47 protein-coding genes are annotated in these 45353 nt (G+C 67.2%); 20 read left to right on the forward strand and 27 right to left on the reverse strand.

Going from position 1 to position 45353, the window contains the following annotated elements:
* On the forward strand, positions 1 to 259 hold a 259-nt coding region (locus PHR85_RS15235; RefSeq protein WP_367278745.1), incomplete at its 5' end, for a hypothetical protein.
* A 138-nt stretch (positions 260 to 397) separates the two neighbouring features.
* Here PHR85_RS15235 and PHR85_RS12415 read toward each other — a convergent pair.
* Complete coding sequence (locus PHR85_RS12415) at positions 398 to 1654, reverse strand: Hsp70 family protein (protein WP_300054717.1); 1257 nt, start codon at positions 1652 to 1654, stop codon at positions 398 to 400.
* Positions 1655 to 1829: 175 nt separating this feature from the next.
* Here PHR85_RS12415 and PHR85_RS12420 point away from each other — a divergent pair, with 175 nt between their 5' ends.
* On the forward strand, positions 1830 to 2975 hold the full coding sequence (locus tag PHR85_RS12420; RefSeq protein WP_300054718.1) for an alpha/beta hydrolase: 1146 nt from the start codon (positions 1830 to 1832) through the stop codon (positions 2973 to 2975).
* Between the two features lie 83 nt (positions 2976 to 3058).
* Positions 3059 to 3538 (forward strand): hypothetical protein, encoded by a 480-nt coding sequence (locus PHR85_RS12425; protein ID WP_300054719.1) that lies wholly within the window; start codon positions 3059 to 3061, stop codon positions 3536 to 3538.
* A 61-nt stretch (positions 3539 to 3599) separates the two neighbouring features.
* On the opposite strand, the gene PHR85_RS12430 is transcribed toward PHR85_RS12425, so the two are convergent.
* Positions 3600 to 4145, reverse strand: coding sequence for a hemerythrin domain-containing protein (locus tag PHR85_RS12430; RefSeq protein WP_300054720.1), 546 nt, complete (start codon positions 4143 to 4145; stop codon positions 3600 to 3602).
* A 191-nt stretch (positions 4146 to 4336) separates the two neighbouring features.
* On the opposite strand from PHR85_RS12430, the gene PHR85_RS12435 reads away from it, so the two are divergent.
* Positions 4337 to 4792 carry a ferritin-like domain-containing protein gene (locus PHR85_RS12435; RefSeq protein ID WP_300054721.1) on the forward strand — a complete coding sequence of 152 codons (456 nt, stop codon included), beginning with the start codon at positions 4337 to 4339 and terminating at the stop codon, positions 4790 to 4792.
* Positions 4793 to 4816: 24 nt separating this feature from the next.
* Here PHR85_RS12435 and fumC read toward each other — a convergent pair whose 3' ends face one another.
* Together fumC and wrbA are read right to left on the reverse strand one after the other, a co-directional pair.
* A complete protein-coding gene (fumC, locus tag PHR85_RS12440; protein WP_300054723.1) occupies positions 4817 to 6229 on the reverse strand; it encodes a class II fumarate hydratase in 1413 nt (470 codons plus the stop codon).
* Between the two features lie 49 nt (positions 6230 to 6278).
* The gene (gene wrbA, locus PHR85_RS12445) at positions 6279 to 6878 is read right to left on the reverse strand and encodes an NAD(P)H:quinone oxidoreductase (protein WP_300054725.1); all 600 of its coding nucleotides are present in this window, start codon (positions 6876 to 6878) and stop codon (positions 6279 to 6281) included.
* Positions 6879 to 7212: 334 nt separating this feature from the next.
* On the opposite strand from wrbA, the gene PHR85_RS12450 reads away from it, so the two are divergent.
* Together PHR85_RS12450 and PHR85_RS12455 are read left to right on the forward strand one after the other, a co-directional pair.
* On the forward strand, positions 7213 to 7338 hold the full coding sequence (locus PHR85_RS12450) for a hypothetical protein (RefSeq protein WP_300054726.1): 126 nt from the start codon (positions 7213 to 7215) through the stop codon (positions 7336 to 7338).
* A 137-nt stretch (positions 7339 to 7475) separates the two neighbouring features.
* The gene (locus tag PHR85_RS12455) at positions 7476 to 8660 is read left to right on the forward strand and encodes an acetyl-CoA C-acyltransferase family protein (protein WP_300054727.1); all 1185 of its coding nucleotides are present in this window, start codon (positions 7476 to 7478) and stop codon (positions 8658 to 8660) included.
* 32 nt (positions 8661 to 8692) lie between these two features.
* Here the strand turns inward: PHR85_RS12455 and PHR85_RS12460 are convergent, their stop codons facing one another.
* On the reverse strand, positions 8693 to 9121 hold the full coding sequence (locus PHR85_RS12460) for a thioesterase family protein (RefSeq protein WP_300054728.1): 429 nt from the start codon (positions 9119 to 9121) through the stop codon (positions 8693 to 8695).
* A 110-nt stretch (positions 9122 to 9231) separates the two neighbouring features.
* On the opposite strand from PHR85_RS12460, the gene PHR85_RS12465 reads away from it, so the two are divergent.
* Positions 9232 to 10266 (forward strand): TRAP transporter substrate-binding protein, encoded by a 1035-nt coding sequence (locus tag PHR85_RS12465; RefSeq protein ID WP_300054729.1) that lies wholly within the window; start codon positions 9232 to 9234, stop codon positions 10264 to 10266.
* 39 nt (positions 10267 to 10305) lie between these two features.
* Positions 10306 to 11052, forward strand: coding sequence for a bifunctional NADP-dependent 3-hydroxy acid dehydrogenase/3-hydroxypropionate dehydrogenase YdfG (ydfG, locus tag PHR85_RS12470; protein WP_300054730.1), 747 nt, complete (start codon positions 10306 to 10308; stop codon positions 11050 to 11052).
* 8 nt (positions 11053 to 11060) lie between these two features.
* On the opposite strand, the gene PHR85_RS12475 is transcribed toward ydfG, so the two are convergent.
* Positions 11061 to 11594, reverse strand: coding sequence for a superoxide dismutase family protein (locus tag PHR85_RS12475; protein WP_300054731.1), 534 nt, complete (start codon positions 11592 to 11594; stop codon positions 11061 to 11063).
* Positions 11595 to 11634: 40 nt separating this feature from the next.
* Here PHR85_RS12475 and PHR85_RS12480 point away from each other — a divergent pair, with 40 nt between their 5' ends.
* A complete protein-coding gene (locus tag PHR85_RS12480) occupies positions 11635 to 11769 on the forward strand; it encodes a hypothetical protein (RefSeq protein ID WP_300054732.1) in 135 nt (44 codons plus the stop codon).
* Positions 11766 to 13481 (forward strand): ABC transporter ATP-binding protein/permease, encoded by a 1716-nt coding sequence (locus tag PHR85_RS12485; protein ID WP_300054734.1) that lies wholly within the window; start codon positions 11766 to 11768, stop codon positions 13479 to 13481. The genes PHR85_RS12480 and PHR85_RS12485 overlap by 4 nt, the downstream gene beginning before the upstream one ends.
* A 6-nt stretch (positions 13482 to 13487) precedes the next feature.
* On the opposite strand, the gene PHR85_RS12490 is transcribed toward PHR85_RS12485, so the two are convergent.
* The 3 genes from PHR85_RS12490 to PHR85_RS12500 all read right to left on the reverse strand — a co-directional run bounded on the left by PHR85_RS12490 (position 13488) and on the right by PHR85_RS12500 (position 15999).
* A complete protein-coding gene (locus tag PHR85_RS12490; RefSeq protein WP_300054736.1) occupies positions 13488 to 13901 on the reverse strand; it encodes a BLUF domain-containing protein in 414 nt (137 codons plus the stop codon).
* Positions 13902 to 13988: 87 nt separating this feature from the next.
* Positions 13989 to 14555, reverse strand: a complete 567-nt coding sequence (gene phaP / locus PHR85_RS12495) for a TIGR01841 family phasin (RefSeq protein ID WP_300054737.1) — start codon at positions 14553 to 14555, stop codon at positions 13989 to 13991.
* 196 nt (positions 14556 to 14751) lie between these two features.
* The gene (locus PHR85_RS12500; protein WP_300054738.1) at positions 14752 to 15999 is read right to left on the reverse strand and encodes a sensor domain-containing diguanylate cyclase; all 1248 of its coding nucleotides are present in this window, start codon (positions 15997 to 15999) and stop codon (positions 14752 to 14754) included.
* Between the two features lie 64 nt (positions 16000 to 16063).
* Between PHR85_RS12500 and PHR85_RS12505 the strand changes: the two genes are divergently transcribed.
* From PHR85_RS12505 to PHR85_RS12520, 4 genes are all read left to right on the forward strand, one after another.
* Positions 16064 to 16525, forward strand: a complete 462-nt coding sequence (locus tag PHR85_RS12505) for a hypothetical protein (protein WP_300054739.1) — start codon at positions 16064 to 16066, stop codon at positions 16523 to 16525.
* Positions 16526 to 16573: 48 nt separating this feature from the next.
* On the forward strand, positions 16574 to 17194 hold the full coding sequence (locus tag PHR85_RS12510) for a PolC-type DNA polymerase III (RefSeq protein WP_300054740.1): 621 nt from the start codon (positions 16574 to 16576) through the stop codon (positions 17192 to 17194).
* 14 nt (positions 17195 to 17208) lie between these two features.
* A complete protein-coding gene (locus PHR85_RS12515; protein ID WP_300054742.1) occupies positions 17209 to 18318 on the forward strand; it encodes a 3-deoxy-7-phosphoheptulonate synthase in 1110 nt (369 codons plus the stop codon).
* Positions 18319 to 18391: 73 nt separating this feature from the next.
* Positions 18392 to 18772 carry a rhodanese-like domain-containing protein gene (locus PHR85_RS12520; protein ID WP_300054744.1) on the forward strand — a complete coding sequence of 127 codons (381 nt, stop codon included), beginning with the start codon at positions 18392 to 18394 and terminating at the stop codon, positions 18770 to 18772.
* Between the two features lie 27 nt (positions 18773 to 18799).
* Here PHR85_RS12520 and PHR85_RS12525 read toward each other — a convergent pair whose 3' ends face one another.
* The 6 genes from PHR85_RS12525 to PHR85_RS12550 all read right to left on the reverse strand — a co-directional run bounded on the left by PHR85_RS12525 (position 18800) and on the right by PHR85_RS12550 (position 23935).
* Entirely contained in the window at positions 18800 to 18961 is a 162-nt protein-coding gene (locus PHR85_RS12525; RefSeq protein WP_300054746.1) for a hypothetical protein, read from the reverse strand.
* A gap of 150 nt (positions 18962 to 19111) precedes the next feature.
* Positions 19112 to 20002: a transporter gene (locus PHR85_RS12530; protein ID WP_300054747.1), complete on the reverse strand. Its 891-nt coding sequence runs from the start codon at positions 20000 to 20002 to the stop codon at positions 19112 to 19114.
* Positions 20003 to 20045: 43 nt separating this feature from the next.
* Entirely contained in the window at positions 20046 to 21596 is a 1551-nt protein-coding gene (locus PHR85_RS12535) for an FAD-binding oxidoreductase (protein ID WP_300054748.1), read from the reverse strand.
* Between the two features lie 16 nt (positions 21597 to 21612).
* The gene (locus PHR85_RS12540; protein ID WP_300054749.1) at positions 21613 to 22131 is read right to left on the reverse strand and encodes a hypothetical protein; all 519 of its coding nucleotides are present in this window, start codon (positions 22129 to 22131) and stop codon (positions 21613 to 21615) included.
* Between the two features lie 11 nt (positions 22132 to 22142).
* The gene (locus tag PHR85_RS12545; RefSeq protein ID WP_300054750.1) at positions 22143 to 22430 is read right to left on the reverse strand and encodes a cytochrome c; all 288 of its coding nucleotides are present in this window, start codon (positions 22428 to 22430) and stop codon (positions 22143 to 22145) included.
* Between the two features lie 53 nt (positions 22431 to 22483).
* Entirely contained in the window at positions 22484 to 23935 is a 1452-nt protein-coding gene (locus tag PHR85_RS12550; RefSeq protein WP_300054752.1) for an aldehyde dehydrogenase, read from the reverse strand.
* A gap of 155 nt (positions 23936 to 24090) precedes the next feature.
* On the opposite strand from PHR85_RS12550, the gene PHR85_RS12555 reads away from it, so the two are divergent.
* Positions 24091 to 25062 carry a helix-turn-helix domain-containing protein gene (locus PHR85_RS12555; protein ID WP_300054754.1) on the forward strand — a complete coding sequence of 324 codons (972 nt, stop codon included), beginning with the start codon at positions 24091 to 24093 and terminating at the stop codon, positions 25060 to 25062.
* A 7-nt stretch (positions 25063 to 25069) separates the two neighbouring features.
* On the opposite strand, the gene holA is transcribed toward PHR85_RS12555, so the two are convergent.
* The gene (gene holA / locus PHR85_RS12560; protein ID WP_300054756.1) at positions 25070 to 26122 is read right to left on the reverse strand and encodes a DNA polymerase III subunit delta; all 1053 of its coding nucleotides are present in this window, start codon (positions 26120 to 26122) and stop codon (positions 25070 to 25072) included.
* Between the two features lie 43 nt (positions 26123 to 26165).
* Between holA and rocF the strand changes: the two genes are divergently transcribed.
* Positions 26166 to 27113 carry an arginase gene (gene rocF / locus PHR85_RS12565; protein WP_300054757.1) on the forward strand — a complete coding sequence of 316 codons (948 nt, stop codon included), beginning with the start codon at positions 26166 to 26168 and terminating at the stop codon, positions 27111 to 27113.
* Between the two features lie 18 nt (positions 27114 to 27131).
* On the opposite strand, the gene PHR85_RS12570 is transcribed toward rocF, so the two are convergent.
* Positions 27132 to 28607: a PLP-dependent aminotransferase family protein gene (locus PHR85_RS12570; protein ID WP_300054759.1), complete on the reverse strand. Its 1476-nt coding sequence runs from the start codon at positions 28605 to 28607 to the stop codon at positions 27132 to 27134.
* A gap of 183 nt (positions 28608 to 28790) precedes the next feature.
* On the opposite strand from PHR85_RS12570, the gene PHR85_RS15240 reads away from it, so the two are divergent.
* Positions 28791 to 29093: a DUF2917 domain-containing protein gene (locus PHR85_RS15240; protein ID WP_367278747.1), complete on the forward strand. Its 303-nt coding sequence runs from the start codon at positions 28791 to 28793 to the stop codon at positions 29091 to 29093.
* Here PHR85_RS15240 and lptE read toward each other — a convergent pair.
* Genes lptE through PHR85_RS12595 form a run of 5 tightly spaced genes read right to left on the reverse strand, consistent with a single transcriptional unit; the run spans position 28997 to position 37049 of the window.
* Positions 28997 to 29605: an LPS assembly lipoprotein LptE gene (gene lptE, locus PHR85_RS12575; RefSeq protein WP_300054760.1), complete on the reverse strand. Its 609-nt coding sequence runs from the start codon at positions 29603 to 29605 to the stop codon at positions 28997 to 28999. The genes PHR85_RS15240 and lptE overlap by 97 nt on opposite strands.
* Positions 29606 to 29610: 5 nt before the next feature.
* Entirely contained in the window at positions 29611 to 32430 is a 2820-nt protein-coding gene (locus PHR85_RS12580) for a leucine--tRNA ligase (protein ID WP_300054761.1), read from the reverse strand.
* Between the two features lie 54 nt (positions 32431 to 32484).
* A complete protein-coding gene (locus PHR85_RS12585; protein ID WP_300054763.1) occupies positions 32485 to 35643 on the reverse strand; it encodes an MASE3 domain-containing protein in 3159 nt (1052 codons plus the stop codon).
* Between the two features lie 38 nt (positions 35644 to 35681).
* Positions 35682 to 36491, reverse strand: a complete 810-nt coding sequence (gene dapB / locus PHR85_RS12590; RefSeq protein ID WP_300054765.1) for a 4-hydroxy-tetrahydrodipicolinate reductase — start codon at positions 36489 to 36491, stop codon at positions 35682 to 35684.
* A gap of 6 nt (positions 36492 to 36497) precedes the next feature.
* Positions 36498 to 37049, reverse strand: a complete 552-nt coding sequence (locus PHR85_RS12595) for an outer membrane protein assembly factor BamE (protein WP_300054767.1) — start codon at positions 37047 to 37049, stop codon at positions 36498 to 36500.
* A gap of 173 nt (positions 37050 to 37222) precedes the next feature.
* Between PHR85_RS12595 and fur the strand changes: the two genes are divergently transcribed.
* Entirely contained in the window at positions 37223 to 37660 is a 438-nt protein-coding gene (fur, locus tag PHR85_RS12600; protein ID WP_300054768.1) for a ferric iron uptake transcriptional regulator, read from the forward strand.
* Positions 37661 to 37676: 16 nt separating this feature from the next.
* On the opposite strand, the gene hprK is transcribed toward fur, so the two are convergent.
* From hprK to raiA, 3 genes are all read right to left on the reverse strand, one after another.
* Entirely contained in the window at positions 37677 to 38630 is a 954-nt protein-coding gene (hprK, locus tag PHR85_RS12605) for an HPr(Ser) kinase/phosphatase (protein WP_300054770.1), read from the reverse strand.
* Between the two features lie 10 nt (positions 38631 to 38640).
* Complete coding sequence (locus PHR85_RS12610; protein ID WP_300054772.1) at positions 38641 to 39111, reverse strand: PTS sugar transporter subunit IIA; 471 nt, start codon at positions 39109 to 39111, stop codon at positions 38641 to 38643.
* A gap of 130 nt (positions 39112 to 39241) precedes the next feature.
* Positions 39242 to 39574, reverse strand: coding sequence for a ribosome-associated translation inhibitor RaiA (gene raiA, locus PHR85_RS12615; protein ID WP_300054773.1), 333 nt, complete (start codon positions 39572 to 39574; stop codon positions 39242 to 39244).
* A gap of 402 nt (positions 39575 to 39976) precedes the next feature.
* Between raiA and corA the strand changes: the two genes are divergently transcribed.
* Positions 39977 to 40963, forward strand: a complete 987-nt coding sequence (gene corA / locus PHR85_RS12620) for a magnesium/cobalt transporter CorA (RefSeq protein WP_300054775.1) — start codon at positions 39977 to 39979, stop codon at positions 40961 to 40963.
* A gap of 42 nt (positions 40964 to 41005) precedes the next feature.
* Here corA and PHR85_RS12625 read toward each other — a convergent pair whose 3' ends face one another.
* Complete coding sequence (locus tag PHR85_RS12625) at positions 41006 to 41761, reverse strand: 5'-methylthioadenosine/adenosylhomocysteine nucleosidase (RefSeq protein WP_300054777.1); 756 nt, start codon at positions 41759 to 41761, stop codon at positions 41006 to 41008.
* Between the two features lie 7 nt (positions 41762 to 41768).
* Positions 41769 to 43487, reverse strand: coding sequence for an AMP-binding protein (locus PHR85_RS12630; RefSeq protein ID WP_300054778.1), 1719 nt, complete (start codon positions 43485 to 43487; stop codon positions 41769 to 41771).
* A 137-nt stretch (positions 43488 to 43624) separates the two neighbouring features.
* On the opposite strand from PHR85_RS12630, the gene PHR85_RS12635 reads away from it, so the two are divergent.
* Complete coding sequence (locus tag PHR85_RS12635) at positions 43625 to 45040, forward strand: ATP-binding protein (RefSeq protein ID WP_300054779.1); 1416 nt, start codon at positions 43625 to 43627, stop codon at positions 45038 to 45040.
* Positions 45041 to 45353: the final 313 nt, after the last annotated feature.

Genomic DNA, 45353 nt, shown 5'->3' on the forward strand with positions numbered 1-45353 from the left:
GCTGACTTTCAGCGGGAGAAAGCTCAAATCATCTTCTGTCATCGTTGCGTCCGCAGTTCTTGGTTGCGGACGCAATCCTGTCAAACCTCGGCCACCGGCGCCAGGGCGTAGTTGTTCACGCGCTTACCCGAAATCTGCATCAGAATTACTGGAAGGTCATTCTTCTGGTCTCGAGGACAAGGTACGCACGGCAGCCGACCTCGGCCGGATCTTGCGTGAGCAGCGCCCCGTGCCTGCGGCCTTCGCCAGATCGATCTGACGGGCATTGGCAACACGGGCAATCGGCTGATCGTCGACATCGAGCACGGCAAGCGCACCGTGCAGTTGCAGAAGGTGCTGGACCTGCTGGGCATGGAACTGGTCGTGCGCCAGAAGACCGGGAGGCCACTGTGAACGCTCAGCCCCGGCTGTAGGCCAGCCCCGAGGCCACGCCGCCGAACAGGTCGCCTTCGACCAGCGCCACGCCCGCGAACTCGGCCTGCAGCGCCTGCTGGAACGGCCGCAGCGCCGACGAGCCACCGGTGAGGTAGATCGCGTCGAGGGCAGCGTCGTCCAGGCCGGCACGCTGCACGCAGTCGCGCGCGCAGGCCACGGTGCGCGCCAGCAAGGCGGCCAGGTGATCGCGCAGGCCTGCCGTTTCCATGGACGAGCTCAGGTCGGGCTCGACATACGACAGGTCGACCCGGGTGCCGTGATCGAGTTGCGAGCAGCGGATCTTGGCCTGCTCCAGCTCATGGGCAATGCGGTGGCCGTGGCGCTGGGACAGCACCGCCATCAGCCGCTGATGCAGGCGCGGGTCGGCATAGTTGCTGCGCAGGGACTGGGCCTGGCTGATCGCGCGCGGCTGATAGAGCCAGTTGATCAGGTGCCAGCTGGACAGGTCGAAGAAGACGCGGCTGGGCACCTCGCGCTGCTGCGGCCCCAGGTGGCGGTAGCCCAGCAGCGGCATCGCGTACTCCAGGCTGAGCTTGTGGTCGAAGTCGGTGCCGCCGATGTGCACGCCGGTGGTGGCCAGGATATCGCGGCTGCGGTCGGCAGCAGTCATGCGATCCGGCCCCAGCCGCACCACGGTGAAGTCCGAGGTGCCGCCGCCAATGTCGACCACCAGCACCAGGCTTTCACGCGCCAGACGGCGCTCGTAGTCGAGCGCGGCCGCAATCGGTTCGAGCTGGAACGATACCTGCTCGAAACCCACCGCCAGCGCGGCCTGCAGCAGGGACTGCTGGGCCGCGGCATCGCGCACGGGGTCGTCATCGACGAAATGCACCGGCCGGCCCATCACCACGCGCCGGGGCGCCGCGCCCAGGGCCTGGGTGGCGCGCTCGCGCAGCATGGCCAGGAATTGGGCGATGATGTCCTGGAAACTGACGCTCTGGCCGTTGACGACGGTCTTTTCCTGCAGCAGGGAGCTGCCCAGCAGGCTCTTGAGCGAGCGCATCAGCCGGCCCTCGGTGCCGGCCAGGTACTGGGCCACGGCATCACGACCGAAGTGGGTGCTGAGGTCTTCGGCGTTGTAGAACAAGGCGGTGGGCAGCGCCAGCGCCTCGCCCTCGAGCGGGATCAGGCGCGCCTTGCCCTGGGCGTCGGCCCAGGCCATGGCCGAATTGGAAGTGCCGAAGTCTATGCCCAGCGTACCGTCTAGCGTAGGAGTCATCAGGAAAAGTCGGGGTGCAGCTTTGCGGACGGGCGATTGTGCCAGCCTGGCCGCTGTGAAGACGAAAGCGTCCTGCCGCACAGACGGCCCCGCTTTTGCGGACATAAGGTCGCTCAGCCGTTCGCAGCACGCCTGTCGTGCTTGATTGCGGCATCCACTCACTCAGGAGAAGCTCATGAGCATGTCCGACACCCCGCCGCCCGACCCGGAACCCGACGACGAAGACCTTGCCGAGCAAGCGCATCCCGGCCACGGCATTCCGTCGCAGGACACCGATCCCGCGGCACAGTTTCCCTTGGACTCCCAGGAAGTGGAGCGCGAGGTCCATTCGGTGCTGATGGCGGGTGGCATGGCGGCCGGCATGGCCACGGGCGCCGCCATCGGCGTCGCGGTGGCCGGCCCGGTAGGGGTGGTGGTTGGGGCCACGCTGGGTGCCGTTGCCGGAGCACTGGGGGGTGCTGCCGCTGGCATCCTGGAGCACCCGAAGGATTCGAGCCGCACCGACCAAGCCCCCGCGGATAGCGTGCGCCTGCACATCGACGACAGCGGTGGCGGCGGCAGGCCGGTGGTGCTGATCCATGGCTGGCCGCTGTCGGCCCAGGCCTGGGCGCCGCAGGTGCCGGTGCTGCAAGCGGCCGGCTATCGCGTGGTGACCTATGACCGCAGGGGCTTCGGCCGCTCCGACAAACCGGACTCGGATTACAGCTACGACACGCTGGCCGACGACCTGCAGCGCGTCATGGACCAGTGCGGATTGCGGGACGTGACGCTGGTGGGCTTCTCGATGGGCGGCGGCGAAGTGGCGCGCTACATCGCCCGCCACGGCGAATCGCGCCTGCACAGCGTGGTGTTCGCCGCCGCCGTGCCGCCCTGCCTGATGCAGAGCGCCGACAACCCGGAAGGCCCGCTCACGCCCGAGCAGGCGCAACAGAACAGGCAGGCGCTCGAACGAGACCGCAACGCCTACTTCGACCAGTTCACCCGCGGCTTCTTCTCGGCCAATGGCCTGCTACAGGTCACCGAATCGCAGCGCGGCGACGCGATCGCCCTGTGCCACCAGTCGGCGCCGCATGCGGCGCTGGCCTGCATGGACTCGTTCAGCAGCACCGACTTCCGCGCGGACCTGAAGCAGGTGACCGTGCCCACGCTGGTGATCCATGGCGATGCGGACGCGATCGTGCCGATCGAAGGCTCGGGCGAGCGCACCCACCGCGCCGTGCCCCACAGCCAGCTGGTGCGGGTGAACGGCGCGCCACACGGGCTGAACCTGTCGCACTCGCAGGCTTTCAACGATGCGCTGCTGTCGTTCCTGCGTAAGTGAGCCGTCTTGACCACTGTCAAGACAAGGTTGGGCGGCACCGCTCCCGCGCCGTCATGTCGTGTTGATTCAACAAGGAGAACATCATGCGTTCCTACACCATCACCGGGCTGATGACTGCCCTGATCATTTCCGGCTGTGCCGTGACTCCGCCCCCCAAGGCCGAAGAGGGCTATTCCGCCCAGCCACCGGCAGGCAGTGCCCCCGCCACGGCCGCCATCCAGGCAGCTCCCATGCCAGCCCCCATGCTGGCTCCCGCGTCTGATGCGTTCAATCGCCAGCAGCAGGCGATGGAGGCGATGCACCAGAAGATGCTGGCCGCCAGGACGCCGGCCGAACGCGCGGCGCTGATGAACGAGCACATGAAGCTGATGCAGTCGGGCATGGCCATGATGGAGCAGATGCGCGGCGCGGCTCCAGCGGCTGCCGGGGGGATGCCCGGCATGGGCGGCATGATGGGCAGGCACATGCAGATGGAGCGGCGCATGGCCATGATGGAACAGATGATGCAGATGATGCTGGATCGCCTGCCCGCCGATGCCAGACGCCCAAAGACCCCGAAATGAGAAGCCGGCGGATTCAGACCCGAAGCAGCAGTCGGACTTGCGCCAGGGATGCTGCATTCACCTAAGCCGCTGGGTATCTGCCTTTCAGTGACTTGAGCAGCGCGTGGAGTTCCTCGTGTCGTCCCGGGCCGATCACCTTGGACTCATGTTGCTCGAAGGCCTCGTACAAGGATTCCAGGCGCTCTGGCGACAGCACCCGTTCGGCCATGGGGAACAGCACCTCGTTTTCTTTGCCGATATGCGCCTGCAGCAGTTCCGTGTAGCCTCGGGCGGCATGGATGAAGGCGGCGGCGTCGAGCACTGGCTCGATCGCGGCAGACATCTCCGCCATCCAGCGGCGACCCTCCTCGTGCTCCTTGAGCAGCATGCCCAATGGAGCGGCCGCCTCCAGCACACCGGAGGCGGCCAGCGCAGGAAACAGCAGCCCTTCCTCCTTGCCATGATGGCACTTGTCTGCAAACTCCTTCAGGAAACCCACAAAAGCGGACAGGTCGGCCGCGTCCACCGGGCTGGCAGCTTCCAGCTTGCGGTTGATGCTGGCGAGAATTTTCAGTGCGAAAAGAATGGCTTCGTGTTCGTGAAGCAAGTCCTCGATGGCACGGCTCATGGAAATCTCCCTTTCCCTCGGGCTCGGAGCACCCGTTGCGTTGAACTGAACAAAACCATTTCATCCTACAGGCCAATGAAGCCATCCGCACAGAACATCCTGCAAATGAATTGCCACGGATGACAAAATGGCATAAACCCCTGAGAATCCTCCATCTCGGGAGCACATCTGCCACCGGAAAGGAAGCCGTCATGGATGAATCGAAGACCCAAGCCGCGATCGAGGCCCTCAACCGCATCATGGAACTTGAACTCGCTGGCGTGGTGAAGTACACCCACTACTCCCTCATGGTGTTCGGCTACAACCGGATCCCGATCGTGTCCTGGCTGAAGGGCAATGCCGACGAGAGCCTGGCCCATGCCCACAAGGCCGGGGAGCTGGTCACGCTGCTGGGCGGCCATCCCTCGTTGAAGATCGGGCCCCTGCTGGAAACCGAGCAGCACGACATCGGCGACATCCTGCGCGAGAGCCTGGCGCACGAAAAGAACGCCCTGGCCGCCTACTACGACTTGCTGAAGATCGTCCAAGGCCAGTCGGTGCTGCTGGAAGAGTACGCCCGGGACATGATCGCCATCGAGGAAATGCATCAGGACGAAGTCAACAAGATGCTGCGGCGTCCTGGCGACACCACGGCATTCAAGGGCTGACGACCAGATCGCCCGGTACGCCACTCAGGGCTGGGCCATGCTGCCGTCGGCGGCGCCCAGCATGGCGGCTGGATCCAGCCAGCCGTCGAGTTGCGCCAGCGTGGCGTAACCCAATGCCAGGGCGGCGGCGCGCAAGGTCGTGCCCTCGCGCTGGGCCAGCTTGGCGATCTCGGCCGCCTTGTCGTAGCCGATCCGGGGCACCAGCGCGGTCACCAGCATCAGGGACTTTTCCAGGTGTTCGGCGATGCGGTCACGGCGCGCCTCGATGCCGCGCACGCAATGGGCCTCGAAGCTGTTCATGCCGTCGGCGAGCAGGCGGATGCTTTGCAGCAGGTTGTGAGCGATCAGTGGCTTGTAGACATTGAGCTCGAAATTCCCGCTGGCGGCGCCGATTCCGATCGCCACGTCATTGCCCATCACCTGACAGCACAGCATGGTGAGCGCCTCGCACTGGGTCGGGTTGACCTTGCCCGGCATGATGGAGCTGCCGGGCTCGTTTTCCGGGATGCTGAGCTCGCCCAGGCCACCGCGCGGGCCGCCAGCCAGCCAGCGGACATCGTTGGCGATCTTCATCAGCGCTGCGGCCAGTGTCTTGAGCACGCCATGCACGGCCGCCAGCGCATCGTGCGCGGCGAGCGCGGCGAACTTGTTGTCGGCGCTGGTGAACGGGAGCTGGTGCAGGCGGGCCAGTTCGGCTGCCACCTGCTGGCCGAACTCGGGATGGGTATTGAGACCGGTGCCGACCGCGGTGCCGCCGATGGCCAGGGGATGGAGCCAGGCCAGCGAGCCGCCCAGCAGCGAGCGGGCCTGGCTGAGCTGCGCCACATAGCCCGAAAACTCCTGACCCAGCGTGATCGGGGTGGCATCCTGCAGGTGGGTGCGGCCCAGCTTGACGATGGCGGCGAATGCCTGCGCCTTCTGGTCCAGCGCCGCAGTCAGCCGGTCCAGGGCGGGCAGCAACCGCAGGCTCATCTCCAGCGCTGCGGCCAGATGCATGGCGGTCGGGAAGACATCGTTCGACGACTGCCCCAGGTTCACCTCGTCGTTGGGGTGCAGCAGGTGCTGGCTGCCGCGCGGTCCGAGCAGCAGTTCGGAGCCGCGATTGGCCAGCACCTCGTTCATGTTCATGTTGGTCTGGGTGCCGGAGCCGGTTTGCCAGACCGACAGGGGGAATTCACCATCGTGCCGTCCCGCCAGCACCTCCTCGGCGGCGGCGGCGATGGCTTGCGCCTTGTGCTGCGGCAGCAGCCCGAGCCTGCCATTGACCCTGGCACAGGCCAGCTTGACGGACGCCAGCGCCTGGATGAAGGACAGCGGCAGTCGTTCGGTGGAGATGGCGAAATGCTCCAGCGAGCGCTGGGTCTGGGCTCCCCACAGGCGCTGCGCATCCACCTCGACGGGGCCCATGGCATCCCGTTCCTCGCGCGTCGTGCTCATGATGGCTGCCTTCACGGTTTCGTTAGCCGCAATCTCGGGCCAAGGCTGGCTAGCCGAACAGCTTGCTGGCCGTCTCGGCGATCAGCTTGCCCTGGTAGCGGGCGCCATCGAGTTCGATCGCGCTCGGCTGACGTTGACCCTGCGCGCCGGCGATGGTCGAGGCGCCGTAGGGGCTGCAGCCGACGACCTCGTCCAGCGTCGACTGGCCCTGGAAGCTGTAGGGCAGGCCGACGATGACCATGCCGAAGTGCATCAGGTTGGTGATGATCGAGAACAGCGTGACCTCCTGGCCACCATGCTGGGTGGCGGTCGAGGTGAAGGCGCCGCCGACCTTGCCGTTCAGCGCGCCACGGGCCCACAGGCCGCCGGTCTGGTCGAGGAAGGCCGCCAGCTGCGAGGGCATGCGGCCATAGCGGGTCGGGGCGCCGACGATGATGGCGTCATAGCCTTCGAGTTCGGCGACGGTCGCGACCGGGGCCGCCTGGTCGAGCTTGAAATGGGCCGACTTGGCGATCTCGGCCGGCACGGTTTCGGGCACGCGCTTGACATCCACCTGGGCACCGGCGGCGCGAGCGCCTTCGGCCACGGCCTGGGCCATGGTCTCGATATGACCGTAGGTCGAGTAATAGAGCACGAGGACTTTGGACATGGGTCTCTCCTGAAGTTGAAACAGGGAAGCAGGCGCCGGTAGAACCGGGCTGGCCACAGGCAGGATCGCGAGCGACCGCTTGCATGATGGGACAAGCGGCCGCTTCTGTCTATCGCTCCGGGAGCTGTGTTCTTCGGTGGCTCGGCACCGCTGGGTTCAGCTCACTTGGCCTTCGGCTTCTGGCCTTGTAGATGGCCGCTACGAAGAACGCCAGACCGGCGACTATGCCGATCAGACCTGAAATGGAGGGCAAGCTCGCGGCTGTCACGCCAGCGTCACGCATAACGACGTAGACTGGGTCGTCTTTACCCGGCACCGCGCCATGGAGTCTCACATGAACAAGCTCCTGCACTGCACCTGCTGCGACCGCGACCGCGTCCCCGAAGGCGGGGTACAGCTCGGACCCCAGCGCTGGTTCTGCGCCGCCTGCTGGCACGCCTTTTTCCGCAACCGCCACTAGCTGGCCAGGGCAGCCACGGCATGGATATTTCCCCGGCCACGCGCCAGCATCTGTAAGTACCCGGCAATCCCTGGCGCCTAGCATGCATGTCACTCGGCGCATTCAGACGCCGGGCATTTCTTCAAACAGAGGCAGACATGAATCAGCGTGACGTGGTGGTACTCAGTGCGGTGCGGTCGGCGGTTGGCACTTTTGGCGGCGCCCTGGCGGAAATCGAACCGGCGGAACTGGCCGGCAGCGTGATGAAGGCGGCGGTCGAGCGCTCCGGCGTCGACCCGCTGGCGATCAACTATGTGACGGTGGGCAACACCATCCCGACCGAGAGCCGCTTTGCCTACGTGGCGCGCGTCGCATCGATCCAGGCCGGCCTGCCGATGGATTCGGTCGCGATGTCGGTCAACCGGCTATGCTCGTCCGGGCTGCAGGGCATCGTGACGACGGCGCAGAACATCCTGCTGGGGGATTGCGACTACGGCATCGGTGGCGGCGTCGAGGTGATGAGCCGCGGCGGCTACCTGTCGACGGCGATGCGCAACGGCGCCCGCATGGGCAACACCCAGCTGATCGACACCATGGTCGCCACGCTGACCGATCCGTTCGGCGTCGGCCACATGGGCATCACGGCCGAGAACCTGGTCAGCAAATGGGGCATCACGCGCGAGGAGCAGGATGCGCTGGCGGTCGAATCGCACCAGCGCGCCGCCACCGCGATCGCCGAGGGCCGTTTCAAGTCGCAGATCGTGCCGATCGTCCGCCAGACCCGCAAGGGCGACGTCGTCTTCGACACCGACGAGCATGTCAAGCCCGCCACCACGCTCGATTCACTGGCCAGGATGAAGCCGGCGTTCAAGAAGGACGGCTCGGTCACCGCCGGCAACGCCTCGGGCATCAACGACGGCGCCGCCTTCTTCGTGCTGGCCGATGCCGCGGTTGCCGCCGCGCACGGTCACCAGCCGATCGCCCGCCTGGCCTCCTACGCGGTGGCTGGCGTGCCGAACGACGTCATGGGTGAAGGCCCGATCCCGGCTACCCGTCTCGCGCTCAAGAAGGCCGGCCTGACGCTGGACCAGATCGACGTGATCGAGAGCAACGAGGCCTTCGCGGCGCAGGCGATCGCGGTGTCACGCGGGCTCGGTCTCGACCCGGCCCGGACCAACGTGAACGGGGGCGCGATCGCGCTGGGCCACCCGATCGGCGCCTCGGGCGCGGTGATCGCGACCAAGGCGCTGTACGAGCTGCAGCGCACCGGCGGCCGCTACGCGCTGGTGACGATGTGCATCGGCGGCGGCCAGGGCATCGCCGCCGTGTTCGAGCGGCTCTGAGCCCCTGCTCGAACCACCAGCCCGGCCATCCTTCAGAGGGCTTGCAACTGCCGCCAGAAGGTCTCGGGGATGGCGCTGGGCTTGCGACTGCCAGGATCGACGCAGACCAGGCCGATCTTGCCCAGCGCCACCTCGCGGCCGGACTGCGCTTCGCTGACACGGTAGACCAGGTCGAAACCCTTGGGGTTGAAATCGGCGGGCGCCATCTCGATGCGCAGCGTCTGGCCGTGGAAGCCCTCGGACTTGTACTGCACCGCCTGGTCGCCAACGAAGAAGACATGGCCCGCCACGTCCAGCACGCTGTAGCCCAGGCTGGCAAAGAAGCGTCCGCGGGCTTCTGCCACCAGGGACAGCAGCTGCACGTTGTCGAGGTGGCCGCCCTCGTTGATGTGGCTGGCGTAGATCTGAAGCTCGGTGACGAAGGGATAGCGCGCGGCGGGCTGGAACTGGAGGCGTGGCATGGCTACAAAGTGAGTCAATCGGAACCCGGACGGTATCACTTCCGGACGAGGTTCTGACCGGGCCGCTCCGAAGGAATACCATCAGGCGATCCACTCCACGAGGCAATCTGATGAAACTGTTCCCCACCCTGATCGCCGCCCTGCCCTTCGCGCTCGGCGCCACCGCACTGCAGGCCCAGACGGTCACGCTCAAGGTCTCGCATTACCTCGGCTCCAACCACAACTTCCACAGCAAGGTGCTTGAGCCCTGGTGCGCCGAACTCGACAAGGACTCGGGCGGCAAGCTCAAGTGCCAGCTCTACCCGGCGCTGCAGCTCGGCGGCACCGTCGCGCAGCTGCCCGACCAGGTCAAGAACGGCGTGGCCGACATCGCCTGGGTCTCGCCGAGCTTCTCGACCGGCCGCTTCCCGCGCTCCGAGGCGCTTGAGCTGCCGTTCACGCTGCCGCGCAGCAGCCTGGGCGGCTCGCTCGCGATGTGGGAGTTCACCCAGAAGCACGCGCTGGAAGACTTCAAGGATTTCAAGGTGCTGTCGATCTGGAGCGGCTCCAGCGTGGTGATCAGCACAGCGAGCAAGCCCGTCCTCGTGCCCGAGGACCTCAAGGGCCTGAAGCTGCGCAGCCCCTCGCGCTACCCCTCCTTGTTCCTGCAGGCGCTCGGCGGCGTGCCGGTGACGATGTCGCCGGCGCAGATCACCGAGGGCATCTCCAAGGGCATCATCGACGGCGCCATGGCGCCTTGGGAAGTGCTGCCGGCGGTCAAGGTCGACGAGGTGACCAAGTACCACATCGAGGGTCCGGCCAAGCAGCCCGGCTTCACGCAGACGCCGTTCGCGCTGCTGATGAACAAGAAGAAGTACGAGAGCCTGTCGCCCGAGCTCAAGGCCGTGCTCGACAAGCGCAGCGGCCTGCCGCTGCTTGAGCGTACCGCCAAGGTCTGGGACGACGGCAACGAGGCCGCGCGCAAGGCCATGCTGGCGCGTGGCAACAAGATCCTGGTGATCAAGGACGCCGACTACAAGGCGATGCAGAAGACGGCCGCCTCGGTCGAGGCCGACTGGATCAAGCAGGCCACGGCCAAGGGCCTGGACGGCGCCAAGCTGGCCGCCGAGGTGCATGCGATCGGCAACAAGTACCTGAACAAGTAAGGACGTTACAGTGTCTGCTCCAACTCAGAGGAGCCAAACATGATCGTTTTCGTCACCGGCGCTTCCGCCGGTTTTGGTGCGGCCATCGCCCGCCGCTTTGTCCGGGAGGGCCATCGCGTGGTCGCGACCGCGCGCCGGCTGGACCGACTGCGGGCGCTGGCCGACGAGCTCGGCGACGCGCTGTTGCCGCTCGAACTCGACGTGCGCGACCGCGCCGCCGTCGCGGCCATCCCGGACGCGCTGCCGCCCGGCTTCGCCGAGATCGACCTGCTGGTCAACAACGCCGGCCTGGCGCTCGGGCTGGAGCCGGCGCAGCAGGCCAGCCTCGACGACTGGCAGGACATGATCGACACCAACTGCACCGGGCTGGTCCAGGTCACGCGCGCCTTGCTGCCCGGCATGGTGGCGCGCAACCGCGGCCATGTGATCAACATCGGCTCGACCGCGGGCAACTGGCCCTACGCCGGGGGCAATGTCTACGGCGCGACCAAGGCCTTCGTGCGTCAGTTCAGCCTGAACCTGCGCACCGACCTGCACGGCACGGGCTTGCGCGTCAGCAATATCGAACCCGGCCTGTGCGGCGGCACCGAGTTCTCCAATGTGCGCTTCCATGGCGACGACGCGCGGGCGGCCGGCGTCTATGCCAACGTGCAGCCGCTCACAGCCGAGGACATCGCCGAATCGGTGCACTGGATCGCCACCCTGCCGGCCCATGTCAACGTCAACGAGATCGAGCTGATGCCGGTCGCCCAGTCCTTCGGCGGGCTGGCGGTGCATCGCGGCTGAACGCCTGATCAAGGCGTCTTGATGACCCCGCAGGCGATGCGACGACCGGAGTTGCCCGCCGGCTGGGAGCGGTAGTCGTCCGCGTCGGCATGCACGACCAGGCTGCGGCCGACGATGCCGAGCGGACCGATATCAGCCGTCAGTCCGGCCACCTCGGCCCGATAGCGAGCCCGGCCGTTCGCATCCGCCATCAGGTTGGGCAGATCCCCGGCATGCCGTTGGGCATGGTACTGCTGGTGGTGGCCGTGCATCATGCCGGCCGGGTTGAAATGCCCCCGGGCGCTGCTGGCATCGGGCGCCGAACAATCGCCACCTTCGTGCACATGAAAGCCATGCTCGCCCGGCGTCAGGCCGGACAGATCGGCCTCGACCAGCAGCTTGTCGCCCATGGGCGTGAAGCTGACCGTACCCCGAACCTGGCTGCCCGAGCTGGACTCGATCATGGCCTGGGCGGCGGGCTTGGCGCCCGGCAGGTGGGAGCAGCCGGCGAGCACGGCCAGCGCCATGAAACCGGCCGAGAACGCGAAATTCCTTGCTTTCATTTCTATCCACTCCCTACGGATTGACTGGCAAGATCGCCTGATGAATCACGTGCATCGTATTGGATACATGATGGAAGCGGCAGATGAAAAGCAGGCGGCGAACAAAAAATTTCCACTTGAGCGCATGTTTGCGGGCATGATCAAAACCCGCATCGGCATCCGCAAGCCCCCATGACATCCGCCAACCGCCCGCTCTGGCAGCGCTTCCTCGACATCGCCGCGCCCTACTGGCGTTCGGAGGAGAAGAAGCAGGCGTTCTGCCTGCTCGGGCTGCTCGTCCTGCTGCTGCTGAGCCAGACCGCCTTCGCGGTGCTGCTCAACGAGCAGACCGGCGAGTTCACCTCGGCGCTGGCGGCGCGCGATGGCGACCGTTTCTGGCACTCGATCCATATCTGCCTGGGCCTGCTGATCGGAGCCGTGCCGACCTACGCCTGCTTCTACTGGGTGCGCGACACGCTGGGCATCCGCTGGCGGCGCTGGCTGACCGGACGTTTCCTGCAGCGCTATTTCAGCGACCGCCATTACTACGAGCTCAATGCGCAGGCCTCGGTCGACAATCCGGACCAGCGCATCGCCGAGGACATCAACACCTTCACCCAGCGCTCGCTGTTCTTCCTGATGATCCTGATCGGCTCGGCCATGCAGCTGGCGGCCTTCAGCAGCGTGCTCTGGGACATCTCGCGCACCCTGGTCTATTTCCTCGCGATCTACGCCTGCGCCGGCACCTTCATCACGCTGCGCATCTTCGGCAAGCCACTGACCGGGCTCAATTTCCGCCAGATCAAGCGCGAGGCCGACCTGCGCTTCGGGCTGGTGCGGGTGCGCGAAAAGGCCGAGGCGATCGCGCTCTACCGCGGCGAGCAGCAGGAGCTGCAGCAGGTCAGGCACCGCTTCGCCACGGTCTACGAGAACTACCTGCGCCTGATCAAGGGCCAGTTCTTCCTCAACCTGTTCCAGTACGGCTATTCCATGCTGACCATCGTGCTGCCCAGCGCCATCATCGCCGAGCGGGTGCTGGCCGGCGAGCTGGAGGTCGGCATGGCGGTGCGGGCCGCCGGCGCCTTCACCGCCGTGCTGAGCGCGATCTCGGTCATCGTCGACAACTTCGAGAGCCTGAGCCGCTTCGCGGCCGGCATCGAACGGCTGGACAGTTTCTCGCGCCAGCTCGACGGCGAGGGCGAGCCTGGCACGGCCCCCAGGCACGAGCCCAGCCGGATCGAATCGGTCGAGGGCGTCCCGGGTCTGGCGCTGGAGCGCGTGACGCTGCAGACACCCGGCGCCGAGCGCGTGCTGGTGCGCGAGCTGTCGCTGGCGGTCGAGCCGGGCCAGGGCCTGATGGTCGTCGGGGCCAGCGGCTGCGGCAAAAGCTCGCTGCTGCGCGCCATCGTCGGCCTCTGGGACAGCGGCAGCGGCAAGATCCTGCGTCCCCACCCGGAGGAGATCATGTTCCTGCCGCAGCAGCCCTACATGCTGCTGGGCTCGCTGCGCAACCAGCTGCTGTACCCGAACCGGGAGCGCCAGGTCGACGACCGGCAACTGCTCGACCTGCTCGAACGGGTCAACCTGTCCGACCTGGCCGAGCGCTCGGGTGGCCTGGACGCCGAGCTCGACTGGGAGAAGACCCTTTCCATGGGCGAACAGCAGCGGCTGGCATTCGCCCGCCTGCTGCTGACCCAGCCACGCTACGCCATCCTGGACGAGGCCACCAGCGCCCTCGATCTGGCCAACGAACGCCAGCTCTACCAGCAACTGATGGACGGCCGGACCACGCTGATCAGCGTCGGGCACCGCTCGACCATACTGGCCTACCACAGCCAGGTGCTTGAACTACGCGGTGATGGGCAATGGCTGGCTCATGCCGCCGAGGGCTACCGGTTCCAGCCCTGAGTGCGGCTAGGTGGCCACCTGTCTTGTCTGTTGCTGGGACAGGCAGCTCGCGAGCAGGGCGTCCATGTCGCCTGGCTCGACCGGCGAGAAACCCGTCATCTGGTACTGCTGGTAGTAAGGCATGGCTGAGAACATGAGGGACGAGCCGCAGTAGCGGCGCTGCGCCAGCGGGAAGCGCGCCAGCAGTTCAACGTCGAAATGACGCGGGTCGGACTGGAGCTTGCGCCACAGGATGTCGATCGCCGCCGACGGACCCTCGGCGTACTGCATGAAGCTGTGGTCGAAGTAAACCAGATGCCCGGTGATCCCCGCCGCCTGGTTGTACAGGCGCGCGCGCTCAACGAGCAGGACCATGTGCAGTGGCCCGATGCGGTTCACGATCCGCGATCGATACAGCAGGGCTTCTAGTGCTTGTGCCACGGAATGGAGCTGAATCGGCGAAGAACCTAAAAAAGCCCCGGAACCCGGGAGGGGCGACGGGGCTTGCTGGCGACTCGCGCCGGACGATCAGGCAGCCTTCTTGGCTTTGACGTCGGTGACGGTGGCCGTGCTGGTGGCGGCGCTCAGCGCGCTGTTGGCCATGGTGTCGATGCTGGCGACGGCCTGCTCGGAAGCCTGCTTGACGGCTTTCTGGACCGACTCGAAGGCGTTGCCGGCGGTGGCGACAGCGGTCTGCAGGGCAGCGGCGGCCTGCTCGGTGCCCTTGGGGGCGTTCTTGACGGCGCTCTCGACGAAGGCCGTGATCTGCTTCTGTGCCTCGGCGGCGCGGGCCTCGGCAGCCTTGGTGAACTGACCGCCGAAACCGGTGGCGATTTCATACAGTTCGCGGCCATAGGCGCTGGCCTTCTCGGCGGCGGCCTTGAAGTCATTGCCTTGCAGGGCCAGCAGGCCTTGCACGTCCTTGACGCTCAGCAGCGCTTCGGTCTGGGCAGCGCTGTCGGCCAGACCGGCCTTGAGAGCCTTGAGGCTGAGTTCCGACAGGCGCTCGACGCCGGTGACGGCCTGGTTGGCCAGCTCGTAGAAAGCGGCGGTCTGGTCTTTCTGATTGGAAACGATTTGTTCGACGGTCAGCATGGAATTCCTCCTGAATAGTTGCTTGGGGACTACGCTGCGGCGCCGGGTCCGGGAGCATTCCCGAACGCATATTGCACTGCAACATGGATTCCATTCTAGGAGCGGTTTCCGCCTCGCGCAAGCTTTTTTGTTGCGCTGCAACAAAAAATTTCGATCCAGAAGATGCGGCAGCAAGTCGCCGCGCGGCCTGCAAGCCTCACGCCCGTAGCGCTTCGCGTCGCTCAGGCCCGCTCGGGCTGGCCACCGCGCAGGCGACCCGGTCGCGGCCGTCATCCTTGGCGAGACGGACCGCCTGGCTGGCGCCCGTGAACAGTTCGTCCTCATCCAGGCCATGGTCCGGGTAGATCGCGAGGCCGATGCTGACAGTCAGCGCGAGCGCCTGCCGGCGCAGCGGCAGGGGTTCACTCAGGGTGCGGCGTATCTTGTCCGCCACCTTGAGGGCTTCGCGCTCGGAACCGACGTTGGGCAGCAGGACCATGAAGGTGTCGCCGCCGCAACGGCCTACCGTGTCGGACGCGCGCACGCAGGCCGCGATGCGGGCGGCGGCCTCCAGCAGCACGAGGTCACCGACGGCATGACCCCAGCGCTGGTTGAGGGACTGGAAGCGGTCGAGATCGACCTGCAGCAAGGCGACCCGGTCGCCGTGGCGCTCGGACTGGCGCAGCGCCTGCTGCAGCCGGTCCAGGCACAGGCTCCGGCCGGGCAGCCCGGTCAGCGCGTCGAAATGCGCCCGCTGGCGCGTGCGCCGGTCCGGTCGCAGGTCTGCCGCGAGCTCGCGCGCGACGCCGAGCAGACCGACCATGCGCGCGTTGGCATCGAACAGCGGCGCGATCCTGGCGGCATGCCAGCGCCAGTCACCCTCGGCGTGCCGGATCCGGTACTCGACTTCGTCCTGCGGGCTGCGGCTTGCCAACGCACGCTCGATCGCGCCCTGGCAGGCCGGCTGGTCCTGGGAATGGATCAGCCAGGCATGGTTCTGCCCGAGCAGGCCGCCCGGGTCGACACCCAGCGCCTGGCGCCAGTTGGCCGACAGTTGCTGGACACAGCCGTCGAGATCGAGCGCAAACACCAGTTCGCTGGCGCATTCCAGATGCCTACCCAGGCGCTGCTCGCTGGCGAACAGCGCCTGTTCGAGCCGTTCGCGCTCGCTGCGGGCCTGCTGCAGGGCGCTGGATGCCTGCTCGGTGACCCGCTGCAGCTCCTGGCGTGCCTCGGCCAGCCTCGCCTCGCCGAGGCGCCGGGCCTGGTCGGCACTGCGCTTGTAGCGCCAGAGCACGACCAGCCCCATCAACCACGTCAATCCAGTCGCCAGCGTGGTGGCCTGAGGCTCAAGCGAGCCGGCACAGACCGGCATCGGCAGTGCCGCCAGGACAATGGCCTGGAGCGGAACCGGCGGGAGGAAGGAGGCGGCCGGCTGGCGCGCCACCATGCGACTGGCACACATGGCATCTGATGATAGGGAGGTATGCGGCTCTGCAGCATAGTAATTACCATTAGGATGGTCTACCATGCCATTGAAGCCGCTCCGGAGCGCCACCATCATCATGACTTGCGAAATCGTCTGGGAACACAAGGGGGTGTACAAGCGCCTGTCGGGCCATGTCTCGGCCGACGAGTTCGTGCGCTCGGTCGAAACCATACAGGCCGACCCGAGGTTCGACGACATCCGCTACGTGATCAACGATTTCAGCGCCGTCACGGGCCACGAACTGGACGAGGACATGCTGATCGAGCTCGCCGCGATCCAGTACGGCGCGCAGGCCAGCAACCCGCAGGTACGGGCGGTCTACGTCGGAACCGACCCGCGGCTGACGCAGCGGCTGGAGTCCATCCTGCTGGAGGGGCCGCAGCACCCGGTCTACCGGGTCACGCTGTTCGAGACCCTGCCGCAGGCGCGCGACTGGTTGCAGATCGAGCTCGCCAAGACCTGGCGCGCGGGCCTGACCGACCGGCGCGGCCGCGCCGGCTGACTCCATGCGCGCAAGCCATGGAGGGGTCTGCGCGTAGACTAGCGCACCATGAGCGCCATTGCCGTCATCGACTTCGAAACCAGCGGGCTGCTGCCCGAAGCCGGCGGGCGCGCGACCGAGGTCGCCATCGTGCTGACCGAGAACGGCCGGGTGGTCGCCCGCTACCAGAGCCTGATGAATGCCGGGGTCCGGATCCCGTCCTTCATCACCGAGCTGACCGGCATCGACAACGCCATGCTGCGCGAGGCGCCACCCGCCGCGCAGGTGATGCTGGAAGCCGCCCGCTTCGTCGGCGACCGGCCGCTGGTGGCGCACAACGCCTCCTTCGACCGCAAGTTCTGGCAGTCCGAGCTCGCGCGCGTCGACCTCGAAGCGCCCCAACCCTTCGCCTGCACCGTGCTGCTGTCGCGCCGGCTCTACCCGGACGCACCAAACCACAAGCTCGGCACGCTGGCCGATTTCCATGCGCTGCCGCGCAACGGCCGCGCGCACCGGGCGCTGTCCGATGCCGAGGTCACGGCCGAGCTGCTGCTGCGCATCCAGCGCGATCTGCGCGAACGCCACGGCATCGCCGCGCCCGGACATGATTTCCTGCAGGCCTTGCAGCAATGCTCCAAGGCCACGCTGCCGCGCTTCTGGCAACGCCATGCCTGCTGCGCCACCGCCTGATTTTTTCCATCGCCATGCATACCCCTAGCCCGATCCACACCCAGGACAAGACCCATACCGACGACCTGCGCATCCGCGCCGTGCGCCCGCTGCTGACGCCCGCGCTGCTGCAGGAATGGCTGCCGACGCCCGAGCCGGCGCAGGCGCTGGTCGAAGCCAGCCGGGCCGCCATCGCGCGCGTGCTGCACGGCCAGGACGACCGCCTGCTGGTGGTGGTCGGACCCTGCTCGATCCACGACCATGAGCAGGCGCTCGACTACGCGCGCCGGCTCAAGGAGCAGGCCGACGCCTTGCAGCAGGATCTGCTGATCGTGATGCGGGTCTATTTCGAGAAGCCGCGCACCACGGTGGGCTGGAAGGGCTACATCAACGACCCGCATCTGGATGGGACCTTCGCGATCAATGAAGGGCTGGAGCGCGCGCGCCAGCTGCTGCTCGATGTGCTGGAAATCGGCCTGCCGGTCGGCACCGAGTTCCTCGACCTGCTGTCGCCGCAGTTCATCAGCGATCTGGTGAGCTGGGGCGCGATCGGGGCGCGCACCACGGAAAGCCAGAGCCACCGCCAGCTCGCCAGCGGCCTGAGCTGCCCGATCGGCTTCAAGAACGGCACCGACGGCGGCGTCAAGGTGGCGGCCGACGCGATCGTCGCGGCGCAGTCCGAGCACGCCTTCATGGGCATGACCAAGATGGGGCTGGCGGCGATCTTCGAAACCCGCGGCAACCAGGACTGCCACCTGATCCTGCGCGGCGGCAAGCAGCCCAACTACTCGGCCGCCGACGTCGAGGCGGCCTGCGCCGTGCTGCGTGCTTCGGGTCTGCGCGAGCAGGTGATGATCGACTGCTCGCACGCCAACAGCAGCAAGCAGCACCGGCGCCAGCTCGAGGTCGGCGCCGACGTGGCCGCTCAGCTCGCGGGCGGCGAGCGCCGCATCACCGGCGTCATGATCGAGAGCCATCTGCACGAGGGCCGGCAGGACATCGTGCCGGGCCAGCCGCTGCAGCCCGGCGTGTCGGTGACCGACGCCTGCATCAGCTTCGAGCAGACCTTGCCGCTGTTGCAGCAGCTGGCGCAGGCGGTGCGGGAGCGGCGCGCGCTGCGGGCAGCGGAGTCCGACCCGGACTGAGCTTGCCACGGGCCGGTCGCTGCGCGACAATGGCCGGATACCCCTCACCCTTTATCAGACAGGAACAGCCCGCATGAAAACCGCAATGGATCTGGTCGCCGCCGCCAAGGCGCAGGTCGCCGAAATCCCCGTCACTGACGCCGAAGCCGCGATCCGCGATGCCGATGTGCTGCTCGACGTGCGCGAGGCCGAGGAGTTCGCCGCCGGCCACCTGCCCGGCGCCATCCACGCCTCGCGCGGCCTGCTGGAGTTCAAGCTCAGCGGCTCGGCGCAGCTGGCCAGCCGCGACCTGAGCTTCGTGATCTACTGCAAGACCAGCGGACGTGCCGCGCTGGCCGCCGTCGCGATGCGGGAGATGGGTTATCTGAACGTGAAGTCGATCGCCGGCGGCTTCGACGCCTGGGCCGCGGCAGGCAAGCCGGTGCACAAGCCCGAGCTGCCGGCGTTTGAGTGAGCAGGAGCAGCCAGGCGGCGGAGCTTGTCAGCCCGAGAGGGTTTCTGAATTTTCCTTGATGGTTGCGCCAATTGTCTGCACGGTTTCGTTTTCCGTGACTTCGCCAATGGCTTCCACCGCGGCCCCCACAGCCTCGACAACGATGGCCGGAACACTCAAACCCACTTTTTCGAGAAGTTCGCTGAACATAATGGATTCCTGATTGATTGGATGAGTTTCAGTCTTCCGCGTTGAATTCCATGATGGATTAATTGCGCAGACTAAGATTTTATTTCGATCAAGAATACCATGGTCTGGGGGGAGCTGGTGCGCGAAGGACAACGCGCAGCTCCCCGCGAGTCAGAACGGCTTGACCAGGCTCAGACGGAACAGGTTGCCCTTGGGCTCGGGGCCGCTGCCAGCCTCGACGCTGAACTCACGGTAGGCAGCGCCCTTGAGGAACAGGCCCGCCGAGGCGACCGGGTACACCAGCTCGGCGCCCAGCGCATGGCGCTCGGCCTTGCCCGGAGCGGCGGCACTGCCCTTGTCATTGCTCAGCTGCCACTGGCTGTAGCCCACCACGCCCAGCGAGTAGGCGCCGTAGTTCTTGCCCACGCCCCACTCCAGCGACAACTGATCGCCCGGACGCACACCATTGTCCTTCTTGCCGTTGTACTCGTAGCGGAACAGGGCCGAACCGGAAATGGACTTCTGCTGGTCGAAGTAGTAGGTCACGCCACCGGTCAGCATGGTGGACTTGTAGCCCTTGCCAGCAGCCGCGGGTCCATCGGTGCTGGCATTGTCCAGCCACAGGCCGGCGGCGGCCACGGCATCCCATTGAGTACCATGCCAGCCCAGCACCAGCGGTCCGACGTACACGTCGCCCACGCCGCTGTCGCTGGCGTCCAGGCCGGCAGCCTTGATGTCGAGCGAGGTCTTGATGACGGGAATGATGGTCTCGAAGCCGTAGTCGGCGCCTAACAGCTTGGTGTCGGTGATGTGGACAAAGCGGTTGGCCAGCGCCGTGACGGTACCGGTGTTGCTACCCGGCATGTCGCTGTCGCTGCCGGGCGCGCGGAAACTCTGGATGTCGTAGTTGACCAGATAGCCCAGGTAGTAATTGCCCGCCGGCGGCACGCTGGAGCCCTGCAGGCCCTCGACGCCGGTGACGTAATGGCCTTCGGCCTGCGCGGCTCCGCCCGCCAGCGTGGCTGCCAGGGCCAGGACGCCGGTCATTGTGTTGAATTTCATATGTCTCCTCTGCACCCCTTGCGGGGTGATCCTCAATCCCGCGTCAGATGTTGATGCCGCTCTTGCCCGGTGACAGGATGCCGTTCGGGTCCAGCGCGCGCTTGATCTTGCGTTCGACCGAACGCTTGACCGGGCCGTAGCTCTGCGCCACACGTTCCTGGAAGGCGGTGTTGACACGGTAGACGGCGTAGCCTTCCTTCTCGAACTCGTCGAGCAGTTCGTTGAAGCAGGCGTTGGCGCGCTTCGTTTCCTCCTCGCTGGTGCGGTCGTACAGCACGTCGATCACGTGGTGCATGTCGCGCCAGCCGACGATGAACTCGCCGACATAGTCCAGGCCATGCTTGTTCAGGATCTGCTTGGCCAGCGCGTACTGCTTGTCGCACTCGCTGCCACGGGCCTGGCTGACCGGGGCGAACCACATCGAGCCACCGCCGCCACGCCAGTTGTAGAGGCCGAACTCCTGCAGGTTGGGCACGCCCGACATCAGCTGCGCGCGGTACTTGAAAGGCTGGGTGTCGCCAGCTTCTTCCTGCGTGACGATGCGGCCCTTGCCGGCGCGCTTGATGGTCTCGGTGACGATCTTCCAGTTGACCTCGACCTGCTCCGGCGAACCGTACAGCGCGCAGTACACGTTCCAGGCACCCAGGTGCTTGTCCTTGCGGATCTGCGCCAGCACGGAGTCCGGCGTGGCGCCCGGCTCGGTGATGTAGTCGGAGCGGCGCACGCCGCAGGTGGCGGCTTCCCACAGCGTGCCGGCGATCACCACCGCGTTCGGGATGATGTTGGCGATGCGCAGCGGGCGCAGCATCTCGACGATCTCGTTGATGTCGGCTTCGTTGTCGAACTTGATCTCGAACGGCTTGAACACCGGCGGCTTGGGCATCAGCCAGAAGCCCATCTTGGTGCAGATGCCGTAGTTGGACTGGGTGAACATGCCGTCCAGGGTCGGGCCGTAGCCCCACTTGAAGACCTGCCAGGCCTTGTCGCCCTTGACGCCGCCCATGCCGGTGCGCAACACGTCGCCGTTGGCCAGCACCAGCTCCATGCCGCACTGCATCAGGAAATGCTCGCCGTAGGGGGTGTAACCGACGCCGCGGTCCATCGTGTTGCCGACCGGGCCGGCGATCGCCGACGGCGCCGAGAACGACAGCATCAGCGGCAGCTTGTTGTCCTCGATGTAGTCGTAGAGCTGCTGGTAGGTCACGCCGGGCTCGACCAGAGCGGTGCACAGCTCGGGATCGATGTGGATGATCTTGTTCATCTTCTTCAGATCGAGCACGATCTGGCCGCGCTCGACCGGCGCGGCCGAGCCGTAGCCGAAGTTGCGGCCGGTCGAGATGGTCCAGACCGGGATCTTGTACTCGTTGCAGATCTTGACCACGGCCTGCACCTGCTCGACGCTGGTGGCGGTGACGACGGCCGACGGCTGGTGGCGCGCATCGGGCACCGACATCATGACCTTGGTGTAGGGCCGCAGATGCTCGGCCGAGGTCAGCACTTGATCGGCACCCAGGGCCGCGCTGAACTTCTTGATCGCCGCGTCGAAACGGGCTTCGGAAACGCCCTTGGGCAGGGCCTGGTATTTGCTTGTCATGGAATCTTGCTCCTGTTCAGATCACGCAGCGCAGTGCGACATAGGCGCTGCCGTTCTCGTGCACGCGGCCGGCGGTGACCGCGGCGTCGGCACCGGCCACCAGGGCCTGGCCCAGCGCGCCGGCCCGTTGCTGGCCGGCGCTGCCAGCGCCGATGCGGTGGTGCTCGACCGACAGCACGCGGCCACCGGCCGAACGCACCAGGTCCAGCACCAGGACGGCGGCGGCATCGTCGAGCAGTCCGACCAGCAGGGTCGGGGTGTCGTCGTTCAGCAGCCTGTCGAGCTGCTGGTAGGTCGCCGCCTCCAGGCCTTGCAGCGGCGGGTTGACCAGGGCGCCAGCGGGCTTGGCGGCGGCGTTGCGCACGCCGGCCAGGAAGGCCGCGTCGAGCGCGCCACCGCTGACCAGCGGGGTCACGCGGGCGGCGGCGTCAGCGAGCGGTGTCGCCGCGCTGGCGCTTGCCTGCGCCCAGGGCATGGCGGCCAGCAGGCCGGCGGCGGCCAGGCCTTTCAGGACAAAACGTCGGTCGGTGCTCATGGCGGCTCTCCTCAAGGGTTCTTGACCGGCGTGCTGGCCAGATAGTCGGCCAGCTGCTGCAGCGTCGCGTCGTCGATGTCGGTCACGCGGAAGGCGGGCATGGCACGGTTGCCGTTGCGCGCGATGCTGACATAGGTGATCGCGGGCAGACCGCGGCCCGTGATGACGGGGCCGGTGCCCACCTCATGGCACTTGGCACAGATCTTCTGGTAGTACTGCTGGCCCGCGTTGACGGGCTGTGCCGCCACCGGCTGGACCGAGGCCAGCGCCAGTGCGGCCAGGCCCCAGGTTGAAGTCATCTTGCTTATCAATTGCTGCTCCTCTGTGATGTGTTGGCTCGGAATCGACCGGATCAGAACGGATAGTGACGCGGCTGGTTCTGGATCGTGATCCAGCGCAGCTCGGTGAAGGAATCGATGCCGGCCTGGCCGCCGAACTTGCCGTAGCCAGACGACTTGACGCCGCCAAACGGCATCTGGGCCTCGTCGTGCACGGTCGGGCCGTTGAGATGGCAGATGCCGGACTCGATGCGACCGGCGACCTGCCAGGCGCGCGAGACATCGCGGCCGAACACGGCGGCGGCCAGTCCGAACTCGTTGTCGTTGGCGCAGGCCACGGCCTCCTCGACGCCATTGACGCGCACGATGGCCTTGACCGGGGCGAACGACTCCTCGCGGTAGATCTCCATCGCGGGCGTGACATGGTCGAGCAGGGTGGCCGGCATCAGGGTGCTGTCGGCCTTGCCGCCGCACAGCAGCTTGGCCCCCTTGCCCAGCGCGTCGTCGATCAAGGCGTTGCAGCGCTCGACCGTCGCCATATCGACCACCGAACCCAGCACCACCGGGCCCAGGCGCGGGTCGCCCAGCGGCAGGCTTTGCGCGCGCGCCGTCAGCTTGGCGACGAACTCGTCGGCCACGGCCTGATCGACGATCAGGCGCTCGGTCGACATGCAGATCTGGCCCGAGTTGGCGAAGGCGCCAAAGGTCGCGGCGGCGACCGCCGCGTCGATGTCGGCGTCGTCGAGCACCACGAACGGCGCCTTGCCACCGAGTTCGAGCACGGCCGGCTTGAGGTACTTGGCGCAGGTCTGGGCGATCAGCTTGCCGACCTTGGTCGAGCCGGTGAAGTTGACCCGGCGCAGCGCCGGATGCGCCACGATGGCTTCGACCACCGCGCCGGCATCGGCCGGGGCGTTGGTGACGAAGTTGACCACGCCGGGCGGCAGGCCGGCTTCCTGCAGCGCCTCGATGATCAGGCCGTGGGTGGCCGGGCAGAGCTCGGAGCCCTTGAGGATCACGGTGTTGCCGCAGGCCAGCGGGGTCGAGATGGCGCGCACGCCGAGGATCACCGGCGCGTTCCAGGGCGCGATGCCCAGCACCACGCCAGCGGGCTGGCGCACCGCCATCGCGACGTTGCCCGGCACATTGGACGGAATCACCTGACCGCTGATCTGGGTCGTGAGGGAAGCGGCTTCGAGCAGCATGTCGGCCGCCAGATGGACGTTGAAGCCGGCCCAGATGCCGGAGGCGCCGGTCTCGGCGGCCATCGCGGCGGCGAACGCCTCGCCCTTGGCTTCGAGCGCCTGCGCGGCCTTCATCAGCAGCACGCGACGCTCGCCCGGCCCCATGGCGGCCCAGGCCGGGAAGGCCTTGGCCGCCGCGTCAACGGCCGCCTGGGCGTCGGCCACCGTGGCGGCGGGGGCTCGGGTCGCCACGCTGTGGTCGAGCGGGTTGCGGCGCTCGAAGGTGGCGCCATTCGATGCGGCGCGGGCTTGGCCGCCGATCAGCATCTGGATCTCGTTCATTTCTGTCATCCCGAAAAATCTGAAGATGGCCGAATGGTAGGCAGCCGGGGGGGGCAGGGCTTTTCCCGGAGTGCACAAACCACTTGACTGACAGCGCACGAAGACTAGGGAATCCCCGTCTTGGCATGGCGCCAGGAGGGATTGATAATCGAATCATGCTGAACGGTCAAATGTTCTCCACCGATGAACTCCCCGAGGGCGAGCAGGCCGGGGCGTGGTGCGACTGGATGTCCAAGATGTTCTTCGGGCTCGAATCCGATCTGTACGGCGCCGCGCGTTTCGACGGACAGCTCAGCAGTGCGCGCGCCGGCGAGGTGTTCATGACCAAGCTGGAAGCCAACCGGCACCGGGTCATCCGCAGTCCCCTGCTGGCGCGGACGAGCGAAGCCAGCTATGTCAAGATCGTCGCGCCCTGGCAGGGCATCGCGGCGGTCGAGCAGCATGGCCGCCAGGCCTGGGTCAAGCCGGGCGGCTGGGCCATCTATGACACCACCGGCAGCTACGAGGTCGCCAACCCCGAGCGTTCGCAGCACCTGATCGTCATGCTGCCCAAGGAGCAGCTGGCCGAGCGCGGCCTGCGCCTGGATTCACTGATGGGCCGCCATGTGGGTGGCGTCAGCGGCATCGCGCGCGTGACACTCGAGGCCATGCGCAGCACCTACCAGGAGCTGCCCAGCATGACGCCGGAAGCCGCGCGCGGCGCTGGCGACCTGATCCTCGAAATGGTGCGCCTGTCGCTGCAGGAGCTGGCCGGGCGGGGCAACGCGACCACCCAGCTGGAGGCGTTCAAGGACCGCATCCGCGACTACATCGGCCTGCATCTGCGCGACCCGTCCTTGTCGATCGACCGGATCGCCCAGGTGCTCAACTGCAGCAAGCGCCACCTGCACAAGGCCTTCGCCGACGAGGAGGTCACGCTGGCGCACTACATCCTGCAGCGCCGGCTGCAGGCCTGCATGCGCGACCTGCGCAATCCCCGGTACCAGCCGCGCACGATCACCGACATCGCGTTCTCCTGGGGCTTCAACAACGGGGCGCATTTCAGCCGCGTGTTCCGCGAGCACGCCGGCCTGTCGCCGAGCGATTTCCGCGCCGCCTCGCTGGCGGCGGGCCTGCTGCCGCGATGAAGGTCGGCTAGCGCGCCATGCTGCCCCGGCAGACCGACAGCGCCAGCCGGTGCAGCGCCTGCCAGGGATCGGCCGGCCAATCGGCATCCTTCAGCCCCTTGACGATGCCATCCACCTTGTGCGCGTCCTGCAGCCACTGCGCGAGCTGGGCCGGGTTCAGGCGTGGCAGCACGCGCTCGAAACGCTTTTCCTTGGCGCCCCAGACCCGCTGCTCGCGCAAGGCCAGCGGCAGCGGCTTGCCCTCGGCGACCGCGCGCTTGACACGATTCAGCGCGCGGATGTCGTCGGCCAGCGCCCAGTGCACCAGCACGGCGGCCTCGCCCTCGGCCTGCAGGCCGTCGAGCATGCGCTGCACCCGCGCGGGCTGGCCGTCGAGCACGGCCTCGGCCAACTTGAACGGGTCGTAGCGCGCGACGTTGAGCACCGCGCTCTCGACCTGCTCGAAGCTGAGCTCGCCCTGCGGATGGAGCAAGGCCAGTTTCTGGATCTCCTGGTGCGCGGCCAGCAGGTTGCCCTCGACCCGATCGGCCATGAAGGTCAGGGTGCGCTGGCCCGGCTCGCCCGAGGCGACGCGCTGACCCTGCTGCTGCAGGCGCTGCGCGATCCAGCCCGGCAGCTGGGCGCGCTCGACCGGATCGATCCGCACCGTCACGCCATGGGTGTCGAGCGCGCCGAACCAGGCGCTCTTCTGGGTCGCGGCATCGAGGCGCGGCAGCAGCACCAGCGTGAGCGTGCTGTCGTTGCCGGCCGCCCCGGCGGCGATCTGCTGCAGCGCGGCCGCCCCCTCCTTGCCCGGCTTGCCCGAGGGGATGCGGATCTCGATCAGCTGCTTGTCGGCGAACAGGCTCAGGGCTCCGCCGGCGGCCATCACCGCGCTCCAGTCGAAATGCGCGCCGGCGACGATGAAGACGCTGCGCTCGCTGTGACCCTGCGCGCGCGCGGTGGCTCGAATCGCGTCGGCCGCCTCCTGCTGCAGCAGCGGATCGTCACCGTGCAGGGTGTAGAGGGTTTTCAGCCCGCGCTGCAGCAGCGCGGGCAATTGGAGGGCGGGGACTTGCATCGCGTTTGATTGTAGAGTGACCCATCACCGCGAGGAGAATGTCATGGACCCCCGCCCCACCGTCAGCCTGATCGGCGCGCCGACCGACATCGGCGCCAGCCTGCGCGGCGCCTCGATGGGGCCGGAGGCGCTGCGGGTCGCCGGCCTGGCGGCGGCGCTCGAACAGCGCGGACTGCTGGTGCTTGAGCAGGGCAACCTGGACGGGCCGGCCAACCCCGACCAGCCGCCGCAAGACGGCTACCGCCATCTGGCCCAGGTAATAGCCTGGAACCGGCGCGTGCACGAGGCCGTGCTGGCCGAGCTGCGGCGGGACCGCTTGCCGCTGCTGCTGGGCGGCGACCACAGCCTGGCGATCGGCTCGATCAGCGCGGTCGCGCGCCATTGCCGCGAGCGCGGCCGGCGCCTGCGCGTGCTCTGGCTCGACGCCCATGCCGACTGCAACACCCGTGAGCTGACGCCGAGTGGCAATCTGCACGGCATGCCAGTAGCCTGCCTGTGCGGCCTCGGACCGCCCGGATTGACCCGGCTGGGGGGTGAAGGACCCGCGCTGCAGCCCGGGCAGCTGCGCCAGCTCGGCATCCGTAGTGTCGACCCGGGCGAGAAGCGCCTGGTGCATGAGCAGGGCCTGGAGGTCTACGACATGCGCTACATCGACGAACATGGCATGCGCCACGCGATGGAGCAGGCGCTGCTCGGTGTCGACGCGGACACCCATCTGCATGTCAGCCTGGATATCGACTTCCTGGACCCGGAGATCGCGCCCGGCGTCGGCACCCCGGTGGCGGGCGGCCCGAACTACCGCGAGGCCCAGCTCTGCATGGAGATGATCGCCGACAGCGGCCGGCTGTCCAGCCTGGACCTGATGGAGCTCAACCCGGCGCTCGACGAGCGCAACCGCAGCGCGCGGCTGGCGGTCGACCTGATCGAGAGCCTGTTCGGCAAGAGCACGCTGATGCGGCCGCGCACGCGGGTCAGATCCGTCGGGAACTGAGCGCCCGCTCCGTCCCACTCATGGCGCATCGCCCTGGCGCCTGGCCAGTTCTCCGATCCGCGCCAGTGCCCGCCGTTCCATATCGGTCCAGGCGCCGGCAAAGCTCAGTCGCAGACAGTGGCGGAAGCGGTCGGTCGCGGTGAACAGCGCGCCCGGCCCGAAGGTGATGCCTTCGGCCACGCAGCGCTGGAACAGGGCCATCGAATCCAGCTGTCCGGGCAGCTCCACCCACAGGGTGTAGCCTGCCGACGGATCGCTGACCCGGGTGCCACGAGGAAAACTGTCGCTGATCAGACACCGCGCCTGTTGCAGCCGGTCTTTCATGATTGCGCCCAGACGGCGCATGCGGGCCTCGTAGCCAGCCTGTGACAGCAGGTCGGCCAGCGCCTGCTCCAGCACCACATTGGTCGGGCCGCCCTGGACCCGTTTCAGCATGCTCACGCTGTCCTTCCAGCGCCCGGCCTCGACCCAGCCGAGGCGCAGCCCGGGCGCCACGGTCTTGGAAAACGAGCCGCAGACCATCACGCCGCCCTCCTGGTCGAACGCCTTGGCAGCCTTGCGCCGCTCGTCCGCGGCCAGCAGGTCGTTGAAGACCACGTCCTCGATCAGGGGAATCTGCCGGCTGGCCAGCATCTGCACCAGGGCGCGCTTGTCCGCGTGCTTCATGACCGCTCCGAGTGGATTGGACAGGGTCGGCACCGACAGCACGACCTTCACCGGCTGCGTATCGAGTGCCAATTGCAAGGCCGGCAAGGACAGGCCCTGCTTCGGATGCGTCGGCACTTCCAGCACACGCAGGTTCAGGGATTCCAGCAAATCCAGGAAGCCGAAATGGGTCGGCGATTCCAGCGCCACCACGTCGCCGGGCTTGGTCACGGCCCGCAGACAAAGCCCGACCGCATGAATGCAACTCGACGTGATGATGAGGTCATCGGCCAGCAGCTGGCAGCCCAGGTGCAGGGCACGCCGGGCCACGGCCTCGCGCAAGGCCAGCGTGCCCGGCGAGTCGCTGTATTCGATCAGACTGTGGCGATGGATGCGGGTGGCCCGCGCCAGCGCGACACGGACGCGATCGTCATCGAAGAACAGGGGGTCTTTCGGACAGGCACCACCAAAGCTGACCACCGGGTAGCCCGCCCCGAAGCTCACCTCCTGGCACTGGGGCTGGAACACCGCGATGGTTTCGGTGCGGCTCTTGCGCTGCAGCACCAGACTGTGCCTGGGTGGGCGACTGACCGCGGGCAAGGCTGGCCGGCGGCTGCGCGGGGCCACGAAATAACCCGCTTTCGGCCGGGCTAGCACCAGGTGGCGCTCCTCGAGCCAATGGAAGGCTTGCACCGCCGTGGAAACCGAAACCCCGTTCTGCGACGCCAAGTCGCGCAGCGATGGCAGACGCTGCCCGACCCGGAATACCTGGGCGTCGATCATCTGCCCGATCCTCTGCCCGATCTGGGCATACAGAGGTGTCTTGACCGATGACGACGTGTTGCTCATGCGGGCTATTGTGCCGAATCCGGGCCCTGAAACGGCAAGGTGGAACAGTACAGATCGACGCCGGCTCGAACCACACAGATCGGCGCCCCATCGGGGCTGACAGGCTGCGAATCGGGCCGCGTTGTGGCTTTCCGCCGGGGTGCAGCCAGAGGACAGTGGAGCCATGCCGGAAGGAACCCGCTCATGACCTCTTCACCATCCCCGTTCGAACTGTGGCCCGGACAGGCCAGAACCCTGGATACCGCCTCAGGCCTGCGTCTGCAGGTCTGGAGCGGTCGACTCTGGGTCACTGCCGCGGGCGATCCGAACGACTATTTCGTGTCGGCTGGCCAGGGCCTGACACTGGGCCAAGGCCAGCTGGTGGTCGAAGCCGACGCCGGACCGGCTCGCTACTCGCTCAGCCGCCCGGCTGGGGCACTGTCGAGCCTGATCGCCGCCAGCCGACGCATCAGCTGGCGCACGGTAGCGGACTGCATGTCACGGTAGAGCAGTTCTTCCTCGACCTGCTTGCCAAGCACCAGCGACTCGTCGTAGCTGAGCTCGCGTTCCTGCAGCAGCTCGACGTCGTCGATCAGGTCACGGCCCTGGCCGCTGCGGACACGGAACTTGAAGCGCACGCGCAGCTGCAGCTCGCGCACCTGGCCGGTCGCGGTGACGCCGACCACGGCGCGCTCGCGCTGCTCGCTCAGGACCGTCAGCTCGACATCGGCCGGCGGCAGCGACTGGTTCGGCCGTGCCGGCTCGACGATGCGCACGCCACTGGCGATGAGCTGGGCGCGCAACTCGCGCCCGATCTCGCTGCGTTCCGACAGGTTGGTGCGCAGGCTGGCAAAGGGCAGCTGCAGCGCGCCGCGCAGGCGAAAGCCGCAGCCGGCCAGGCCCAGCGCCAGTCCGCCGGCAGCGGCGGCACGCAGCCAGGCGCGGCGCTCGACCGGCAAGGGCGCGGGATGAGCCGCCAGCAGCGGCCCGGATGACGGAGGCGAGGTCGAGCGGCGCACGGGCTTTACAGCACCACGTTGACCAGACGGCCCGGCACCACGATCACCTTCTTCGGTGTCGCGCCTTCGGCCTGCTTGCGGACCGGCTCGCTGGCGACGGCAGCCGCCTCGATCGCGGCCTTGTCGGCGCTGGCCGGCACCAGGATGGAGCCGCGCAGCTTGCCGTTGATCTGCAGCATCAGCTCGATCTCGTCCTGCACCAGCGCGAGCGGATCAACCCGGGGCCAGGGCGCGTCGAGCAGCTCGCCGAGCTCGCTGGCGTAGCCGAGCCCGCTCCAGAGCTGGTGCGTGATGTGCGGCGTCGCCGGGTACAGGCAGCGCAGCAGGATGCCGAAGCCTTCGATCAGCGCGACCTGGCCGCCGGCCGTGGCGTCGGCATCGAAGCCTTCGAGCGCATTGAGCATCTTCATCGCGCCCGAGACCACGGTGTTGTACTGCATGCGCTGGTAGTCGTAGTCCACCTGCTTGAGCACGGTGTGCAGCTCGCGGCGCAGCGCCTTGGCTTCCTTGCCAAAGGCCACATCGTTGAGCTGGCCGGCCTGCGCCGCGCTCTCGGTCGCCTGGGCCCAGTCGGTGCGCGACAGCTTGTAGCCGAAGTTCCAGACCCGGCGCAGGAAGCGGTAGCTGCCCTCGACGGCGGCATCGTTCCACTCCAGCGTCGCCTCGGGCGGCGCGGTGAACATGGTGTAGAGGCGCGCGGTGTCGGCGCCGTATTTCTCGATCAGGTCCTGCGGATCGACGCCGTTGTTCTTGGACTTGGACATGGTGCCCACGCCCTCGTAGTCGATCGCGGTGCCGACCGGCAGCAGGCCGTCGGCGCTGTCGACCGCGTTCTTGAGCTGGGCGCCGACGATCTTGCCGCCCTCGTCGAGCAGATGCTCGACGTCATGCGGCCAGAAATATTCCTTGGCACCCTTCTCGGTGCGGCGGGAATAGATGTGGTTCAGCACCATGCCCTGGGTCAGCAGCTTCTTGAACGGCTCGTCGACCTTGACCAGGCCCAGGTCGCGCATGACCTTGGTCCAGAAGCGCGCGTAGAGCAGGTGCAGGATCGCGTGCTCGATGCCGCCGATGTACTGGTCCATCGGCATCCAGTAGTCGGCGCCCTCGGCCACCATCGCGTCGGCGTTCTTCGGATCGCAGTAGCGCATGAAATACCAGGACGAATCCACGAAGGTGTCCATGGTGTCGGTCTCGCGCCGCGCCGCCGCGCCGCAGATCGGGCAGGTCACGCCGGCGTGGAAGCCCTCGTGCTTGACCAGCGGGTTGCCGCTGCCGTCCGGCACGCAGTCCTCGGGCAACACGACCGGCAGGTCCTGCTCGGGCAGCGGCACCGAGCCGTGCTGGGCACAGTGGATGATCGGGATCGGCGTGCCCCAGTAGCGCTGGCGGCTGATGCCCCAGTCGCGCAGGCGGAAGGTGGTCTTCTTCTCGCCCAGGCCCTTGGCGGCCAGCAGCGCGGCGACCTGGTCGACCGCAGCCTGGTAGGGCAGGCCGTCGAGCGCGCCGGAATTCACGCACACCAGCGCGCCAGTCTTGTCGGCGTACCAGTCCTGCCAGCGGGTGTCATCGAACGCCTTGGAGCCAGACGGGGCCGAAGCGGCCAGACCGCCGCGCTCCTCAGTCACAAGCTCCGATTCGTCGCGCGGCGGCCTGACCACTCCATCCCCTGCGCCCTGGCTCGACGCCGCCGGAGCCACCCCCACCACCTGCTTGATCTCGATGTCGTATTTCAGCGCGAACGCGAAGTCGCGCTCGTCATGCGCCGGCACGCCCATCACGGCGCCGTCGCCATAGCTCATCAGCACATAGTTGCCGACCCAGACCGGCACCTGTTCGCCGGTCAGCGGATGGGTCACGAGCAGGCCGGTCGGCATGCCCTTCTTCTCCTGGGTCGCGAGTTCGGCCTCGGTCGTGCCGCCCTGCTTGCATTCCTCCAGGAAGGCCGCCAGCGCCGGATTCGTCTCCGCCGCGTGCAGCGCCAGCGGGTGCTCGGCCGCCACGGCGCAGAAGGTCACGCCCATGATGGTGTCGGCGCGCGTGGTGAACACGTAGAGGTGGCCGTCCTGGATCGGGTTGCCGTCATGGCCACGGATCTGGTGCGGGAAGGCGAAGCGCACGCCGCTGCTCTTGCCGATCCAGTTCTCCTGCATCAGGCGCACCTTGTCGGGCCAGCCGTCGAGCGTCGCCCGCTCGTTGCCGAGCTGCACATGCTGCAGCAGCTCCTCGGCATAGGAGGTGATGTTGAGGTAGTAGCCCGGGATCTCGCGCTTCTCGACCGGCGCGCCGGTGCGCCAGCCGCGACCGTCGATCACCTGCTCGTTGGCCAGCACGGTCTGGTCCACCGGGTCCCAGTTCACGACCTGGGTCTTGCGGTAGGCGATGCCCTTTTCGAGCATCTTGAGGAACAGCCACTGGTTCCACTTGTAGTACTCGGGCTGGCAGGTCGCGATCTCGCGCGACCAGTCGACCGCCAGTCCCATCGCCTGCATCTGCTGCTTCATGTAGGCGATGTTCGAGTAGGTCCACTGCGCCGGCGGCACCTTGTTCTTGAGCGCCGCGTTCTCGGCCGGCAGGCCGAAGGCGTCCCAGCCCATCGGCATCAGGACGTTGTAGCCCTGCATGCGCAGCTGGCGCGTCAGCATGTCGTTGATCGTGTAGTTGCGCACATGGCCCATGTGCAGCTTGCCGCTCGGGTACGGCAGCATCGAGCAGGCGTAGTACTTGGGCTTGCTGCCGTCCTCGCTCACGCGGTAGGCGTCGGACGCCGTCCAGTGGGCATGCGCGGCGCGTTCGATCTCTTGGTGCTGGTATTTGTCTTGCATGGCGGTATTGGCAACAAAAACCGGGCATCTGTCGCCCGGCCAATGGATGGCATTTTAGGCCGTTGTCTTCACGACGCGACCGGGCAGCCAGCGCAGCATGACGGCACGCAAGGCCTCATAGAGGAGCGGCTTGGTCAGGAAGTCGTCCATGCCCGCCGCGATGGCTTGCTGACGGTCGGCCTCATAGGCATCGGCGGTCAAGGCGATGATGGGCAGTCGCGCGCGTTGCCCGCTGCCTTCCCATTCGCGGATGGCCCGGGTGGCCGAGCGGCCATCCATCACCGGCATCTGGATGTCCATGATGACCAGGTCGAAGGCCTGGCTGCCCCGCACCGCCGCGACGCCTTGCTGCCCGTCCTCGGCGACCGCGACTTCCAGCCCCATCTTGCGCAGCATGGACTGGATGATGATGCGGTTGGTGGCGTTGTCCTCGACGACCAGGATGCGGCCCGTCAGCCGCTCGGCCTTGGCCTCGTCGCCAGGGGCGACGCCGGTCCGGGCGAGCTGGCGATGCTCCTCGACGGCGGCCACCGTGTCGAGACAGACCTGGAACCAGAAGCAGGAACCTTGGCCGGGTACGCTCTCCACCCCGACCGTACCGCCCATCAAGTTGGCGAGGCTGCGGACGATCGACAGGCCCAGGCCGGTGCCGCCGTACTTGCGGGTCATCGAACTGTCGGCCTGGGTGAAGGCCTTGAACAGGGAGGGCAGTCGGTCGGCGGAGATGCCGATGCCCGTGTCCGTGACCGCGAACCTGAGCAGGGCCTTGCCATCCGGCGCGGCCTGTTCGCTGGCTTCGATGAGGACCGAGCCTTGCTCGGTGAACTTGATGGCATTGGTGATCAGGTTGGATGCCATCTGGTGCAGCCGATGCGGATCGCCACGATAGTGATTCGCCTTTCCCAACCCGCGGAATTCGATCCTCAGCCCCTTGCTGCGCGCCGAGGTGGCGAAAAGCGACTTGAGCTCGCCCAGCATCCGGGCCGGATCAAAGACGGTCGACTCCAGCACCAGCTTGCCCGAATCGACCTTGGCCATGTCGAGGATGTCGTTCAGCAGGGTCAGCAGCGTCTGGCCGGAATTCAGGATGGTGCGCGCGTAATCGATGCGCTCGGCATCCGGCAGCTCGGGCGGCAACAGCAGCTGCGCCATGCCGAGGATGCCATTCATCGGCGTGCGGATCTCGTGCGACATGGTGGCCAGGAACTGGCTCTTGGCGAGGTTGGCCGCCTCGGCGGCCTCCTTGGCGACCACCAGCACCGACTCCAGGCGCTTGCGCTCCGTGATGTCGCGGCTGGAGGCATACAGATGGAGATGGCCGTCGAGCAGGATGCCCTTGGCGCTGATCTCCACATCGAACAGCGAGCCATCCTTGCGGCGATGGCGGGTTTCGAAGACAGCCGGCTGCTCCATCAGGCGACGGATCCCGGCCACGATCTGGTCCCTGGACAGACGGGTACCCCAGTCGGACAGGTTCAGGCCACGGATCTCTTGCTGCTGGTAGCCCAGCATGCGCGCGAAGGACGGGCTGCATTCCACGAGATTGCCCGCCTCGTCGAGGATATGGATGCCGTCGATGGCCGTTTCCAGCAACACCTCCATGCGAGCCAGGGCATTCTTTTGCGGGGTGATGTCCACCAGCGTGGCCAGATGCAGGTCGCGTCCTGGCAGGGCAGCCGATTCACCGAGCACCGTCTTGAAACTGCCGTCCTTGCAACGGATGCGTACCTCGATCGGCTCGAACGGCGTGCCGTCGCGATTGGAAATCTCGCGCCGAGCCTGCCACTCCTCGATCACCTGCTGGCGGTAGTCCGGATCAGGATAGACCTTGGACCGGAAACCCTCCAGGGTCAGCAGCTCGTTCGCGGTGTAGCCAAAGATCTTGACGAAAGCCTGGTTCACGGAGGCAATCTGGTGCGAGGTGCTGATGAGCATCGGTACCGGCGAGGTATCGATGATCGCACGCAACCTGTCCTCGCTTTCGCGCAAGGTCCGCTCGGTCTGCACCCGCCTGGTGATGTCCTGCACGGTGCCCACGCCCTCGAGCGCCACGCCGTCAGCGCCGCGCCGGATCTCGGCGCGTTCCCTGACCCAGCGTATTTCGCCCGCCACGACAATGCGGTGCTCGATGTCGTACTCGGCACCCGCCACGGCAGCCTGCCACGCTTCGGATAAGCGGAGCCGGTCTTCCTCAAGGACGTAGGACGTGAACAGCCCCAGGCTAACCGGCGTACCCTGCGGGACAGCGAACAGGCGGTAGGTCTCGTCCGACCAGGCGAGCTGCTGGTTCGGGATGTCCAGGTACCAGCTACCGATATGGGCCACGCCCTGCGCCTGATTGAGCTGCCGGCTGGTCTGGAGCAGCCGCAGATTCGTGTCGTGCAGCTTCTGCTCTTCCTCCTTCAAGCGGGCGAAGAGCTGCTCAGCGGGCTGTCGCACGCCGGTCACGACGATCGCCAGATAGACGAACACGGCGGAGAACAGGCGGAAGTAATGCCCGATCTCGTTCGAGAAATCGTGGAAATCGACATACTGGGTGAAGCAGAATTCCGTGATCGCCGCCGACCACAGGGACCCCACGAGCAGCCAGAAAACCTTGTTCGTGAAGTGATCCCGATGGCGCCACAGCAAGGCCATCCCGACCAGCGTCAGGCCGATGATCGCGTATTCCATGACGATCTTGAAGGGCGTCAAGCCCACGCCGTCCTCGAAGGTGGGCGGCAGCCAACCCTTGAGCACGGCGATCACGCCGAGGCCGCCGACCAGACCGAAGGCCAGGGCCGAGCGCAGGAAATCCACCCGACGGCGGATGAGCAGTGGCGCGAGCACGACGGCCACCGCCTCGATCAGACGTGCGATCAGCCAGAACTGGGTCGGATGGCTGGACGTGACACCCGGCAGCAGGGTCATGCCCTTGAAGGTCAGGGCATGGAAGATATCGACGACCCCGATCGCTCCATAGGCCGATCCCAGCAAGGCGAGGTAGCCGCTGGACAGGTGCCGGCGAGTGGTCCAGACCAGCGAGAAAATCGAGAAATTCACCATGATGGCGGTAATCTCGGCCATCGTGTGAAACAGCAGGTAATGCTCGCTGCGCGCCAGCACCATGATCACCAGCGCCAGCCCCAGAAACACCCACAAGCCGAACGGCTCGTGGGGCTTGCTCTCGTCTAGCGGACTGACATGGCCTTGCCTGATGCCAAACATGCTCATGCGGTGCTCTGCAGCCTGGTGAACTGCCCGGGCTTGGCTCAGCGCAGGCTGAGCACGTCGAACATGTCGTAGAGGCCGGTCGGCTCGTCGGCCAGGAAGCGCGCGGCGCGCAGGCTGCCCTGGGCGTAGGTGGCGCGGCTGCTGGACTTGTGCGTGATCTCGATGCGGTCGCCGATGCCGGCGAACAGCACGGTGTGGTCGCCGACGATGTCGCCGCCGCGCACGGTCGCGAAACCGATGCTCGACGGGTCGCGCTCGCCGGTGTGGCCGTAGCGCTCGTAGACCGCGCAGTCCTTGAGGTCGCGTCCGAGCGCGTCGGCGATCACCTCGCCCATCTTGAGCGCGGTGCCGCTGGGCGCGTCGACCTTGTGGCGGTGATGCGCCTCGATGATCTCGATGTCGTAGCCCGTGCTCAGCGCCTTGGCGGCCATTTCGAGCAGCTTCAGGGTCACGTTGACGCCGACGCTCATGTTGGGCGCCATCACGATCGAGATGTGCTTGGCCGCCTCGGCGATCTCGGCCTTCTGCTCGTCGGAAAAGCCCGTGGTGCCGATGATCAGCTTGACGCCATGCCGGACGCAGGCGCGCAGATGCTCCATCGTGCCCTCGGGGCGGGTGAAGTCGATCAGGTACTGGCTGCCAGCCATCGCGTCGAGCTCGGACGCGATCGCCACGCCGCTGGCCTGGCCCATGAAGCCGCTGGCGTCCAGGCCCAGCGCGGGGCTGCCGGCCCGGTCGAGCGCGGCGCTCAGGACACAGTCGTCGGCATTCTGGACGGCTTCGATCAGCATGCGGCCCATGCGGCCGCTGGCGCCTGCGATGCAGACGCGGTGAAGGGAGTTGCTCATGGCGGATTAACGGGATTCGAGAGGCGGATAGCTCGCCGCGGGCGCGGCGGCAGGGGCGGGTTGCTCGGACTCGGCCGGCTGGCGGTTCTTGTCGGCGAAGGCCTTGAGCTCGGCCTCGGTCGCCTGCAACGGCGGCACCTTGTCGCCCTTGCGGCGCACATCGAGCGACGAGACGAACTCCTGCTCGGACGGCAGCGCGTCGGCCTGCACGCGCTCGAGCAGATCCTGGCGGAAGAACACGGTCACCTTGCGCTGCTGCGGCGGCTGGCCCTGGCGACGGAAGGTGAACACATAGTCCCAACGGTCGGCGTGGAAGGCGCTGGCCAGCAGCGACGTGCCCAGGATGCTGCGCACCTGCTCGCGCGGCATGCCGGGCGACAGGGCCTGGACCTGCTCGCGGGTCACCACGTTGCCCTGCAGCACATCGCTCTTGTAGGGCGTCAGCACGCCACCGAGCGAACCGACCGCGGCACCGACCTTGTCCGCGCTGGAGCAGCCGGAGAGAGCCAGCAGGGCCGAAACGGCGACCACGGTGGCCCCCAGTGCGCGGGCGCGCATAGTGCGAGGTTTGAACATCATGTCTCTGCGGTCAATGGGTGAACCCTGCGCGGCCGGGGGCGCATGGCGATATGATCCGAGGCATTGTAGCCCTTGGGGCGAGGCCCAAGCCGGTGCCGGCTCGGACCCCGCCGGGCCCGGGCCCGCGAGGGATCACAGCGAGCCAGCCACCCATGTCCAACATCGAAGAACTCAAGAGCACCGGACTCAAAGCCACCCTGCCGCGCCTCAAGATCCTGGAGGTGTTCCAGAACAGCCGCCAGCGCCACATGACGGCCGAGGATGTGTTCCGCGTGCTGCTCGAGGCCCGCTCCGACATCGGCCTGGCCACCGTCTACCGGGTGCTGATGCAGTTCGAGCAGGCCGGCCTGCTGACGCGCAGCAGCTTCGAGTCGGGCAAGGCGGTCTACGAGCTCAACGAAGGCCAGCACCACGACCATCTGGTCTGCCTCGACTGCGGTCGGGTCGAGGAGTTCTACGACCCCGAGATCGAACGGCGCCAGCATCAGATCGCGCGGGAGCGCGGCTTCAAGCTGCAGGAACACGCCTTGTCGCTGTACGCCAGCTGCGACAAGCCCGACTGCGAACACCGCGCCCGCGCCCGCCGCTGACGGGCGCGCGCAAGCTTCAGCGCATCCCGCGCTCCATCGCCTCGCGCTGGCGCTGCGCGAACTCGGCGTAGGTGTCGATGCCGCGCAGCTGCAGGATGGTGTTGCGCACGGCGGCCTCGACCAGCACCGCGATGTTGCGCCCGGCCACGACCTGGATCACGGCCTTGCGCACCGGCACCCCCAACACGTCCTGGTAGAGCGGCTCGGAAGGCATGCGCTCGTAGTCGCGTTCCATCGTCTCCTTGCGCACCAAGTGCACGATCAGCTTGAGCCGCATCTTGCGCCGCACCGCGGTCTCGCCGAAGATCTGCTTGATGTCGAGCAGACCGATGCCGCGCACCTCCAGCAGGTTCTGCAGCAGCTCGGGGCAGCGACCCTCGATCGTGTTCTGGTTGATGCGGTAGAGGTCGACCGCGTCGTCGGCGACCAGCCCGTTGCCGCGCGAGATCAGCTCAAGGCCCAGCTCGCTCTTGCCCAGGCCGGACTCGCCGGTGATCAGCACGCCGATGCTCAGGATGTCCATGAAGACGCCGTGCAGCGTCGCGCGCTCGGCGAAATGGCGGGCCAGATAGGCGCGCAACACGTCGATCACATGGGCCGATGAACCGCCGGTCGAGAACAGCGGAATATGCGCGCGCTCGCACATCGAGACCAGCGCGTCGGGCGCCGGCTGGCCGTCGGCCACCACCAGCACCGGCGGCTCGAGCGTGACGATGCGCGAGACCCGGCGCCGGCAGTCGTCCTGGCCCGAGTGGACCAGATAGCGCACCTCGCGCTCGCCCAGCACCTGGATGCGGTAGGGATGGATGTAATTGAGGTGGCCGACCAGATCGGCGCTCGAGCGCGCCTGCTGGATCGCCAGCTCGTCGAAGCGGCGCTCGGAAGCGCTCAGCCCGGCCAGCCACTGCCAGCCCAGGCTTTCGCGGTGGTCCTCGAACAGCGCGTCGGCGCTGATGACCTTGGGTTTCATCGCGCGAGGCTCAGGCGGCGCTGTGGACCGACTGCCAGCTGGCGATCAGCTGGTGCAAGGCGGCCGCGTCGGCGCTGGCCTTCATGCGGTCGCGCAGCACGCCGTCGCTGAGCAGCTCGGCGATCTCGGACAGGATCTCCAGGTGCTTCTGGGTCGAGGCCTCGGGCACCAGCAGGAAGATCAGCAGGTTGACGGGTTGTTCGTCGGGCGCGTCGAAGCCGATCGGGTGCGCCAGCTGGAACACCGCGGCCAGCGGCTGCTTGAGGCCCTTGATGCGGCCATGCGGAATGGCCACGCCATGGCCCAGGCCGGTCGAACCCAGCCGTTCGCGGGCAAACAGGCTGTCGGTGACCAGGGCACGATTGAGACCGTGCAGCGTTTCGAACAGCAGGCCCGCTTCCTCGAAAGCGCGCTTCTTGCTGGTGGCGTCGACGGCCACCAGAACTTGGTCAGCAGGCAATATGACAGAGAGTCGATTCATGTGACAGCCTCGGGGGGGAAGCGGAAATTATGCCTAACCACATCAAGCAGACGCGGAAAAACGAAAAAAGCCGCTTGATGCGTCAAGCGGCTTTTCGCGCTATGGGCATTGTGCCACAGCGGGCCGGAACTCACTGCGGGGCGCGCTTGGCACTCTCGTGATGATGCTCCTGCAGCTTGTCCTTGTGGCGCAGCACCTGGCGATCGAGCTTGTCGGCGAGTTCATCGACGGCGGCATAGAGATCGGCGTGCGTGCTCTCGGCGTGGATGTCCTTGCCCTTGATGTGGATGTTGCATTCGGCCTTCTGGCGCAGATCCTTCTCGGTGAGCTTGTCCACCGACAGCAGGACCTTGATGTCGACGACCTGATCGAAATGCCGCTTGATGCGGTCGAGTTTTTCGGTGACATAGCTGCGCAGCGCAGGCGTGACTTCGAGGTGATGACCGCTGATCGTCAGGTTCATACAGGGGACTCCTATGCTCGGATTGACCATGCCGCCGTCCTGGGACAGCGGTGGAAATCGCGATTTCCGACTCCACTATGCCGGCTTGTGCCGGGGCTGGCAAGCGGATTGAGCGTTTTTTCGATCGCCATTTTCATGACCGTTGATCCAGGTCGCCATCCCTGCGCGGCGAGTCGGCAAGGCCCGAAAAAGCGCCGACTCCGATGCCATAATCCGGGTTGAACTCAATACCGGAAAACCCCATGGAAAGCAGCCCCAGTCGCCTGCTTTCAGTGCTGGCGCGGCGCTCCTGAATCCGGCAAGGGCCGGCCGGGGGACCGGGCTGGCGGCTGAAAGCATCCCTCTCACCGCCCTGGCGAACGCCGTTTCGCCCCGCCCCCCATCCGCCCCGGGAGTCCGCCCATGCTCAACGTCTTCACCTTGGCCAACGGCCGTCTGTTCCAGGAAGAAATCGACTCCCTGGAGGAACTGGCCCGCTTCAAGCCGATCTGGGTCGATCTCGAATCGCCCACGCCCGAGGAGCGGCGCTGGGTGCGCCAGCATTTCGGGCTGTCGATCCCCGAGGACGCGATGGACGAGGACATCGAGGAGTCGGCGCGCTTCTTCGAGGAAGACAACGGCGAGCTGCATATCCGCTCGGACTTCCTGATCGATGACGAGGAAAAACCGCGCTCGGTGCGGGTAGCCTTCATCCTGAACCAGCAGAACCCCGAACTCAACAGCCATGGCGTGCTGTTCTCGATCCACGACGAGGATGTGCCGGTGTTCCGCCTGCTGCGCCTGCGCGCGCGCCGCATGCCAGGCCTGATCACCGACGCCAAGGACGTGCTGCTGAGCCTGTTCGACACCGACGCCGAATACTGCGCCGACACGGTCGAGGGCATCTACGACGAGCTCGACGAGGTCAGCCGCCAGGTGCTGGCCGGTGACGTGACGGACAACAAGGCCGGCGAGGTGCTGGCGGCGATCGCGCGCCACCAGGACATGGCGGGCCGCATCCGGCGCAACGTGATGGATACCCGGCGCGCGGTCAGCTTCATGATGCGCACCCGCATGCTCGGCGCCGAACAGTTCGAGGACGCGCGCCAGATCCTGCGCGACCTCGACTCGCTCGACAGCCACACCGCCTTCCTGTTCGACAAGATCAACTTCCTGATGGACGCCACGGTCGGCTTCATCAACATCAACCAGAACAAGATCATCAAGATCTTCTCGGTCGCCAGCGTCGCGCTGCTGCCACCGACGCTGATCGCCAGCATCTACGGCATGAACTTCCAGTACATGCCCGAGCTGACCCAGAGCTGGGGCTACCCGGCCGCGCTGTGCCTGATGGTCGCGTCGGCGGTCGGCCCGATGCTCTACTTCCGCAAGCGCGGCTGGCTCAAGTGAGCGTGGCGGCTGGCCAGCCGCGTGCCCGTGCTGCCCGCTGGCTCACAGCAGCCTGAGCGCGACCTCCAGCATGCGGCCGCTGTAGTGGCGCGCGACCTGCTGCAGGAAGGCCGGGAAGTCGACATGGGCCTGGTCGTCGGCGCGGTCCGAGATGGTGCGCACGGCGCAGAAGGGCACTGAATAATCGTGGCAGACCTGCGCCACCGCGCCGCTCTCCATGTCGACCGCCAGCGCCTCGCGCAGTTCGGCGCGCAGCGCGCGGCTCTCGGCCTCGGTGGCGACGAAGCGGTCGCCGGTGACGATCTTGCCGCTGTGCACGCGCGGCGCCTGCAGGCCGAAGGCCGCGCGGGTGGCGGCGTCGAGCCGCCCGGGCAGCCAGGCGATGGCCTCCTCGGCCGCCTGCCACATCAGCCGCAGCAGGGCCGGATCGGCCGGAAAGCGCGACAGGCCGTAGCCCGGCAGCTCGTGGCGCGCAAACAGCGGCGAGGCATCCATGTCGTGCTGCAGGTAGCGGCTGCCGACCACGATGTCGCCGACCGCCACGCCGTCCCCGATGCCGCCCGCCACGCCGGTGAAGATCACCTGTTGCGGCCTGAAACGCTCCAGCAGCACCGCGGTGGTGGTGGCCGCCGCCACCTTGCCGATGCCCGACAGCACCGCGATCACCTCGTGGCCGTGCAGGCGGCCGCGCCAGAACTGGCGGCCGGCCACGGCAGTCTGGTGCTCGTCGGGCATGAGGGCCAGCAGCTCGGCCAGTTCCTCGTGCAGCGCGCTGATGATCGCGATTCTTTGTCCCATGGCGCGATTATTGCCCCTGGCTGGTCCTCGACCGCTCCAGCTCGGCATCGCGCAGCGCGCGGCGCAGCACCTTGCCGAGCGGGTTCCTCGGCAGCGCGTCGCGGAACTCGATCCGGCGCGGCCGCTTGTAGCCGGTCAGGCGCGTGCGGCAGTGGTCGCGGATCTGGTGCTCGTCGAGCCGAGGATCGCGCCTGATGACGAACAGCCCGACCAGCTCGCCCGAACGCGGATCGGGCAGGCCGACGGCGGCGCAATCGAGCACGCCGGGCAGCTCGGCCACGACCGACTCGACCTCGCTCGGGTAGACCTTGAAGCCGCTGACCAGGATCAGGTCCTTCTTGCGGTCGACCAGGCGGAAACCACCTCCCTCGTCCATGATGCCGATGTCGCCGGTGCGCAGCCAGCCGCCCGGCAGCATGACCCGTGCCGTCTCGTCCGGGCGTTGCCAGTAGCCCGCCATGACCTGGGGCCCGCGGACCGCGATCTCGCCGGGCTGGCCGGGCGCCACCTCGGCGCCGGCCTCGTCGATGCACATCATCTGCGTGCCCGGCAGCGGCAGCCCGATCGAACCGTCGAAAGCGCCGCCGACCACCGGGTTGCAGCTGACCGTGGGGCTGGCCTCGGACAGGCCATAGCCCTCGCAGATCGGGCAGCCGGTGCGCTCCAGCCAGCGGCGCGCCACCTCGGCCTGTACCGTCATGCCACCACCGACCGAGACCAGCAGCTGACTCCAGTCGACCTGGCCGAAATCCGGGTGGTCAAGCAGCGCCCGGAACAGCGTGTCGACGCCCGGGAAGATGTGGATGCGCTGCCTGGCCAGCGTCCGGATCATCGAGCGCAGATCGCGCGGGTCCGGAATCAGCACGAAGCGGCCACCATCGTGCAGGCACAGCAGCATGCAGACCGTGAAGGCGAAGATATGGTGCAGCGGCAGCGCACAGACGTAGCAGACCGGCTCGCCGGGCGGCAACCGGCGCAGCGCCGGAGCGTTCCAGGCGCCGGACTGCAGCACGTTGGCGATCAGGTTGCGGTGCAGCAGCAGCGCCCCCTTGGGCACGCCGGTGGTGCCGCCGGTGTACTGCAGCAACGCGGGGTCATCGGGGCCGAGCTCGGGTTGGTTCAGCGGCAGGCGGCGGCCCCGCGCCAGCGCGTCCTGGAAACGCAGCGCCCGCGGCAGCTGGTAGGGCGGTACCCGCTGGCGCACATGGCGCAGCATGAAGTCGACCAGCGCCCCCTTGAACGGACCCAGCATGTCGCCGACGGCGCACAGCAAGACATGCCGCACCCCGGTGCGCGCCAGGCAGGCCTGCAGCGTGGCGGCAAAGTTCTCGAGCACGACGATGGCGCTGGCGCCCGAATCGCGCAGCTGCTGTTCGAGCTCGCGCGGCGTGTAGAGCGGGTTGACATTGACCAGCACGCAGCCGGCGCGCAGGATGGCGGCCACCGCGACCGGGTATTGGGGCAGATTGGGCAACATGACCGCGATGCGCTCGCCGCGCCGCAGGCCCAGGCCCTGCAGGCAGGCCGCCAATGCGCGCGAGTGGCGGTCGAGTTCGGCATAACTGAAATCGCAGCCCATGAAGCTGCAGGCGGTGCGGTCCGCATGGCGAGCAAAGCTGTGCTCCAGCAGCTCGACCAGGGAGCGGTACTGGCCGGGGTCGATGTCGGCCGGCATGCCGGGCGGGTAATGGGCCAGCCAAGGGCGGTCGGCGGCAGTGATGACCATGTCGTCTCCGGTATCTCGTACAGGCTTGAGCGAGTCCCGCCTGGCCCGGCAGGCCGGACGCTGGCGCAGCCCATTATCGCCACGGGCCAGCACGCGGGCTACCGGTTTTTTCCGACGGAATTTGCTAGATTCGCACCATGCAGCAAGAGCCCCACCCGTCCGCCTCCAACTCGCCGGCAGCCCGCGCCGCGCAGCCGCACCAAGCCGGGACCGCCTGGCCGGCCGAACGAGCGCGGGCGATCACCTGCCTGCGCGAGGCCATCACCGCGCTGCAAGCCCCTGGCGTCCCGGCACCCGCCGCTGCGGAGGCAGACGATCTGCTGCAGCTGGTGGCCAACCTCGCCCGCCAGGGGCGTGAATGCGCGGGCGCCAGGCTGGAGCTCGAACGTGCCTGCGCGGCCGCCGAAGCGGCCAACCGGCGCAAGAGCGAATTCCTGGCCAACATGAGCCACGAGATCCGCACGCCGATGAACGGCATCCTGGGCATGACCGCCCTCGCGCTGGAAACCGGACTCGACGCGCGACAGCGCGAATACCTCAGCATCGTCAAGAGCTCGGCCGACGCGCTGCTGACCATCATCAACGACATCCTGGACCTGTCCAAGATCGAGGCGGGCAAGTTCACGGTCGAGCGCGTGCCCTTCGCGCTCAAGCCGCTGATCGACGACGCCGTCCGGCTGGTGGCGACACCAGCCCGCGACAAGGGCCTGGCCCTGGTCTGCGAACTGGCGCCCGAGGTCCCCGAGGTCGTGCTGGGTGACCCGACCCGTCTGCGCCAGGTCCTGCTCAACCTGCTGTCCAACGCCATCAAGTTCACCGCCCAGGGCAGCGTCGATCTGGATGTCAGCGTGACCCGGCAGGCCGACGGCAGCGAGCGACTCAGGTTCACCGTGACGGATACCGGCGCCGGCATCGCGCATGAACAGCAGGCCTTGTTGTTCCAGCCCTACGCCCAGGAGAACGACTCGACCGCGCGCCACTTTGGCGGTACCGGCCTGGGCCTGAGCATCTGCCGCCACCTGGTCGAGCTGATGGGCGGCAGCATCGGCTTCACGAGCGAGCCCGGGCTGGGCAGCCGCTTCTGCTTCCTGCTGCCCTGCCGGCGCGAGACCCTGCCCGAGGCCGGCTCACTGCCCACCAGCGGCCCGCCGCCCAACCAGCCCGAGCGGCGCACGCGCGCCAGCCGGGTGCTGCTGGTCGAGGATCACCCGGCCAACCAGAAGCTCGCCATCTGGCTGCTGCAGCGCCAGGGCCATCAGGTCACGCTGGCCGAGAACGGCGCCGAGGCCGTGCGCCTCATGACGGCGTTGGCCTTCGACGTCGTGCTGATGGACGTGCAGATGCCGGTGATGGACGGCTTCGAGGCCACGCGCCGGATCCGCGAGCAGGAGCGCCAGCGCGGGGACAAGCATCACCCCATCATCGCGATGACGGCCGGCGCCATCGTCGGCGATCGCGAGAAATGCCTGGCGGCCGGCATGGACGACTACATCTCCAAGCCGATCACGGCCCAGGTGCTGCTGGCCAAGCTCGGGTATTGGCTGGGACGCTGAATGGCGCACCGTCGGGCCGGATCGTGCCGCATCCCTCCCGCCGTTGTCGTGACACAACAATGATGGAAACGAGGCAATCCACATTCCACCCTACGCATAGACTGGGCTCATTCATCATGTGCTGGAAACCCCCAGCAATTCTCAATTTGCGCTCAAGGAGGAGCAGGCGGAGGCTGTGGCCCCTCGGTCAGGCCCAGGATCATGAACTCGATCATGGCTGCCAAGCTGGGAAAGTGGCAGTAGGTGGTGAGTGCGCGCATGTCGTCAAACAGGCGCCGGCGGCAGGCGATGAGTTCGCGCAGATGCGTAAAGC

It is taken from the genome of Malikia sp. (assembly GCF_028687635.1).
Lineage (GTDB): Bacteria > Pseudomonadota > Gammaproteobacteria > Burkholderiales > Burkholderiaceae_C > Malikia.

Excerpts from the sequence above, each read along its gene's own strand:
- PHR85_RS12415 (WP_300054717.1), bottom strand. The coding sequence starts at position 1,654 with ATGACTCCTACGCTAGACGGTACGCTGGGCATAGACTTCGGCACTTCC.
- PHR85_RS12420 (WP_300054718.1), top strand. The coding sequence starts at position 1,830 with ATGAGCATGTCCGACACCCCGCCGCCCGACCCGGAACCCGACGACGAA.
- PHR85_RS12425 (WP_300054719.1), top strand. The coding sequence starts at position 3,059 with ATGCGTTCCTACACCATCACCGGGCTGATGACTGCCCTGATCATTTCC.
- PHR85_RS12430 (WP_300054720.1), bottom strand. The coding sequence starts at position 4,145 with ATGAGCCGTGCCATCGAGGACTTGCTTCACGAACACGAAGCCATTCTT.
- PHR85_RS12435 (WP_300054721.1), top strand. The coding sequence starts at position 4,337 with ATGGATGAATCGAAGACCCAAGCCGCGATCGAGGCCCTCAACCGCATC.
- fumC (WP_300054723.1), bottom strand. The coding sequence starts at position 6,229 with ATGAGCACGACGCGCGAGGAACGGGATGCCATGGGCCCCGTCGAGGTG.
- wrbA (WP_300054725.1), bottom strand. The coding sequence starts at position 6,878 with ATGTCCAAAGTCCTCGTGCTCTATTACTCGACCTACGGTCATATCGAG.
- PHR85_RS12450 (WP_300054726.1), top strand. The coding sequence starts at position 7,213 with ATGAACAAGCTCCTGCACTGCACCTGCTGCGACCGCGACCGCGTCCCC.
- PHR85_RS12455 (WP_300054727.1), top strand. The coding sequence starts at position 7,476 with ATGAATCAGCGTGACGTGGTGGTACTCAGTGCGGTGCGGTCGGCGGTT.
- PHR85_RS12460 (WP_300054728.1), bottom strand. The coding sequence starts at position 9,121 with ATGCCACGCCTCCAGTTCCAGCCCGCCGCGCGCTATCCCTTCGTCACC.
- PHR85_RS12465 (WP_300054729.1), top strand. The coding sequence starts at position 9,232 with ATGAAACTGTTCCCCACCCTGATCGCCGCCCTGCCCTTCGCGCTCGGC.
- ydfG (WP_300054730.1), top strand. The coding sequence starts at position 10,306 with ATGATCGTTTTCGTCACCGGCGCTTCCGCCGGTTTTGGTGCGGCCATC.
- PHR85_RS12475 (WP_300054731.1), bottom strand. The coding sequence starts at position 11,594 with ATGAAAGCAAGGAATTTCGCGTTCTCGGCCGGTTTCATGGCGCTGGCC.
- PHR85_RS12480 (WP_300054732.1), top strand. The coding sequence starts at position 11,635 with ATGAATCACGTGCATCGTATTGGATACATGATGGAAGCGGCAGATGAA.
- PHR85_RS12485 (WP_300054734.1), top strand. The coding sequence starts at position 11,766 with ATGACATCCGCCAACCGCCCGCTCTGGCAGCGCTTCCTCGACATCGCC.
- phaP (WP_300054737.1), bottom strand. The coding sequence starts at position 14,555 with ATGCTGACCGTCGAACAAATCGTTTCCAATCAGAAAGACCAGACCGCC.
- PHR85_RS12500 (WP_300054738.1), bottom strand. The coding sequence starts at position 15,999 with ATGTGTGCCAGTCGCATGGTGGCGCGCCAGCCGGCCGCCTCCTTCCTC.
- PHR85_RS12505 (WP_300054739.1), top strand. The coding sequence starts at position 16,064 with ATGCCATTGAAGCCGCTCCGGAGCGCCACCATCATCATGACTTGCGAA.
- PHR85_RS12510 (WP_300054740.1), top strand. The coding sequence starts at position 16,574 with ATGAGCGCCATTGCCGTCATCGACTTCGAAACCAGCGGGCTGCTGCCC.
- PHR85_RS12515 (WP_300054742.1), top strand. The coding sequence starts at position 17,209 with ATGCATACCCCTAGCCCGATCCACACCCAGGACAAGACCCATACCGAC.
- PHR85_RS12520 (WP_300054744.1), top strand. The coding sequence starts at position 18,392 with ATGAAAACCGCAATGGATCTGGTCGCCGCCGCCAAGGCGCAGGTCGCC.
- PHR85_RS12525 (WP_300054746.1), bottom strand. The coding sequence starts at position 18,961 with ATGTTCAGCGAACTTCTCGAAAAAGTGGGTTTGAGTGTTCCGGCCATC.
- PHR85_RS12530 (WP_300054747.1), bottom strand. The coding sequence starts at position 20,002 with ATGAAATTCAACACAATGACCGGCGTCCTGGCCCTGGCAGCCACGCTG.
- PHR85_RS12535 (WP_300054748.1), bottom strand. The coding sequence starts at position 21,596 with ATGACAAGCAAATACCAGGCCCTGCCCAAGGGCGTTTCCGAAGCCCGT.
- PHR85_RS12540 (WP_300054749.1), bottom strand. The coding sequence starts at position 22,131 with ATGAGCACCGACCGACGTTTTGTCCTGAAAGGCCTGGCCGCCGCCGGC.
- PHR85_RS12545 (WP_300054750.1), bottom strand. The coding sequence starts at position 22,430 with ATGACTTCAACCTGGGGCCTGGCCGCACTGGCGCTGGCCTCGGTCCAG.
- PHR85_RS12550 (WP_300054752.1), bottom strand. The coding sequence starts at position 23,935 with ATGAACGAGATCCAGATGCTGATCGGCGGCCAAGCCCGCGCCGCATCG.
- PHR85_RS12555 (WP_300054754.1), top strand. The coding sequence starts at position 24,091 with ATGCTGAACGGTCAAATGTTCTCCACCGATGAACTCCCCGAGGGCGAG.
- holA (WP_300054756.1), bottom strand. The coding sequence starts at position 26,122 with ATGCAAGTCCCCGCCCTCCAATTGCCCGCGCTGCTGCAGCGCGGGCTG.
- rocF (WP_300054757.1), top strand. The coding sequence starts at position 26,166 with ATGGACCCCCGCCCCACCGTCAGCCTGATCGGCGCGCCGACCGACATC.
- PHR85_RS12570 (WP_300054759.1), bottom strand. The coding sequence starts at position 28,607 with ATGAGCAACACGTCGTCATCGGTCAAGACACCTCTGTATGCCCAGATC.
- PHR85_RS15240 (WP_367278747.1), top strand. The coding sequence starts at position 28,791 with ATGACCTCTTCACCATCCCCGTTCGAACTGTGGCCCGGACAGGCCAGA.
- PHR85_RS12580 (WP_300054761.1), bottom strand. The coding sequence starts at position 32,430 with ATGCAAGACAAATACCAGCACCAAGAGATCGAACGCGCCGCGCATGCC.
- PHR85_RS12585 (WP_300054763.1), bottom strand. The coding sequence starts at position 35,643 with ATGAGCATGTTTGGCATCAGGCAAGGCCATGTCAGTCCGCTAGACGAG.
- dapB (WP_300054765.1), bottom strand. The coding sequence starts at position 36,491 with ATGAGCAACTCCCTTCACCGCGTCTGCATCGCAGGCGCCAGCGGCCGC.
- PHR85_RS12595 (WP_300054767.1), bottom strand. The coding sequence starts at position 37,049 with ATGCGCGCCCGCGCACTGGGGGCCACCGTGGTCGCCGTTTCGGCCCTG.
- fur (WP_300054768.1), top strand. The coding sequence starts at position 37,223 with ATGTCCAACATCGAAGAACTCAAGAGCACCGGACTCAAAGCCACCCTG.
- hprK (WP_300054770.1), bottom strand. The coding sequence starts at position 38,630 with ATGAAACCCAAGGTCATCAGCGCCGACGCGCTGTTCGAGGACCACCGC.
- PHR85_RS12610 (WP_300054772.1), bottom strand. The coding sequence starts at position 39,111 with ATGAATCGACTCTCTGTCATATTGCCTGCTGACCAAGTTCTGGTGGCC.
- raiA (WP_300054773.1), bottom strand. The coding sequence starts at position 39,574 with ATGAACCTGACGATCAGCGGTCATCACCTCGAAGTCACGCCTGCGCTG.
- corA (WP_300054775.1), top strand. The coding sequence starts at position 39,977 with ATGCTCAACGTCTTCACCTTGGCCAACGGCCGTCTGTTCCAGGAAGAA.
- PHR85_RS12625 (WP_300054777.1), bottom strand. The coding sequence starts at position 41,761 with ATGGGACAAAGAATCGCGATCATCAGCGCGCTGCACGAGGAACTGGCC.
- PHR85_RS12630 (WP_300054778.1), bottom strand. The coding sequence starts at position 43,487 with ATGGTCATCACTGCCGCCGACCGCCCTTGGCTGGCCCATTACCCGCCC.
- PHR85_RS12635 (WP_300054779.1), top strand. The coding sequence starts at position 43,625 with ATGCAGCAAGAGCCCCACCCGTCCGCCTCCAACTCGCCGGCAGCCCGC.